Genomic DNA, 57,671 nt, shown 5'->3' with positions numbered 1-57,671 from the left:
TGTGCGACCACTTTTTCACCTGGCCACCTTTCGCTGATGGCTTTGTCAAAAAATGCATGTCGAAGTCGAAACCCAAAGTTGTTAACTCCTAAAATTCTTCCTTCCAAGTCCATCAGTATGCGAATGCAAACTTTGCCAGAAGCATGCTCCCAGTAGAAATTTTCGACCTTTTCAGGGTCAAAGACCGCAGGAACAACACCATACGTCTGGTATTCGATATCGAGGAATTTGGCCGAGTTGAACCAGACGCCAGGACGATAGGGTACTGGTTTTTTAGAGAGACTGTAAGCCAAGGTCTCCCCATGCATGCGTCCTGTGTACCAGACTTGCTCAATGTTTTTACGATCCGGAGCCGGCGCAGCGTCAAATTCCGCACAGTCACCGATGGCATAGACTTCGGGAATATTAGTCTGGAAAAAAGCATCCACTTTCACCCCACGGTTGACGTTCAGTGCTGAGTTTTTTAGAAAATCGACTTTCGGACTCACCCCTGCAGTCAGGCCCACAAACTGGCAGGTAATCTCCTCTCCTTTTGACGTGACGACAGCCCGGACACGCCCATTTTGGTCCGAAAGGATCTCCTTCAGCTCAGTCTCCAGACGTAAGTCGATATGATGCTCACGGATATGCCTCCCGACCAATTCTGATTCTTCCTTGGGCAGGACATTGTCCCAAAAGCCTTTTTCCCGCACTAAGAAAACCACGGGAATCTTCTTATAGGCCAACATTTCAGCCATTTCGATTCCGATCAATCCTCCGCCAACTATCACCGCGCTGCTTACTCCCTCACGGGTATTGGCTTCCATAAGTTCCAAATCCTGCTTGGAATACAAACCTTGAACGGCCTTCAGCTCTTGACCTGGCCAGCCGAACTTGTTGGGATTGGAACCTGTGGCAATCACCAAGGTATCGTAGCCGAGGATTTCACCGGAAGTAAAAACCAAGGTTTTTCCATCGAAATCCACTTTTTCGACCCAGGCTTCTTTGAGTTCGATCCGGTTTTTTTCCCAAAAATGATTCTCATAAGGCTGCGTATGTTCAAACTTCATGTGCCCCATGTAGACGTACATCAGGGCAGTGCGGGAAAAAAAGTATTTTGACTCTCCAGAGATCACGGTGATTCTGACTTCCGAATCCAGCTTTCGCAGCGTTCTGGCACAGGTGATGCCGGAGATTCCGTTGCCGATGATGACGATGTGCCTGGATTTGTTCATGGATTGTAAAACTGGGAAAAAGAAACCAAAATCGCTTCAGCTATTCGTTCAGATTCCAATCGTAATCCAAATGAGAAATATTGGCATTCGGATTGATTTTGACCTTGGAATATAAATTGAGAAAATCAATCAATGTTCCTTTTTTCGTAAAATCACCCTTGAACCAGGAAAAGATCGATGAAATCTGCGCTTGATCTGCTTTGATTTTGTTTCGGCTCGGATCGTTGATAAAGGTAGTCGCGACTTTCGTCAGTTGGGCTTCCAGTTTTTCGGCGGTGAAAGCTTCATTGAGCAAAGGCGGACAGGAAACCGAAGCGCAATTGATGGCAAAGTGGATTCGAGGCTCCTCAAATTCCTTTCTTAGGATCGAATGCTCTATCTCATCCAAACTGGATTCAACGCCGCCGATTTTGAAAAACTTGTAATGCCATACGTCTTTTATCAGGGGGATTTTCAACTTTGGACCCAGATCTCGGATGCTTTCCACCGGGTAGTTATCGACGATCAGCTTGACGGTAAAGGCATTGTAGGCATTGATCCAATACGCCATTTGCTGATTTTTTGACCAAGTTTTCCGGTCGGGAGCATTCTCCGAAATGAGTTTTAGGTACTGGTCGAGCTTTGCTTTGTCCCGGATAAAACCCTTGTAGTCGACTGTCCCGTCAGGTTTTACGTGCGATTTGAGCAGTTGATCCCAAATCTGATGACTTTGAGGAGTAGAGCCAGCGACACCTAGATTTGAATTTTGGCAGGAGAAAAGCAGCACAGAAAAGAGTGCGAGTAGGAAAGGCCGAAGTGAATTCATGAGATCGTGTTTGGTATTCATTTACGCAGTGTAGTCAATATTGGACGACTGAAATTGGTGTGTTGTCTACCCACTGACATTTGTAGGATCAATTGACTTTTTCTCCCCGTTTGAGCCAAATGCCCCATGTGGGTGAGTACGTGTGCACTTTGTCGGTGGGTTGGCCTTCAGCTTCAAGCGGTTTGCTCGAATTTGCCCATTGGATGATGCCGCCATACAGATTGTAAACCCACTTAAACCCTGCGGATTGAAGTTGTTTGCCAATGTCCTGAGATCTGGCGCCGACCGTGCAATACACTAAGACAGGCTTGTTTTTGTCCAAACTTTCGCAGGCCTTGAGATCGAAAGTCTCATAGCCTACCCAGGTCGCGCCGCGTAGATGACTTACTTCAAACTCTTCTTTTTCTCTCGTGTCAAGAATCTGGTAGTTAGACAAGTTGGTGATTTGCTCCGCTTTTACCGTTGGAAAATCCTTGTCATAAAGTCCCTCCAGCAAGACTTTGTACGCCGAGGATTGGGAAAATGCAGGCAGGGAAACGAGTAAAATTCCAAAAAATAATATTTGGGCTTTTCTGAAAAGCGGGCTGACAATTGAGAAATTGCTCATTTCTATACAAACCCGAAAAGTGTGCAATAGTTTCTATCCGGCGTAAAAATCCGAAAGTCGAGCCAAAGCTCTGCGGTCTTTGAGGATGATTTTCTTTCCTTCGAGTTCGATCAGATTATCCTTTTTGAATTCTGAAAGAAGCCGAATCACCGACTCTGTAGCGGTACCGACTATCCCGGCAATTTCCTCTCTGCTGAGCATAATGTCAATTTTTTGATTTCCTCCGCCCTCGACTCCATACGAATTGCCGAGTTGAAGTAGGACATAAGCCAGGCGCTCGCGGATACTTTTCTGTGTGGCATTGGTCAATTTCTCTTCCATGACGCCAATTTCATGGCTAAGTGATTTTGTCACTCGCTGGTAAAACGCTGGATTCTGATGCAAGGAACTGATAAAAACATCTTTGGGAACGAAACAGATTCTGGCATCTTCGACTATCTTGGAAGAGTTCGAATAATTTTCCTCACCAAGAAGCGCTGCATAACCCAAAATATCACCCTTTTGCGCCAAATGTATAATCTGCTCCTTCCCATTTGAGGCCGTTTTGTAAACTTTTACCACCCCCGATTTGATGCAGAAAATCCCCAAGGGTTTTGTCCCCTCGTAGTAGAGAATCTGCCCCTTGCGATGAGAGATTAGATTTTTGTGATCCGAGATGGTACAAACTTGATTTTCGGGGAGATCAGAGAAAAGAGAAAATTTTCGGCTAGTACATAGCGCGCAGGGTGTATTGGTCGGATGATTAGTCATTGGTCAGGGAATAGTCTATGCAGATCAATTTATAGAATATCTGATTTATATCATATAAAACAGCGCTATTTTGGACTGGAGGGCAAGTCTTTCTTCTGAACAAACCTTTTATGGTTTTCTGAATACTCCAGAAAAATATGAACCAGCCCGTTTGTCAATACAAGATATTGACATTCAAGATTTTGATTATAGACCATCGCCTGGTTCAATGTCCTTTCGTCAATCTTGACACTTGGAGCCTTGCATTCTATCAGCAGGTACGGCTTGGCCTCCCTGGTGAATACAATCAAATCAGTCCTTTTAGTCAATTGATTGTATTTCAACCCTTTCTCAAGAGAAAACAGACCTCTAGGGTAGTCATGGTGGTTGATCAAAAAATTAATCCAGTGTTGACGAACCCACTCCTCGGGAGTTAGAATCAAATGCTTTTTCCTCAGGGAGTCGAATATCCAAAGCTTGTCGTCGGTACGTTTTAGTTCCGGTTGGAAGTGAGGGAGATTCAGCCCAGGGAGATTGATTGTTTGATCCTGAGTATTCATGCCGCAAAGATGTGTAAAAAAAAGTCCCCGCGAACAAAAAACCCGATCCTATGACAAATCCTATTTAATCTCCCTGAACTAGTCACAATAATTTTTTTGCTGAAAAACAGTGTGTACAATGGTCCTCGATTCCACTTGGATGTAGGTTGAATTTCAAGAAAGTCCGGAACTCCTAAATTGGTCTCATCCATCCAATGGGAGGGAGAAGAGCAGCAGCCTCTTAATTAAATTCCAGATAGGGCCTGATCTTTTCGATCCATTCCATTCTGAAAATCTTGATGTTAGCGAGATCGGCAGCCGCGGTAAAACTACCGTGTTGATTGCGATAAGCGACCAGAACCTTTGCCTCGCCGTAGCTGATATAGGGATGGGAAGCAATGTCATCAAGACTGGCGTCATTGATTCTGATCTTTCTAAAAATCAGCGGATCGAAATCAAAAAACTCCCATAACGATTGCGCCAGTTCTTCCTTGACTCCATAGACCTCCAGTAATTGAAGTCGACTATAAAACCCGCCCAACTGCTCACGGTACTTGATAATTCTGCCGGCGGTCCCCGGCCCAACTCCTGGCACAATCTGGAGTGTTATCGAATCGGCCTCAGAGAAAGCAATCCTGTTCAGGTTATCCAACTGCTTCTGATTACGATTCAACTTTACCGTGTCTTGGGGGTTGAAGGTCGGGAGCGGAGAAGCGACCAACTGAATTTGGAGATTTTCCAGACTGTCCAATCTACTTAGGTAGGCGATGTATGTAGACTCTGCCTGTCTGTTTTTTAAAAATTTCAAGACGCCAGGGATAATTCCTAGGATCAGCAAAAATGGAATCACGACCAAAAACCCGCGGGATTCCTTGCCAGAGAACCCCAGATAAAACTTCATCCAATAAAAAAACCGATCTTTCATAGCTTAAAAAATCAACAACTGATAAGTTAATAATCTTGAATCTGATTTCCTACCGATTTAATTCGCCTTGTAAAATCGTTTTTATTTATTTAGATAAATTCTAAATTAAAAAGCATTTCCAGGAAAAAACCTTTGCCGCCATATAGTCTATTAAATTTGTATCGCAAAACTTGTAAAAATGCAGACCAAGTTTCGGGCTATAAGTTTATCACATAAAACCGCTCCTGTTCAGATCAGAGAATTAATTTCTCTGGACGAAGAGTCAATCCATAGTATCCTCCTGAAAATCAAAGAATTTTTCAACCCAGAGGATGCTTTAATTCTATCTACCTGCAATAGAACAGAGATTTACTACAGCCACGAGCGTGATTTGAGCACCGAGATCATCAAACTGGTCGGTCTGGTAAAAGGACTGTCAGATGTTGTCAATTATCTCGATTACTTTGAAGTTTTCAACGACGACCGACAGGCTATCACCCATTTGTTTCGGGTTTGCATGGGATTGGAAGCACAGGTGGTTGGCGATATTCAGATTTCAAATCAGGTAAAAAGATCCTATCAGGCCACCGCCGACCTCAATATGGCTGGGCCTTTTTTGCATCGATTGATGCACACGATCTTTTTCACCAACAAAAGAATCGTTCAGGAGACTACTTTCCGCGACGGCGCCGCCTCACTTTCCTATGCCGCAATAGAGCTGATCGACAGCTTGACCTCCACCATTTTTCAACCAAGAGTCCTACTCATAGGAGTAGGAGAAATCGGAGAGGATGTGGCCAAAAACATGGTTCATCTCCCTGAGGCGAAGGTAAAGATCACCAATCGTACGCAATCCAAGGCAGAGCAAATTGCAGCAGAGTTGGGTTTTGAGGTTGTATCCTTTGAGAATTGCCAAGAAGCGATGAAAGAAGCAGATGTGATCGTCTGCTCAATCATGAAAAGCGAACCCTTCATCACCAAGGAACTCGTCAAGCAATTTGATATCCAGAGCTACAAGCTTTTCGTGGATCTGTCGGTACCGAGAAGTATCGAGACCTCTATAGAAGATGTATCCGGCGTGGTCCTCTATAATGTGGACAACATTCGCAGCAAAGCGTCCGAAGCATTGGAGAAGCGGCTTTCGGCAGTGCCAAAAGTGGAAGCGATCATTGAAGAAAGCATCTCCGAGTTTTACGGCTGGAAAAAGGAAATGATGGTATCCCCTACCATCAATAAACTCAAACAATCTCTGGAGCAAATCCGTCAAGAAGAACTGAGTCGTCACCTCAAAAACATCGGTAAAAACGAGTACGAGCTTATCGACAAAATCACCAAAAGCATGATGCAAAAAATCCTGAAAGTACCTGTGGTACAGCTCAGAGCAGCATGCAAGCGAGATGAGGCCGAAGATCTGATTGAGTTCATCCACGATCTCTTTGATCTGGAAAAGATCAAAACCGAAAAATAGAAAAAATATTCCTCTGAGAAATGACCAAAGGTTCACACTGTATCCTTTGGTCATTTTATATTTGGGCCAAATTGAATCTTCCCCATGACTTCCCCTCCAGTCCGCTTACTGCTCCTCGCTAGCGCATTTCTTCTTTGCACCAACGACCTTTTTTCGCAGACTTGGGAAGTCTATGATCTGCAAGGGAAACTTAAATCCCGGGCGATCTACGACCGAATCGAGATTCTCGGCGAGACTGTGATCGTCGGAAAGAGTGAAAGCGGCTTGACTATGCTCTCTCCGGATTTGAAACCGATGGTTGATCTCAAGGGAGAGCAAATCTACCAGTATCTCGCACCATGGATCTTGGTGAAAGGTCCAAACGGAATTGGCGCTTTTCACGAATATGGCCAGCAAGCACTCGACTTGGAATACGAGGAGATTCAGACCTATATCAGCATGCTTTTGGGAAAAAAAGGCGGTGCGTATTGGCTATATGACAAAGGGAAAAATAAGACCACGGCCTTGGGTACGCTTGACGGAGCCAAGCTGACAAAAAACGGACAATTGATCACGCAGAGAGGTGGGAGCTATTTTCTACCCCTATCCAGTGACCCCGAGCATCCTTACCAATTACTTGAAGAAAACGACGGAGACTATCTATTGGCGAAGGAGTCCACCGGCTTTGGTATCATCAACCTGGAAGGCGACTACGTCATGGATCCCGTCGTTGCTCGATTGGAGCATACACGGGGAGATTACTTCTACGGATTCGATGAAAGTCAATATCTCCTGATCAAGGGAGATCTACTGAAATCCGACGTGGCATACAACTCCTATCATCGGATCAGTAAAGAAGGAGATCTAATGCTTGAATACATTCACGGCAAACTGCGTCGCGTAATGGAAGAAGACGGGATTTTGCTGGATGCAGTCGGAATGGAATCTGTCCAGCTCATCGGCGAGGAGCTCTACACTGTGAAATTTCGAGAAAACAAAACTGGACTTTTGGGCAAAAAGGGATGGCAAGTACAGCCTTCTTTGGGTTTGGACTGGATCAAGGCCGGAAATGAAGGCTTGTTTCCCGCAGGCCGAGATGGAATGAGCGGTTTTGTCAATGCCTCTGGAACTTGGGTAATCGAACCAAAATATGCTGAGACCGGCATTTTTTCAGAACAGATCTCCAAATACCGAAATGGGGGTACTTGGGGACTGATCGGCACAGATGGGCGAATCATCAGCGACACAAAATGGGATCAGATCAAGGACTTTTCCGCAGGTATTGCTATCGCCAATTCAGCGGGCCAATTCTACCTGCTCAATAAATCCGGAGAAGTCCTGAACGAATCAGGATTTGATAGGATTTGCAGATTGAAAGAAGGATTCTTCTTAGTGGAAAAAGGAGGCAAACAAGGTCTTTTGGATAATATGGGAACAGTGCTCTTGCCCATCGAATTTGAAAATATCCAGGTGGAAAACCCAAACATTATGATCGTAAAAAGAGACGGACTGACCGGAGCGATGAACCTTAACGGAGACGTCATTATACCGGTCAACTATCAGGAAATAGTTGCTGACTGGACTGGAAAACAGCTATTGGTCAAGGAACTTTATAAACCCGTGATTATTCTAGCCGAAGAACCGATCAGTGGTAAAAGAAAAAAGGGAGCGAATTAGGCTCCCTTTTTTCTTAAATTTATTTTTTCTCCGACTTCCCAGATCCTGAATCTTTCGAATCCTTATCCGAAGTGGCAATCGATTCTCTCATCGAGGTGTCCGATTTGATATTTTCCATGCGGTAATAATCCATCACACCCAAGGTTCCGTTACGGAATGCCTCTGCCAGCGCTCTCGGAACTTCAGCTTCAGCTTCGATCACTTTGGCCCTCATTTCTACGTTTTTCGCTTTCATCTCCTGCTCTAGCGCCACAGCCATGGCTCGTCGCTCTTCCGCCTTCGCTTCAGCGACCTTCAGATCTGCCGATGCTTGATCTATTTGGAGTTTAGCACCGATATTAGTTCCCACGTCGATGTCTGCGATATCTATCGAAAGAATTTCAAAAGCTGTCCCGGCGTCAAGCCCTCGGCTCAGCACAAGCTTGGAGATCTTATCCGGATTTTCTAATACACTTTTGTGATTGGTAGCTGAGCCTATTGACGTCACGATCCCTTCACCTACCCTGGCAAGAATAGTTTCTTCACCTGCACCACCTACTAACTGAGCGATATTTGCGCGAACGGTGACACGGGCTTTTGCAATCAGCTGAATCCCATCGGCAGCAACAGCGGCTACGTTGGGGGTATTGATCACCTTTGGATTTACCGAGATTTGCACCGCTTCAAACACATCCCGTCCGGCCAGATCAATTGCCGTAGCTTGCTTAAAGGTCAAACTGATATTCGCTTTGTCTGCTGAAATCAGTGCACGAATTACAGTCGGGACATTGCCACCCGCGAGATAGTGTGTTTCCAGATCGCTGGTTGTCAATTCCAAACCCGCTTTGGTGGCTGTAATGAGGGAATTGACAATCACACCAGGCGGAACTTTTCGGAATCTCATTCCGACCAATTCCAATAGGCCTACTCGGACGTTGGAAAACAAGGCTGTAATCCAAAGGCCCACCGGCACGAAGTACAGAAAAATGAATAAAACGACTATGCCCGCAAAAGCAATGATCAACAAGAACATAGAACTAGATGGATCCATAAGGTATTATTTAACTAAAATTTTGTTTTTTTCTATCTTGATAATATTGACGGTCTTTCCCACCTCAATAAAGCCTTCCTCGGATTTAACTTCATAGACTTGGTCGCCAAAGATCACCTTTCCAAAGGGTTTGATGTCAGAAATTGCCCTTCCGATCATTCCTTCAGCCAGCCCAATTGTCCGCCCATCAAATGCACCGCCCTTCAACGTATCTTTCAGTGAAAAGCGTTGCCATACGCCAGAAGTAAAGCCAAACCAAATCGCGGCGATATTTAAGATCGCCGCAATCGACGTAATCCAGAGGGCTGTTCCGCTGTCATAGGACAAAAATGCAAAATACACTCCCGCAAGGCTGGTTACAAACCCAATAATTCCAATGAAGGTGGTACCCGGAATCAAGAAGACTTCGATCAGAATCAAAATCAATCCGATAGAAAGCAAACTGGATAAGATCAAAATCGTCATGGCCTAGAGGAAGAATCAGGCCTAAAATACAAGATTCGGGGGGCAAACCTATCAGAACAAATGAAAAAAGCCGGAAGTATATTTCCGGCTTTGAATCCTAGTAGGCTTTTGCAAAATAAACCCTGCCTGCGGAGGGCTTTCCTGTGTAGACACACGAACCCGTTTCTTCTTTTCGATCAAGCGGTATGCATCGGATCGTCGCTTTGGTCAATTCCTTGATCTTGTCTTCTGTCTCCGAAGTCCCATCCCAATGGGCGGAAACAAAGCCACCTTTTTCCTCCAACACCTGCTGAAACTCCTCCCAAGTATTGACTTCTGAAGTCACGGATGCCCTGAAATCAAACGCCTTTTTGTAGATACTTTCCTGAATCTCGTCAAGCAAACCAGTAATTTTTTCGGCGACAGGCTGCGAAGCCAACTCAAAGGTCGATTTGGTTAAGGTATCTCGTCTCGCAATTTCAATTGTTCCGTTTTCCAGATCTCTTGGCCCCATAGCGATCCTTATCGGAACGCCTTTCAACTCGTACTCGGCAAATTTCCATCCTGGCTTGTGCGTATCGCGGTTATCGAATTTGACCGAAACACCAGCCTTTCTCAGTTCCGCCATGATTTCGTTTGCTTTTGCAGAGATTGCTTCCAGCTCAGCCTCTCCTCTATATATAGGTACGATAACCACTTGGATCGGAGCAAGTTTCGGAGGAAGGACCAGACCGTTGTCATCCGAGTGCGCCATGATCAGCGCCCCCATTAATCTGGTACTTACGCCCCAGGAAGTTCCCCAGACGTATTCCAGACCACCTTCCTTGGTAGCAAATTTCACATCGAAAGCTTTCGCAAAATTCTGCCCTAAAAAATGTGAAGTGCCTGCTTGAAGCGCCTTTCCGTCTTGCATCATTGCCTCGATACACAAGGTCTCATCTGCACCGGCAAAGCGTTCATTTTCGGTTTTTCTCCCCTTCACCACCGGCACGCCCATGTATTCCTCAGCAAACTGAGCATACACATTCATCATTTGGACGGTCTCGTCCATTGCTTCTTTTGCGGTCGCATGGGCAGTGTGGCCCTCTTGCCAAAGGAACTCCGAAGTCCGCAAAAACAGGCGGGTTCTCATCTCCCAGCGCACCACATTTGCCCACTGATTGACCAGCAAAGGAAGGTCCCTGTAGGACTGAATCCAGTTTTTGTACGTACTCCAAATCACCGTTTCAGAGGTCGGACGTACAATGAGTTCTTCCTCTAGTTTTGCATCTGGATCTACAATTACACCGGAGCCATCTTCAGCGTTTTTAAGGCGATAGTGAGTCACTACGGCACACTCTTTAGCAAATCCCTCGACGTGACTTGCTTCTTTGCTCAGGTATGACTTGGGTATAAAAAGTGGAAAGTAAGCATTGGTATGACCTGTCTCCTTAAACATTTTATCGAGTTGTGCCTGCATCTTTTCCCAGATCGAATACCCGTAGGGTTTGATCACCATGCAACCCCTCACGGCGGAGTTTTCGGCCAGGTCGGCTTTTTTCACCAGTTCATTGTACCACAGGGAATAATCCTCACTGCGTTTTGGAAGTCCTTTACTCATTAGGTTGGATAGAATGTTAAAATATCTTTAAATTTGCTTACTTAGGGCTGGCAAATATAATCCAAAAAGAATAACCTCAGGATTCTCAGCCCGTATAACAAGGTGTCAATCAACTTCACCCATGAAGAAAAATACTCTCATTACCGCCTCAGCGCTCGTTGGATCTCTTGTCCTCGTATCTTGCAGTTCAAATAAAATGACTTCAAGTGCAACCGATGACAATTTATACTTCATGGCGTCTGACGTTAAAATGGCGACACAGTACGCCGTTGAAAACAATAACCCCCAGTCATTTAAGAATATTTCCGAAGAACCTGCTTTGGCAGAGCAGAATTTCAGTTCTCGGAATGTGAATCCCGAATACATCTCCAGATACCAAGCCACCGAAAATGCAACCACCTCAGAAGATGGTGTGGTTTATTTTGACGAGGGGGTTCAAGAGCAAAACGCCACTGGGAATATCAATGCTTATGACAACTATTCTGCACAAGGCAGCGGAAGCGGAAGCAGTTCTCCGAATTTCAATTTCAACTTTGGAATGGGCTTTGGCTTCAGTCCTTATGGCATGGGAATGTATCCTTATATGGGCATGAATTATGGCATGGGATTCATGCCAGGTTTATCGATCGGTTTGGGATTTGGATTCGGCTATCCGATGTATCCTGGCTATGGATTCGGCTATCCGATGTATGGCTACCCTATGTACGGATATGGTTATCCGATGTATCCTAGCTATGGCTACGGATATCCAATGCGTCCAATCTACCCCGGCTATCCTTCCTATATACTTCCAGGTAGTGAATACGGCAACAGACAGGTGGTTTATGGCGCTAGACCTACCAGAGGTTCTTCCGTTACCAATACTGGAATGAGATCATCAGAAGCTGCTGCAATGCCAAGTACAGCCAGAGCTCAGGCCAGAAATAGCGCAAACGCAGTCAGTCCATCTGCAAGACGATTAAATGCTTCAGAAAATTCTAGAGTTGCTACGAGGGACTTCAGCAATTCTCAGAATGATTATTACAGCTCAGCACGTAGCAGAGTAGCTACGTCCAACAACATGAGCTCCGCTGCGACAGACAGATCAGTGAGCACCAGATCTACTAGAAGCACTATCCCGTCCACCAGACAGAGTGGAATCAGCAGCCCTGGGAACCTGAGAAGAAGTGACACAAGCCCAAGTAGAAGCATCAACAACTACAATAGCAGAACGTCCTACCCTTCCGGCACGAGAAGCACTAGCCCATCTTACAATACTAGATCTACTACTTCACCTTCATACAACAGAAGTACTAGTCCCTCTTATAACAGATCTACGATCCCAAGTAGATCAAACAACACTCCCACCTATAGTTCTCCAAGTAGGAGCAGTTCCAGTGGAAGCAGTATAAGTACACCGAGCCGAAGCTCGGGAGGATCTTCTGGCGGAAGCACTAGTGGATCCAGAGGAGGAAGGGGGAATTAATTTCCCCTTTTTTTTTAGGCAAATCAGCACAAAAACAGTTTCTATCCGTTTATCCCTTACAATCAAACGATCAGTTTAATGAGGTTTTTGACAATCCTTCTTACCCTCAGTTCATTCACCATTGCGGGGGCTTTTGCCCAAAGTGGCTACTACGAAGATGCTTACCGTTTCAGTAGAGCAAACCCTTCCGGGTCTGCCAGAATCATCGGAATCGGTGGTACACAATACTCACTCGGTGGTGATGTTTCCAATATCGCGGGAAACCCAGCCGGATTGGGTTTTTTTAGATCATCTGAGGCGAGTGTGAGTTTGGGATATGCGGATTGGAAGGTAGACACCCGGTATTTGGGTCAAAGCAAGACCTATAACACCACTAATTTCTCCCTGCCCAATGCGAGCTATGTTGGAGCCAATCCAAAAGGAGATCTAGAAACCGGTGCTTTCAAGGGAGGTGCCTTTGGGATCAGCTTTCAGCGTATTGCCAATTTCAATACGGAATATGGCTACTTTTCTGATGAGCTGGGGCAAAGTTCCATCATTGACTTTTACCTCCAAGATGCGTTCGGCATTCCTGAAAGCCAGATTGAAAATTACGGTTTGACAGGACTGGCCTATCAAACCTACCAAATCAACCCGATTGCCTTTGATGAGAATGGAAATGCGATCAGCGATCCAAATGTCTATGATTCGTTTGTGTTGGGTTTCCCATTTCAAGACGAAAACATCACGCAAGAGGGGAGCGCCAATCAAATCAGCTTCTCTTACGGAGCCAATTTCAACCACAAGGTTTTCGTCGGCGGTGGGCTGGGTATTCGTTCCTTATCATTCTCTTCCTTTAAGACTTACAACGAAGAATTTGTCGACCAACCTTTGGCCAATTCAAGTCTCAGAGAAAACCTCTACATCAACGGCATTGGCGTCAATCTGAATCTCGGATTGATTTATAAACCGATGGATTACCTAAACCTCGGGTTCATCTTCCAGACGCCTACGTGGTACTCACTGAATGAGGAGTATGAGGCAGGAATGACGGCCAACTACAACAACTATTATTTTGAACAAGAAGATGTGACTCTCGGTCGTCAGGACGCAATCTCCGACCTCGTCATCAGCAACTATGGATTGAACACCCCTCTTAAAATCGGTGGTGGAGCTACTTTCTTTATCGGGAAAAATGGATTTATCTCCGCGGATTTAGATTGGGTAGACTACAGCGCAGGGCGAATCAATTCCAACGATTTTGACGAAGGCCCAGACAATATGGTTATCAAAAACACCTACGCCAGTACGATCAACTACAGGGTCGGAGGCGAGGCCAGATTCGATATATTGAGAGTTCGGGCCGGATACGCCTATTTTGGAGATCCCTACGCCCAATCTCCTGGCGTCGATCAAAGCACGCAACAGATCAGCGGCGGAATTGGGATAAAACTTCGAGCAGTGACCATTGACTTTGCATTGTTCAATCAAAAGTACGACGGGCTCTACCGAAGCTATCAGGTCCTAGATGAAAACGACAACAACTACGGCCCAACCACTGAGATGAAAAATAGCATTACCTCTGGTGTAATGACAGTGGGGTTCAGCTTCTAAGCTGATTGATCAATTCATACATGAGGAGCTCGGCGGAAAAATCCTCTCCGTTGAGCTTTATTTTTGCCTGGCTGTAATAGTAATTCCGCTCTGCCCAAAGGCTTTTTAGCTTCAGTGTGATCTCCCCCTGATCGAGACCATGAAACATGGGTCGATTTTGTACCTTGGAGACTCGAAGTCTATTGGAGATCGATTCCAAAGGAACATCGAGATACACCGAAATCGACGATTCGTTGATCAGATCCATATTGTCGTTGAAGCAAGGTGCGCCACCGCCTGTCGCCAAGACGAAGGAGGAATCCCGCTGCAGCAGCTCCGTAAGGGTCTCCGTCTCCCACTCACGAAATTTCCCCTCACCGTGCCGGGAGAAAATCTCAGGAATCTTCATTTGAAATTTCTCCTCCAACTGCTGATCGAGATCCAAAAATGGAAAGTTCAATTCCAGGGCAAGTTGGCGTCCAAACGTGCTTTTACCAGATCCAGGCAGTCCCACCAAAACGACTTTCAGGTTTTTGCTCATAGAAAGAAATCCAAAATGTCCGTAGCTTCCGGCGTGTTGTTGTGATGATATTTTTCCATCACCACTCCATCCCTCAATATCATAATGCCTGGATTTGCCCGCATGATGGTTTTCACCACTGTCGCATCTGCTTGCAGACCGATAACGCTCCAGTTTTGCTGAGAGAGAAACGCGTCTATCTCCTCCTGAGTTGCCGCAGCCATGAAGATCACATCAACGGGAGCACCTTCCAAATCCTTAACTAGGGCCGTCAACCTATCAAGATTTGCTTCATCCATCTTGCTCATGTTGCTGCTGAGGATAATGACTTTGTTTCCTGCGAAAAGAAACTCCGATTGGTCGCCATCTGCATTCCATGCCGCAAAATCGGAGATTTTCGGAAGTGCCTCAGGATTTTGTAATACCATCTCTACAAATTCGTAGCCCTCCTCGATTGGGAATTGATCAAACTCGAAAGTCTCCCCGTCCTTAGTCATCACATAGGTGTACTGCAATTGTGAGGAAGGCTGCATGTTCGTTGGAATGCTGACGCCTTTTTTGTATGCTCTAAAATCAATGAAAGGCAGGTTTCTTATTGCCATCACCGCGATTGTCAAGGAACCCGCCAATGTCAATATTGCCGCAACACCTGCCCATCGGGGACTTTCGTCAGACAACTCATTCCTAAAAATAAACAGGATCGAAATCATGATCAGGAGAACAATATCCTTGTAAAAAGACTCCCAAGGCGTCAGCTTGATTGCATCGCCAAAGCATCCACAATCGGTGACTTTATTGAAATAGGCAGAATAAAAGGTCAGAAATGTAAAAAACAGAATCATCAGCGCCAAAGCCCACACCGTCTGCTTCAACTTCACACCCAAGATCAGCATCACGCCCAAGACTACCTCTGCAACCACCAGCAACACACCGATCTGCAGCGCAAATGGCTTCAAATAAATGAAAAACCCCACGATATCATTGGAGAACACATCGAAGTATTCTTCCAGCTTAATCGCTGTGCCAACTGGGTCGTTCACTTTAATCAATCCCGAGAAAATAAAAAGACCTCCGACCAAAATCCGAAGAATCCAAAATAGGGTTTGCTTATTCATGATATCCTAATTTAATCAGACAGAAAACGGAGTAGTTAATCATGTCCTGGTAGTTAGCCTCTACCCCTTCCGAAACGATGGTTTTCCCATGATTATCTTCGATCTGCTTCACTCTATAGAGCTTCATCAGGATGATGTCCGTCATCGAGCTCACGCGCATATCCCTCCAGGCCTCGCCGTAGTCATGGTTTTTATTTTCCAACAAGCCTCTCGTCGCATCTGCCCATTGGTCATATAACGGCTCCAGCTCTGCATACGGAATCTCTGTCCGCTCCTCATCCTTCAGACTGTTCTGAACTAATGCAATAATGCAATAGTTTACGATCCCAACGAACTCATCAACAATCGGATCATCGATCTTCTGACTACCTTTTTCTTGTATCGATCGGATACGCTGTGCTTTGATGAAAATCTGATCAGTGATCGAAGAAAGCCTCAAAATCCTCCACGCAGTTCCATAATCCAAGGTCTTCTTTCGGAACAAATCTTTACATCGCCCAATTACTTGATTATATTCGTTGCTGGTTTTAGTCTCCAAAATAAGTTAGTTTAATGCTTCCCGGATCAAGTCCGTCTTCTTCGACCGAAGATAAATTATTTTCCCAAAAACATTCCATTCAAATCAAGGGAAGCCTCATTTGCCTAGATAAACCCAAGATTATGGGGATTTTGAACCTGACTCCTGACTCTTTTTTTGCGGGTAGTCGGATGAATGGGGATCGGGACAGCATCATATCAGCGGCAAAAAAAATGATTCAGGATGGGGCAGATTTCCTCGACTTGGGAGGGTATAGCACCCGGCCAGGAGCGGTGGATATTTCAGTCCAGGAGGAATTAGATCGAGTCACTACCGCAGTAGAAATAATTCGGGGAGAATTCCCTGAAATTTTGATTTCGGTGGACACATTCAGATCTCAGGTAGCAAAAGAAACCATTTCAGTTGGAGCAGACATCATCAATGACATTTCCGCAGGCAACCTCGACGAAGAGATGTTGCCAACCGTCGCGTCCTTGGGTGTGCCCTATATTGCGATGCATATGCAGGGAAATCCGCAAAACATGCAGTCAAAGGTCAATTATTCTGATATTTTGACAGAAATACTGTATTATTTCGCTGAAAAAGTGGATCTTTTTAGAAAACTTGGCATCATAGATGTAATTATTGATCCTGGGTTTGGATTTGCGAAGACGAAAGAGCAGAATTTTTTCATGCTAAAGAACTTAAAGAGTTTCGAAGCCCTTGGATTACCACTTCTGGTAGGTATATCGAGAAAATCTCTGATCTACAGAACGCTTGAAACTAACGCATCCGATGCGCTCAACGGAACTACGGCATTGAATATGTTTGCGCTCACACAGGGCGCGAACCTCCTCAGAGTCCACGACGTTAAGGAAGCTAAAGAAACGATTAAACTATTTGAACAACTATACCCTTGAGCTTACTTTTCAAAATAGGATTTTTGGATATCTCTATCGTCAACATGATAGATATAGCGCTCGTTGCTGCGCTTTTATACCAAGTCTATAAGCTGCTCAAAGGAAGTGTTGCCATCAAAATCTTTCTTGGGTTCCTCTCGCTTTACCTGATCTATTTGCTCGTTCGGGCGATCCGGATGGAATTGCTTTCTGCGATCTTAGGCCAGTTTATGGGAGTCGGTGTGATCGCTGCAATCATCATTTTTGCCCCGGAGATCAGAAAATTCCTGTTAATCGTCGGCCGATCCTCTATTTTCTCTGATGGCAATGTGATCAAGGAAATCCTCTTTTTCTGGAGAAAGAAAGAAAACTCTAGCTTCAACATCACTCCGATCATCGATGCTGCGAAAAATCTCGCAGGAAGTAACACCGGAGCGCTGATGGTGATCTCCAGCAGCACCGAATTGAAGTTCTACGCCGAAAGTGGTGACATTTTGGACGCCGAACTTTCGAAGCGCTTGCTGATTTCAATCTTTAATAAATACAGTCCGCTCCACGATGGTGCCGTAATCATTTTCAACGCTCGCATCAAGGCGGCTCGCTGCATCTTGCCCGTCACCGAACGGGAAGTTCCTGCGCAATTCGGTCTTCGCCACCGTGCTGGAATCGGCATGTCTGAGGCAACCGACGCACTAATCCTGGTCGTATCGGAAGAAACCGGACAGATCTCGATGATGAAAAACGGGAAGGTGCTGCACAATCTCTCCTTTCAGGAAGTCAGAGAGATAATCAACGATTTTCTCAACAATGAAAACCTGGACGACAGGTTCGAAAATCTCTCTGAATATGACTTGACGACCAAAAGGAATTTGGCCGTGTCCGGAAAAACCTAGGAAGTCCGCACCTTAAATAAAAAGAAAACCGGCAGGAAAGATGATTCCTACCGGTTTTTCAATTTTAGCATAGAGTCTGTTTTTTACTTGATCACCCCCAGCTCTTTCCCCACTTCCACAAATGCCGCTATCGCCTGATCGAGATGCGCTCTTTCGTGGCCTGCCGAAATCTGGATTCGGATTCTGGCTTGGCCTTTTGGCACTACCGGATAGTAAAAGCCGATCACATAGATTCCCTTTTCCAAAACCTTCTCAGCCATCTTTTGTGACAGAACTGCATCGTAGAGCATCAGCGGTACAATCGCATGCTCGCCGGGCTTGATATCAAAACCGGCCTCGGTCATCTTGGATCGGAAGTATTTGGTGTTTTCTTCCAGCTTATCTCTCAGTTCGGTCGTCTCTGACAGCAGGTCAAAGACCGCAATCGAAGCGCCGGTGATTGATGGCGCCAAGGTATTTGAAAACAAATACGGTCTGGATCGCTGACGAAGCAGTTCGACGATTTCTTTTCTACCGGAAGTAAACCCTCCTGATGCACCACCCAAAGCCTTGCCTAGCGTTCCTGTTATGATGTCGATCTTGCCCATCACTCCGCAATGCTCGTGTACGCCCCGACCTGTTTTACCCATAAAGCCCGTGGAATGACACTCATCGGTCATGACCAAAGCCTCGTATTTTTCAGCCAGTTCGACGATTTTGTCCAGCTGAGCGATCGTCCCGTCCATGGAGAAAACTCCGTCGGTGACGATGATCTTTTGCTTCGCACCAGCGGCAATTGCATCCTGCAGCTGCTTTTCCAGATCGGCCATGTTGTTATGCTCGTAGCGGTAGCGCATTGCCTTGCAAAGTCGAACTCCATCGATGATAGAAGCGTGGTTCAGCGCATCTGAGATGATCGCATCTTCTGCGCCAAGCAAAGGTTCGAATACTCCACCATTCGCATCAAAAGCTGCCGCATATAATATCGTGTCCTCGGTTCCCAAAAACTCAGAGATCTTGCGCTCCAGTTCTTTGTGAATATCCTGTGTGCCGCAGATAAATCTAACAGAGGACATTCCGAAACCATGGGTATCAATTGCAGCCTTTGCGGCCTCGATTACCTTCGGATGAGAAGAAAGTCCCAAGTAATTGTTTGCGCAAAAGTTGAGGACTTTTTGTCCACCGGCGATGGTGATTTCGGCGGATTGGGGAGAAGTGATGATTCGCTCCCGTTTGAAAAGTCCGGCATCCTCGATGGATTTTAGCTCTTCTTGCAATTTGGGTCTAAACTGGTCGTACATGGTCGAAAGATTAAAATTGAATTAGTTTTTTCAGGATATCCGCTGATCAAAAAGACTGCGCGGAGAGGTGATTTTTACTACTTTTGCGCAAGCAAACCCAAATATAAACAAAAACCCTTTAGGCGACTTTGGGGCATTTTTGAAAGAACGCTACATGGAAAAAATCCTCATCATCGGCGCCGCCGGACAACTTGGTTCAGAACTTACTAGAGCACTAGCTGACCAACATGGCGGAGAGCAAGTTATCGCCACAGATCTTAGAGATTCAGCTCGATTCGAATTTGACTATTGTCGCTTCGAAGTCCTCGATGCGATGAACAGGGAAGCGCTTAGGGATTTGGTGAAAGAAGAAAATGTCACGCAGATCTATCATCTGGCAGCGGTACTATCTGCCACAGGAGAGAAAAACCCAAAGTTTGCCTGGCACCTAAACATGGAAAGTTTGCTGATTGTATTGGAACTGGCCAAAGACCTCAAGTTGGACAAAATCTATTGGCCATCTTCTATCGCCGTCTTCGGACCCAATACTCCAAAAATCGACACCCCTCAATATTGCGTCAAAGAACCCAATACCATCTACGGTATCAGCAAGCAGGCTGGCGAAAGATGGTGTGAATACTACTTTGAAAAACACGGCGTAGACGTAAGAAGCCTCCGTTATCCCGGACTGATCGGCTACAAATCCCTTCCCGGTGGCGGTACGACTGACTACGCGGTAGACATTTATCACAAAGCTTTGGCAGCCAAAAAATTCACCTGCTTCCTGCGCGAAGACAGCTACCTGCCGATGATGTACATGCCAGACGCGATCAAGGCGACGCTGGATCTGATGAATGCTCCCCGAGAGTCCATAAAAATCCGCTCCAGCTACAATTTGGCCGGCATGAGCTTTTCCCCAAAAGAAATCTACGAGAGCATCAAGAAGCACGTGCCGGGCTTTGAAATCGAATACAAGCCGGATTTCCGTCAGCCCATCGCCGACTCCTGGCCGGACAGCATCGACGACAGCCGTGCCCAGCAGGACTGGGGCTGGAAACCGGACTACGATTTGGATACAATGACTGCGGACATCCTGAAGAATCTTCCGGATTTCTTCCCTCCGAAAGAATAAAAACACCAAAGCCTCTTTGCTTGCAAGGAGGCTTTTTCGTTTTTCATATTCCACTGAGCGGTATTGGCTTCCATCTTGTTTCGAAAATAGCTACTTTTCTAGCCAGCTCTTTTAAAATGAACCGGAATAGCCTAGGCATACTTCTCAGCGTCCTCATCGGAGTCACCCTGATTGCTTTCTTCTTTTTTGGGAATGAAAAAGAAGTAGACTTCAGTACCGAAATCAAACCCATCCTCAACAAGCATTGCATCACCTGCCACGGTGGGGTAAAGCAAAGCGGCGGTTTTAGCATCCTCTTCGAAGAAGAAGCCTTTGCTCTGAACGAGTCCGGGCTTCCAGCCATCGTTTCCGGCAGTCCCAATTCCAGTGAACTGATCAAGCGACTCACCCATTCCGATCCCGAACTGCGCATGCCTTATGAGCGAACGCCACTTTCGGAAGAAGAGATCGACTTGCTAAAAACTTGGATCAAACAAGGAGCAAAATGGGGGAAACACTGGGCCTATGAACCGGTAAAAAAGCCGGAAATTCCAGAACCGGTTCAGGCAGCTGGCATTGGGCCTAATAGCAGCCCTTTGAAAACTTCTCCAATCGACCATTTCGTCAGTGAGAAGTTGGAAGAACATGGAATGTCGTTTTCTCCGGAGGAGCAACCCCTTCGACTACTCAGGAGAGTCGCTCTGGACTTGACAGGATTGCCCCCATCTGACAGATTGGTCGCTGAATTTTCCGCTGGAAAAATCACGTATGAACTAGCCGTCGAGCAGCTTTTGGCTTCCGATTCCTATGGGGAAAAATGGGCTACTTGGTGGCTCGATCTGGCTCGCTACGCAGACACCAAAGGCTACGAGCGCGACGTGTCCCGCACCATGTGGCCTTTCCGAGACTACGTCATCCGTTCCTTCAATGCCGACAAACCTTTTGACGAGTTCACCATCGAGCAGCTCGCCGGTGACCTGTTGCCAAATCCAACCCAAGATCAATTGACGGCGACGGCTTTCCACCGTAACACCATGAACAATGACGAGGGTGGAACCGAGGACGAAGAGTTTCGTGTCGCCGCGCTACTTGATCGGGTTAGCACAACTTATGAGGTTTGGCAAAGCACAACCATGGCCTGTGTTCAATGCCATAGCCACACCTATGATCCGATCCGCCACGAGGAATTCTACCAGTCTGCGGCATTTTTCAACAACACCCGCGACGAAGACACGCATGATGAAGAGCCCAGACTGAGGTTTTACGAGGAAGAACAGCAAGGTCAAATCGCCTCGGTAATCGATTGGGTCAAAGAAAACGAAGGGGAAAAAGCCGCAAAAACACGTGCTGACTTCCTGAAATTCTATGAACCAAAGTATGCCGCACACATCGCCACTCAATTCGATAATGCTGAACTGATCGACACGAAATGGTTGGGACTAAGGTCAGGTGGATCGGCTGTTTACAAAAACATCGACACCCAAGGTGCTGATCAACTCCTGATGAGCTACCGAACTGGGCTGGATGGCACGAAGATGACGATCCGAAAAGACAACGCAGCAGGTGAAATCTTGGCGGCTTTTGTAATGAACAAAACCCAGGGAGACATCGTCCGGGAGATCCCTTTCAAAGTCCTCAATGGATCGACTGATCTGTACATTGAGGCGAACAACCCCAAGGCTGAACCCCAGCAAAACACCTCAACCATAGTATGGTTGGCTTTTGTGCCAAGTATTAAGGGGCGCGAAAAACCAGGTTTTGCGCTTGCGCAAAGCAATTGGGAAGAGCTCCTGAAGTTTCGCGGAACCAAGCTTCCCATCCTGATCGAAAACCCACCCTACATGGCCCGAAAAACAAATGTATTTGAACGGGGAAATTGGATGGTGCTGGGTGAAGAAGTCACCCCAAAAACGCCCGAAGAATTCGGAGCTTGGCAAAGCGAATGGCCGACAAATCGGCTTGGTTTCTCTTATTGGTTGACTTCACCGGAAAATCCACTCACTGCCAGAACCTTAGTCAATCGAGTGTGGGATCAACTCTTTGGCAGGGGAATCGTCTCCACGATCGAGGATATGGGTAGCCAATCCGAGCCGCCTACACATCCCGAATTGCTCGACTATCTGGCCTGGAAAACAAGCCATGATTATCAATGGAGTATGAAAAGCCTGATTCGCGAGATCGTCCTTTCGGACACCTATCGCCAATCTTCGGTCATCACGCCAGAGGCTTTTCAAAAAGACCCCAACAACCAATGGTACGCCAGAGGGCCTAGATTTAGGCTTTCTGCTGAGCAGATTAGAGATCAGGCCCTGACCGCAGCCGGACTACTTAGCCACAAAATGTACGGCCCAAGCGTCAAACCACCGCAACCGGAAGGAATTTGGCAGACCGTGTACAATGGAGAGTCCTGGACGGAAAGCGAAGGCGAAGACAAATATCGCAGAGGCATTTATACGTTTCTGAAGCGCACTAGCCCCTACCCTTCCTTCATCACCTTCGATGCAGCAAGCCGGGAAGTTTGTCTTAGCAAGCGATTGGTCACCAACACGCCACTTCAGGCCCTGGCAACTCTCAATGATCCCGTCTATCTGGAGGCTGCCAAAAAACTCGGAGAAAGCTCCTGGAATAAAAGTGCCGGAAATCCCGCCAAAGCGATTGCGCTGACTTATGAGCGATTGGTGTTCTATCCGATTTCCGAAGGAAAAAAGAAAACGCTGCTGGAACTATACGCGTCCGCAAAAATGGAATTTACCAATGACACAATAGCCTTGAGAGAATTCTACGCGGGAGCAAAACCGGAAGTCGCAGCCATGGGCGTGGTGGCAAATGCAATGATGAATTTGGATGAGTTTTTAACCAAGCCGTAATGAAGAATCTAGAGAAACTATTTGCTGAACTTGCGACATCAACCCTGCAAAATCAAACCCGCAGACATTTCCTGATGGATTGCGTGAGCAAAGTCGGGGGCTTGGCGATGGCTCCGCTGCTTTTCGGTTGCGAACCAGACAAAACGGTGAAGACTCCTGCGGGATTGCAACTTAGCGAAAGAGACCTGAACCCCTTAGCTCCTTTGTCACCGCCATTTGTCGGCAAAGCCAAATCCATCATTTACCTACATATGGCGGGTGCGCCATCCCAATTGGAGCTCTTTGACTTCAAACCGGAACTAGCCAAACTGCACAATCAGGATTGTCCCGAAAGCCTTTTGGAAGGTCGGAAATTTGCCTTCATCCGAGGCGTTCCTAAGATGCTGGGTCCTCAGGCCAATTTTAGCCAACACGGACAATCAGGAGCTTGGGTATCGGATTACCTTCCGCACTTTTCGAAAGTGGTGGACGAGGTCGCTTTCCTCAAGGCCATGCACACGGATCAGTTTAACCACGGACCGGCGCAACTCTTTATGCAGACGGGTTCGCCAAGATTGGGCAGGCCGAGTCTGGGAAGTTGGGTAACGTATGGATTGGGAACCGAAAACCAGAATCTCCCCGGATTTGTCGTTTTGACTTCCGGTGGAAAAACACCCGATGCGGGAAAAAGCGTCTGGGGTTCCGGCTTTTTACCCTCCGTCTATCAAGGCGTGCAATGCCGATCCAAGGGCGATCCGGTGCTGTATCTTGAAGACCCAAGTGGGATGTCCCGTGACCTGAAAAAGAATGTCATTTCCGCCATCAATCAGGTGAACAAAGAAGATTTCGATGGCTTTGGAGATCCTGAAATCCTAGCGCGGATCAACCAATATGAGATGGCGTACCGAATGCAAATCGAAGTACCGGAAGTCATGAACATCAACGACGAACCCGAGCATATTCACGAACTCTACGGCACCAAGCCCGGCGAAGAGTCCTTTGCCAACAACTGTCTTTTGGCCAGAAAACTGGTCGAAAAAGGCGTGCGAGTCGTCCAACTTTACGACTGGGGTTGGGATACGCACGGCACGGACAAGGATGGATCTATCGACATGGGACTGCGAAACAAATGCCGTGAAATCGACCGACCGATGACGGCCTTACTTTTGGATCTGAAGCAAAGGGGACTTCTGGAAGACACCTTAGTCGTTTGGGGTGGAGAGTTTGGCAGGACGCCGATGCAGGAAAACCGGGAGGGCAAAGTGCAGGGCTTTAAAGGGCGCGATCACCATACTGATGCGTTCACGATGTGGGTGGCCGGCGGTGGCATCAGGAAAGGGTCAAGCTATGGTATCACGGACGATTTTGGCTTTTCCGGAATAGAGGAACGCACTTCGGTTCACGACCTCCATGCCACCCTTCTCCACTTGATGGGTTTTGATCACGAAAAATTCACCTACGAGTTTCAGGGGCGCCCGTTCCGACTGACAGATGTGGAAGGCGAGTTAATTCATTCAATCTTAGCATAAAACCAGCTCGGAAAATCGATAATGAGATCGAACCCAAGAAACTCCAATTCCAAGGCCCGGAATCTATTTAAGCAGGAATATAATCGGTATTTTGTCTATGCTTGATTTTATTCTGCCGCTTTTCGGGAGATTCCATCCCCTCTTGGTTCACTTGCCGATTGGTATTTTGGTTTTTGGGATCATCCTTGTATTCCTGAGCAAAGCCGGACAAAACACCCATTTCGCATCGATTCGTCTCGCTTTCCTACTGGGCGGTATCGCAGCAGCTGTCTCCTCTGTCTCGGGTTTTCTTCAATATCAGTACGAGGGCTTTGAATGGGAATCGATCCAGTTTCACTTAATTTTGGCGCTGCTCACTACAGCAGTTTCGTTTTGGCTTTGGTACCAACTGAACAGGGGTGAAACGCTCCCGCCCTTTTTTAAAATAAAATCGGCAGTGCTAGTATTGTTACTTACGATGACCGGGCATTTGGGAGGAAACATCTCCCGTGGTGAAAACTACCTCACCGAGATTCTTCCTCTTGACTTGCAGTCCTTCTTGGGTATAGAAATAGAGCCTGAAAAGGGCCCACAACTTCTGGAAGAGAATTGGGAAAATGCTGCGCTGTATAGCGAAGTCATCCAGCCCATCCTCAACCAAAACTGCAAAAGCTGCCACAATCCGAGAAATCTAAAAGGTGAGCTGGATCTCACCACGATGAATGGATTGCTGGCTGGAGGAGAAGATGGACTGGTGCTGACGGCCGGAGATGCAACGCACTCGGAGCTTTATACAAGAATGATCTTGGAAAAAGACCACGACGATCACATGCCTCCTGCCGAAAAAAGACAACCTTCCAAAGAAGAAATCGCGCTGATTGAAGCTTGGATCCAAGGCGGGGGGAAAGAGAAAGGTACATTAGCTGAGGCAGCCATTCCCCGAAAGTTGATCGAACCGTTTATCGCGAGAAATGAAGTTCCTTTTTACCCAGTCACTACAATCCCTGAAATGGCGGCTGATTCGTTGGCCGCTCTGAAATTATCTGGATTCTTTGCCGAAGGAGTGGAATCAGGTTCCGGATTGCTGAAGGTATCCTGCATCAATTTTCCGGGTTTTCAGGACAGTGATTGGACTATGCTTGCTGGCGCAAAAAATCGATTGGCCTATCTGGATCTCAGCGGCACGAAGGTCAGTGACTCGATTTTGGATAGCTTGGGCGGTATGCCAAACCTGACCGTTCTCAAGCTAAACAACACGGCCATTACCGGAAAATCTCTGGAAAAATTAGCGCTCCTTCCCCATTTGAAATTGCTCTATCTGAACAATACCGGAGTAAACTTGTCGCAAATTCAAGACCTGACTTCAAGCAAATCCTTTGAAAAAGTCTTTGTCTACGAGACTCCGGCTGCGGGAGAAATCTCAAATGCTGGAAAGCTGAGTTTGCCGTTTTTGGTAGAATCCGGAAATTATACACTTCCTAAATTGGCTACGGATACGATTGTCTATTAATGAGAAATCCGACTTTTTGAAGTCAGATTTCTCAACTATAGCTTCTCGCTGATCTTCTCGGGATCAAACCCCAAGGTCAAACTCCCATCCGGATAGGTGATCAGGGGACGCTTGATCATGCTGGTATTTTCGATCAGGATCGGAATTGCTGTTTCCCTCTTTTCCAGTGCGAGTTTTTGCGCATCATCCATCTTGCGATAGGTCGTCCCTTTTTTGTTGACCAGGGTCTCGATGGAGCTTTTCTCCAAAAAACCCTTCAGCAGCTCAGGGCTCACAGCTACTTTTTTGTAATCGATGAATTCGTAGTAAACTCCTTTTTCCTCCAGGAAATTGAAGGTTTTCTTCATGGTATCGCAACTTTTGATACCATATACCTTGATTGACATTTTGTTTATGTATTTAAAATAACTCGACTAAATCAGGCGCAAAACTACCCTTTTTACCCCTAATCTCCCAAGTTGTTCCAATTGATCAGGGTATTCCAGACCAAAGGGGCATCGTGGTGATTGAGGAATCGGTGCAGGGGATCAAAGGTGAAAGCGATGATCCGCCCCTTACCGACTGGAACATTGAAGATACTTCCCTGACCGATGATCGTCTGCTCATTTCTCACCATGCCCGAGCGGACATAGGGAGGTTCTTTTCCGGTTTCGGCCTTCTCGTCCTTTTGGGGCTCCAGACTTGCCATCCCCATGATCTTCCCGGTATAGGGCTCCTCATCTTTCAGTGGCTTAGTGCCGTACTGGAGGAGCATCATGTCTCTTTTCGCCAGGTCAACTTGATAAAGCGGCCCGTTGCCTCTGAAGATGGAGAAAGTCTCAGGAAAGCCATACAAGACCGGGGAATCGGACTTTTTAGACTTCACAGTCACCACTGATCCGGGATGGAAAAGGCCCGATGCCGTATACGACTCAAGATCCCGGGTGATCCCTGTCTCCGCGACCATCACCGTGGAGTTGTCCAGCGTGATCACTACTCCCCCAGCTTCCACAAACTGCTTCAGATTTTCTATTCCCAAAAAGCCCGGGCCACCGGTCATGTCAGGACTCGAATCGGGAAGGCCGTGGGAAGGAAACTGATCGGTCTTGGTGTATGGCATCGGCCCAAATCTGGAGTCAATCCCATGGATAAAATCCGCTGCATCTCCCCTTGCCCTAGGCACCAAAATCACATCAAACTTCGACTTCAAACTCCCTGCTTTCAGATCATCCTTGTCGATAGAGGTATACGGAATCCCCCTTTGCTCAAAGGTATAGCGCGACCATCCCTCGTCTTGCGTATTGAACCAGGTGTGGTAGATGGCAATCTTCGGAAGCTGTACCAGATGAGTTTGATCACTTTCGGGAGACTCGGAACCACGGAGTAGATCCAAACCAAACTTTTCCGCCAGCTCTTTCGCCTTGGAAGCCGAAAGCCCCCTGATCACCATGGAACCGGCATCCAAGGTGTCCTGGCCTACTGCAAATTCAGACTTCAAGACTCGGATTTCCGCGTTTTTATCCTGCTCTTTGATCCAAAACAGGGCGGGAAGAACGGTGTTTTGAGCAGCATAGTTGATGAAAAACGAATTGCCCTGACCGGTCACTTCACCCTTGTAGGCCACCTCCGTTTCGATCTTTTTCAAAGAAGCCAGTTCATATCCGATGCTGTCTTTTTGCTGCACATCGACTCCATACAAATAGCCTAAGGTCCAGGCGATGTCATCGTAGGGCGGGAACTTAGCTTCTTTGGGATACTTCTGCTCTGTCAGGAGCGATACGGCCAAGTTGCGGTACGGTTGATCCAGCAAGACCACATATTCTCCCGAATCCGCCTGATGGACTTCGATCTTCTGAGCACGCAGTTGATTGACCAGGTATGCGGCCATCGCCGGATCATTTTGCTTCGCTGGGATGACAAAAGCTTTGGGACTATCTTCCTTTCCTTTGCGGATGGAGTTCGCGCCTTTTTGATAGAAATTCCTCAGGAGCTGTTCTCCGTTTTGCGCAGCATAGGTAAGGGATGCAATCACCCCCGCTTGCATGTAGTTTACATTGTTTCGAGCGGACCAATAAACGCGCTCCGTCGGGGGATCGGGCCGGTACCACTCCCGGGTCGTTGCCGGATCACCTGCATATTTCTGAGTGGACAGATCGCGCATGTAGGTATTGGCACCGGCATTGCCGAAGGTTTCATAGAAGCGTCCATTGGAATTGTGGTTGTTTGCCACCCAGATTCCATAGCCTGGCCACCAGCCGTCATAGAAAGCCCAAGTAAATGCTCCAGGCATTCCTTGGGCCGCCAAGGTCGTGATGTCATGGTTGGCCATGACCTGCCACTCTCCGATGGTCACCGGGTCAACTTGCTCATTGTAGGGCCCGGTTCCGGTGGAAATGTAGAGCAGAGGAACTGACTCGTGCAGATCCAACATGACAGTGGGATGCCAGTCGAAGAAGATGGAAAAAATCCCCTTGGTAATCGCCTGCGACACCTGCAAACCATCCCGATTGTTGTCATGAAACACATATTTCCCCCAATAGGGAGCCGAGCGCGGAAAACCGTCTTCCCACTCCGTTCTGGCTTTGGTGTAGCGATAGTACCAGTCCACGAGCTTGTCCCGTCCGTCCGGTTCGGATACCGGGTTGATCAGCACGATGACGTTTTCCCGGATTTGCTTGATGGTTTTATCCTCACTGGTCACCAGTCGATAAGCCAATTCCATCAACATCTCCGGTGAACCCATCTCGGTAGAATGCATCCCTCCGTTCAGGTAGTAAACAGGCTTGGCAGACTGCAAGATCGCCTCGGCTTCCTCGGGGTTGGTGGTCCGGGGATCGGCAAGTTGGCTGAGGTAGCCTTTGTAGGTATCCAGCTTTTCCATGCTGTCATCATTGCAGATGATTACCATGTAGATGGGTCGCCCCTCCTCGGATGTTTCGACTTGCTTGATTTGGATCATAGGAGATTTTTCAGCCAACAGCTGATAGTATCCATAGATCTCCGTCGTATTGTGCATCACCCCGGGAGCTCCGATCACCTCCCCAAAATGCTTCAAGGGCGAAGGAATACTCGGATGATCTGCCACTTGGAGTAGCGATGCAGGCAGAAACCTCGAATCCGTAGTGTACTCCTTGATTTTACTGTCATACTCGGCATCGATCTTTTGGGCAAAACCCGAGAAACTTATGACACAATAGGTAAGCAACCCAACTGCTAATGGTTTTCTCATTGGTAAAAGGGATTGGTGGTCAAGGGAATAAAAAGAGAAGATAGGAGATTTAGCACGAAGGTGACCGACAGTCGGCGTAAAACTTTGCCGGAAAAGCCGAATCCGTAAAAAACGAAAGGCTGACATTGCTGCCAGCCTTTTCGATTAAATTAGAATCTCCTTCATGCTTTCCTCGTGCGCTTGGAGGATTCTTCCGATGAGCTCATCGGTCAAAGCTGTAGAAAGGAACAAGGTCTCGTACTGAGAAGGAGCCAAGTAAACGCCGCGACGCAGCATGGCTTGAAAGTATTTACCAAACAAGGAAGTATCCGACGTCTTTGCCGATTCAAAATCGATCACATCCTCGTCTGTGAAAAACAGAGAATACATACTTCCAACCTGATTGATGGTGAAGTCAAGGCCCAACTTTTCGTTGATCGACGCAATCCCACTGGCGATTTGAATCCCGATTTCCTCAAGTCTGGTATAAACTTCGGGATGCGTGTTGAGATACTTCAGCATGGTCAAACCTGCGGCCATTGCGATTGGGTTTCCGGAGAGTGTCCCCGCCTGATATACCGGCCCAGCCGGAGACACAAATTCCATGATTTCTTTTTTTCCGCCATAAGCTCCCACAGGCATACCTCCACCGATGATTTTGCCTAGCGTGGTCATATCAGGAATTACTCCAAAAAGCTCCTGAGCACCTCCTCTTGCGAGACGAAATCCAGTCATCACTTCGTCAAAAATCAACACAATTCCCTCTCGGGTGCAGATATCTCTCAAACCCTGCAAATAACCGGGACTGGGAAGGCACAAGCCCATATTTCCCGGAACGGGCTCCAGAATCAAGGCTGCTATTTCTCCTTCATTTGCGACTACCAGATTTTCTATGGCTTGTAGATCGTTGTATGGAGCCAAAAGTGTGTCTTTGGCTGTGCCCTCAGTCACTCCCGGTGAATCAGGATGACCCATCGTAATTGCTCCCGATCCGGCTGCAATCAGGAATGAATCACCGTGTCCATGGTAGTGGCCTTCCATCTTGATGAATTTGTCCCGACCGGTGTAACCGCGGGCGACACGGATGGCAGACATGGTCGCTTCAGTACCGGAATTGACCATACGGACTTTTTCCACCGAAGGCACCATGCTGACGATCAGCTCGGCAATCTCGACTTCCCTAGCAGTGGGAGCCCCAAAGGAAGTGCCGTCTTCCATCGCTTGGATCACGGCCTCCTTAATTATTGGGTGATTATGTCCTAAAATCATCGGACCCCAACTGTTGATCAATTCTATGTAAGCGTTACCGTCTTCGTCGTGGAGAAAAGCACCGTCAGCCTTTTTGATGAAAATAGGCTCACCACCGACCGCCCGAAAGGCACGAACAGGAGAATTCACCCCACCGGGAATGAAATTTTTGGCATGGGCAAATAGCCGCTTGCTTTCAGAAATCTGCATGTTTATTGTAAAGGAATCAGCTCACCAGCCTCGAATTTGAATACCGGCGTATAGCTATTGTTGTTCGCGTCTTTAAAATTAAATCCCCAGGTCAGTCTTCCCGGCTGAAATGCGCGTTGATTGAAGCCTCTTCTCAAGTCAAACTCATAGACTGGGTTGGCATTTGATCCCAGCCAATAGACAAGTTCCGAACCCAAAATTGTATTGACCATCGGGTAAATCAGGTAGCGCTGGTAATACTGCTCACGGAAGCTATTCATCGCTTCGGTATCAAACTGGGGCGTATTATTAGAGATAAAATAGAAGTTCGGCACTTCCATCATTTCATAATTGGCAAAATTGAATCCCAGCCAGGAATCCATCACCAATACCGGCACCGAGGCGGTAATGCTTTCCATAAGTGAAAAGACCGACTGACCGATCGCCGGATCATCCGCCAACAAAATAATCTGATCAATCGATGCTGTTTCCCCAGCGCTTACGCCAAGGCCTTGAAGAAAAGATGAGGCGTTTCTAGGATCGATTTTTTGAATTTTGGAGACTTGAAACCCCGCCTTTCGTAGCTCATCCTCAAGCAAAAGACCCAACTTTTCATCTCTGGAACTGCCGCTGTAACCTATTGCTACTCGCCTACCCCATTTTTGAGATTTCAGGGTGGAGATAATCCCCGCGGAAAGTGAGATCACCGACGGTCTAAACAAATAGCTGAACTCGCTCTGCTCAAACCGTTCAGCCAAGTTAGACAGTGGATGGATGAAAGGTATTTCTTCCTTTTCGGCAAAAGCACTGACGAGTTCGATCTCTTCAGGGTAGATAGGCCCGATGATGACGTCTGCATTCCTCACCGACGGATCATTCAGCAGGTTGGCGAGATGGGTCATATCGCGCTTGGAATCAAAGGTTACCAAATTGACCTTTCTCCCTTCCGCTTTCAGCTGTTCGACGCCAAACTCAATTCCCTGATACAATTCAAACATAAAGTCGGCGGGATTGATGTCCGCCACGCTGGAGCCAGCACGTGTAAACGGCAAAACCACCACCAGATCCAGCACATCATCTTTGATTTTATTGTTGCTAGGATTGCCAGAATTGCTGGCTTTGACCTGCTTCAACGCAGCAATTTCGCTGGATGACATGATGCTCTGCTTTTGCAAGACGTAAGCCAAAGCCGCCGTATATCCTTCGTTGGCCTTAAATTCATCCAAGTACGCCACAAGATAACTCGCTGTAGCCTTGCTCATATACTCGTAAGTCGCCTTGTAAGCCTGACTTTGAATCGACTCATTCTTGATGCTTTTGATGGTTCTAAGCGCTTCCGAATTTTGACTGTTTTGAAAATAGGCCAGCGCAAGAAGATACTTAGCCTCGTCAGCCTTGTTCCAGTTTTTGCCATAGATCGGTTGCAGCGCAGCGATTGCCTCGGCAGGCTGATTGGCGCCAAGTGCAGCCTCGGCAAGGTGGAAGGCTGCGTAGTTGGCAAGATTTCCGTATTTGTCTGCGTCAGTCAGCGGCTTAAAACCATTGATGGCCGTCCAATAGTCCTTGGCATCCAAGGAATTTTTGGCTTTGACGTAGTTGTCGGGCAGCGCTTGCGCAGATGAAAACTGACTGATAAAAAGTAGGGAAATAAAGAATAAGAGATTTCGCATGATTCCGAGGACGACGGGATGAGTGAAGCTTGGCAAATTTAAGCCAATATTTTCAAACCCAAAGTTTAAGCCAGAAAGGCTTTGAAACAGAAAATCCCGGGGAAATTATCTCGGTTCACCCATATTCTACTTTTACCAAATGATTTTTGGATCCGTGACCGGGTCTTCTTTTTCAAGATCGAAAAGCATACAAAAAAGCCTGCGCCCCAAAACGGCACAGGCTAAAAAATCAACAAACAACCCATCTGCTTTTTTTCTTCATGCTTGGGCTAGACAATCCTTCATATTGGATCGGGTCTTTGCCTATTTCTTTTTCAAATACCTTTCAAAGATGCTCTCTGAATTAAATCCACTCTTGCCGCTCAGTGTTGCATCTTTCAAAAATAGTGTTGCGTTCTTTCGAGTCATTTTCATCAAACCTCCCCAACACATTCGCAGGCTTTTTCACTGCTTAAGCCCTGTGAGCATCAACAAACCTGTCATTCTTGACAGCTGGGGTCACATGAATTAAGCATACATCCCGCTTAGCGGTAACCAGTTTGGAGGTGTTCCCAACTGCTAGTATTGGTTCCTTCGCCGGCCATACCATTGCTATTGCTGTCAACAAAATCATTAGGATTTCCATTTTTAGTGCTGGTTAAGAATTTGAAGAAGCCTGACATTGCATGGTTTTGCCCAACGGATTATTAGCGTTCAATGGCTGAATTTTGCCAAATCCAGTGGAACATTCCCAAGTATTCTTTCCGGTGACTAGGTAATAATACCAGGTAGCTACTCAATCCTGATACTACTTGTGTCAGATTGTATATAAAGTGCTACAATCTCACCAATAAAAAGTTAGACACAGGGAAGTCCCGAAATCAAGGCTTTACACCACCATTTTCCGCGGTCTTATTGAGCGGGACCATTCGCTGAATTCGGCAAACGAATACACGTCTCCGTCAAAAGCGGTAAAAAATTACAAATCACTTTTGATTCAGCAGTTTGGCGCTACTTTTTTTGAACACTCAAAACCAGCTAAAAAAACATGGATTCCTTTGATGTTACTGAGGCGATCGAAAGGGCTCTCCATCCAGTAGCACGCTACCCGTACATTTTCTGCGCGAAAGCCAAGGAGGGAAATGGACAAAAAAAAAGACCACCTTTTTGGGATAGTCTTTTTGAATAGTTTAATCGCAGAGCACTAGCGGATAAAAAGCAGTTCTCTGTACTTCACAAGTGGCCAGCTTTCGTCATCGACTAATAGCTCAAGCTTGTCTACTGCATAACGGATTTTGTCAAAGTAAGCTGCCTTCACTTCCGCCTGGTAGGCTTTAGCACGCTTAATGATGTCATCCTCTTTGTTGATTTTCTTGCGAGCCTCTACCATCGCGGTGATATTAGACTTCAAAGACTCCATGTGAGTCGAGACTTCTTTGATGGTATCAACCGCCGCAGAGTGGTCCAGACCAAGCCCTTTTAGCCCATTGGCATTTTGAATGACTTTGTTTTGATAGAGGATCGCAGTAGGGATGATATGGTTCAGCGCCAAGTCACCCATCACGCGGCTTTCGATCTGTACTTTCTTGATGTATTCTTCCAGCTGGATCTCATGGCGGGCATGGATTTCAATTTGATTGAGGACATTGTGGCGCTCGTAAAGCTCCTTAGTAGCCTTTGTCAGGTACACATCCAGTGCCTCTGGAGTTGACTTCAGGTTGGAAAGGCCTCTTTTCTCAGCTTCCTTAGCCCACTCTTCGGAGTAGCCGTCGCCTTCGAACCTTACTTTTTTGGAATCCTTGATGTATTTTCTCAAGACGTTGACGATGGCAATCTTTTTCTCTTTGCCAGCACTCATTTCCTTCTCGATGTCCTTGATCATTCCTTTCAATACCTCGGCTACGATGACGTTGAGCGTGGTCATCGGAAGGCCGCAGTTGGCAGAGGATCCCACCGCGCGGAATTCAAATTTGTTTCCGGTGAATGCAAATGGGGAAGTTCTGTTACGGTCGGTGTTGTCCAGGATGATTTCAGGGATCTTGGAGATTCCCAATTTCATGTACATGTTGTCCCCTTTCTCAATCTTGATGTTGCCGTTTTTCTCCAGCTCATCCAAAACATCAGTAAGTGTACCACCCAAGAAAACAGACATGATCGCAGGAGGAGCTTCGTTGGCACCCAGTCTAAAATCGTTGCTTGCAGAGGCAATGCTCGCTCTCAACAAGTCTGAGTGGTCGTATACCGCTTTGACTGTAGCCACCAAGAAAGTCAGGAATTGGAGATTTTCACGCGCAGAGTTGCTTGGCTGGAATAAATTGACACCAGTATCGGTGATCAAAGACCAGTTATTGTGCTTTCCAGAACCATTAACTCCTGCAAACGGCTTCTCGTGGAACAATACCTTCAGGGAGTGTCTTTCGGCCACTTTATCCATCACATCCATCAAAAGCTGGTTGTGATCGATAGCCTTGTTGATTTCTTCATAGATAGGAGCAACTTCAAACTGCCCCGGAGCCACTTCATTGTGACGGGTAGAAAGAGGAATTCCCAGTTTGTGGGCTTCGATCTCAAAATCTACCATGAAGTCTTTCACGCGTGTAGGGATGGATCCAAAATAGTGATCTTCCAGCTGCTGACCGCGGGCAGGGCTGTGGCCGAACACAGATCTTCCAGCCATCACCAAGTCAGGACGGGCAGCAAACAAGGCTTTGTCCACGACGAAAAACTCCTGCTCCACACCGAGGGAAGGAGTTACTTTTCTGACATTTCGGTCAAAAAGTTGGCAAACTTCTACCGCCGCATCGTTGATCGCTTCCATAGACTTCAGCAAAGGAGTCTTGTAATCAAGCGCCTCTCCCGTATAGGATACAAAAATGGTTGGGATACAAAGGGTTTTATCCAGGATAAAGATAGGAGAGGAAGGATCCCAAGCCGTATACCCACGAGCTTCAAAGGTGGAACGGATACCGCCATTTGGAAATGAAGATGCATCCGGCTCCTGCTGTACCAGTGCAGACGCCTTGAATTTTTCGACTCCTGCATACATGTCAAAAAACGAATCATGCTTCTCTGCGGTAGAACCGGTCAAGGGTTGAAACCAGTGCGTAAAATGCGTGACTCCCTTAGTGAGGGCCCAGGTCTTGACGGCAGTAGCCACTTCTTCAGCTGTTGTAGTGTCGATTTTGGTTCCTTTGTCGACCGCTTCCATCACCTTCTTGTAGGCAGACGGTGCCAAAGAAACCTTCATTTCAGCCATGCCGAAGACATTGGTACCAAAATATTCCGAAATTTTTGAAGACGGAGGGGTTACAGTTACCCTCGGCCTCGCCTGTACCATTCCCAGGGCTTGTTGTCTAAGTGTTGCCATTTCTACAATAAGAGGTTTAATATTACACCCACAAAAATAGAAAAATATGCATGCGAAAAAGACATAACCCCTATTTTGGAGTCATTTCTTGAAAAATTTTCACTTTTTTCAATAAAACCTGACGTCGGAAGACCCAATCACCCAAAAAAAGTGCGTTTTGGTCCGCAAAATTGGAAAATTGAAAAAAGAAGGGGAATCCCTACCTTTGCAAATTCATTGTCCGGAGGAAAATTGTGAAATCGAGCAAGACCCAGAAGTCACAAAGAAGTATGATTATGACCATGCGAGATCCCATGTGGCCAATAAAAACCCAATGTCAGTGACATGAAAAAAGTTGCCTTTTATACCCTAGGTTGTAAGCTAAACTTCTCAGAAACGTCTACCATCGGTAGACAATTTGAGGAAAAAGGCTATCTCAAAGTCGATTTTCAGGAGAACCCTGACATCTTCATCATCAACACGTGCTCGGTAACAGAGAATGCCGACAAGAAGTGTAAGAAGATCGTCAAAGAGGCAAAGAAAATATCTCCGGACTCCTATGTGGCGATCATCGGCTGCTACGCGCAACTCAAGCCAACCGAAATCTCCGAAATAGTAGGAGTTGATGCGGTGCTCGGCGCTGCGGAAAAATTCCGCCTGATCGAACTGCTTGATGACTTTGCAAAAGTACAGGACACCAAAATCCTCGCTTCAGAAATCACCGAAGCCAAATCCTTCAACAACGCGTATTCTATAAACGACCGGACACGAACTTTTCTCAAAGTTCAGGACGGGTGTAACTACGGCTGCGCGTTTTGCACGATTCCGCTAGCAAGAGGCAAAAGCAGAAGCAATACCATCGAATCAGTCCTAGAGTCGGCAAGAGAAATCGCTGCAACCAATGTAAAAGAGATCGTGCTGACCGGTGTCAACATCGGCGACTTTGGAATCGTTGAGGGAAAGCGGGAAGAACGCTTTGCCGACTTGGTGTATGCGCTGGACGAAATAGAAGGCATTAATCGATTCCGCATTTCCTCGATCGAGCCCAACCTTTTGACCAATGAGATCATCGAGTTTGTGTCGAGATCTAAGCGCTTTGTCCCCCACTTTCATATCCCACTCCAATCTGGCTCTAATACTATATTAAGAAAGATGGGTCGACGCTACCTGCGGGAGTTGTACGTAGATCGAGTCACCAAAATCAAGACGCTGATGCCCAAAGCCTGCATTGGTGTCGATGTGATCGTCGGCTTTCCGGGTGAAACGGACGAGCTTTTCCTGGAAACTTACAACTTCCTAAACGACCTGGACATCTCCTACCTCCACGTCTTCACTTACTCCGAGCGGGCAAATACCCGTGCAGTAGAGATGGACGGCGTCGTTCCATTAAAGAAAAGAAACGAGCGTTCGAAGATGCTGCGGATTCTTTCGGAGAAAAAAAGAAGAAAATTCTACGAGGAAAATCTTGGAGAAACCTTCACGGTATTGTTTGAAGACGACGTGGAAGATGGGAAGATGCACGGCTTCACCGAAAATTACATTCGTGTTGCCGCAAAATACGACCCGATGCTCATCCACGAACTGAAAGTGGTTCACCTGGATCAAATCAACGATTCTGGCAATGTGGAAGTGTTGGAGCCGGAGATGGTGTACGAGAAGCACTAGTCTCGACAAGCTTGCCGAACCATGGTTGGTGAGCTTGTCGAACCACGGTTGGTGAGCTTGTCGAACCACGGTTGGTGAGCTTGTCGAACCACGGTTGGTGAGCTTGTCGAACCACGGTTGGTGAGCTTGTCGAACCACGGTTGGTGAGCTTGTCGAAGCCATAACTTTACGAATACTTAAGCCATATCGAGGTTCGATAGGCTTACACACAGCACCGTTGGCTGAGCTCGTCGAAGCCAGTTAAGTATATTTTTTAGCCTGTGGAAGCATTCATGTATATTCTAAAATGCAACAACGGACTGTATTACACTGGAAGCACCATTAATCTAGACCAAAGACTGATCCAACATGAGGCTGGCGAAGGAGCAATCTTTACCCGAAAGCATCTTCCAGTTCAGTTGGTCTACTTTGAAAAATTCAGCCGGATCGACGAAGCTTTTGGAAGGGAGAAACAAATTCAAGGTTTGTCAAGAGCCAAAAAGGAAGCGTTGATAAAAGGAGATTTCGAGCTTTTGGTTCAATTGAGTAAAAGTAAAAAATAGGGTTCGACAAGCTCACCCACCGACCTTCGACAAGCTAAGTCAAAAGAGAAGAAATACCGTAAATCTGGCTTCGACAAGCTCAGCCACCGGCCTTCGACAAGCTCAGCCACCGAACCTCGACAAGCTCAGCCACCAACCTCGACGAGCTCAGCCACCGAATTTCGACCAGCTCAACCACCGAACCTCGGCAAGCTCGGTTACCGGCCCACTATAAACTCAGCCTCCGAGCGATCCTTCTAGTTTTTATGGAACCTTTCCTGATGTAACTTGCCGAACACCCATTTTTTCCTAATTTCATCAAATCCAAAACCTACTTTTTGTGAGCCAAAAACCCCTTTCTCTTATCACCGACGAACCTTGGTTGGAATCGTACGCACCGACCGTTCAAAAGCGGTTCGATCGTTTTCAGTCCGCTCTTCGCGCGATCATCGATTTTTCCGGAAGCATCCTGGAGTTTGCCCGGATGCATGAATACTATGGAGTCCACTTCGAAAAGATGAGAAATGGCTGGGTATACCGTGAATGGGCACCTGCCGCCAAGCAACTCTTTCTCATGGGCGACTTCAACTGGTGGGATCGCGAATCCCACCCGATGCGTCGAAATCACCGAGGCGACTGGGAAATATTCTTGCCTTTTGAGGATTACAAGCACACCTTTGTCCACGAGAGCAAGATCAAAGTCCGTGTAATTGGCGCAAATGACACCTCGCTAGACCGCATACCTGCCTACATCCGCAGGGTGATCCAAGACGAGGTGACCCACGATTTCGCTGGCCAACTCTGGTTTGAATCTGCACCATTCTCCTGGTCGGACCATGCATTTTTACTTCATGAAGCTGCCGCAATGCCGCTGATATATGAAGCGCATGTAGGGATGGCTTTGGAAGACGAGAAAGTAGGAACCTACCGGGAATTTGAGGAATTGATCCTCCCCCGCATCAAGGCTGGCGGGTATAATGCCATTCAGCTCATGGCCGTGATGGAGCATCCGTATTACGGTTCCTTCGGCTATCACGTCTCCAACTATTTTGCGCCAACTTCCCGATTTGGAACTCCAGAGGAGCTCAAGTCGCTCGTCAATGCTGCCCACGGCATGGGGATCGCCGTGATCATGGATATTGTCCATTCCCATGCGGTGAAAAATGTCAACGAGGGTCTCAATGAATTTGACGGAAGTGAGCATCAATACTTTCATCCTGGAGACCGGGGCTATCATGAAGGCTGGGATTCAAAACTTTTTGATTACGGGAAGTGGGAAGTGCAGCAGTTTCTGCTGTCGAATATCCGCTACTGGATGGAAGAGTTTCATTTCGACGGGTTCCGCTTTGACGGGGCGACGTCTATGCTCTACCACCACCACGGCCACACGGACTTTGGCTCGGCGGACAAGTACTTTGACGAAGGGGTCGATGACGATGCCTTGCTGTATTTTCAGCTGGCAAACACCTTGATCCATCAGTTTAACGGCGAAGCAATCTCCATCGCGGAGGAAGTCAGTGGGATGCCGGGCCTTTGCCGAAAAGTAAAAGATGGGGGAATCGGCTTTGACTATCGTCTTGCGATGGGGATTCCTGACTTCTGGATCAAAACCCTCAAACACAAGCAAGACGAGGAATGGGATCTATTTGAGCTTTGGCACGAACTGACCAACCGACCGAGAAAAGAAAAATCCATCGCCTACGCGGAAAGCCACGATCAGGCATTGGTGGGCGACAAAAGCATCGCGTTTTGGCTGATGGACAAGGAAATGTACTATTCCATGACCGTGTTGGAGCAAAACCTTGTCGTGGACCGCGGAGTTGCCCTTCACAAGATGATCCGAATGATCACACTTTCATTGGGCGGAGAGGGCTATCTCACCTTCATCGGAAATGAATTTGGTCATCCCGAGTGGGTGGATTTCCCTCGTCTCGGCAACGAATGGAGCTACAAACATGCCCGCCGCCAATGGTCCTTGGTAGATGATCCGCTCCTACGCTATCAGCAACTCGACCTATGGGACAAGGTCATGATCCAACTCGCCAAAGATCATCAACTCCTAGCCGCTGCACCAGCGCAGCAACTCTACCTGGATCCGGATAAAAAAATTCTGGCTTACGAGCGTGGAAACTTAATTTTTGTCTTTTCTTTTCATCCCACCGAGTCTTTTTTCGGATTTCCGATTCGGATGCCCAAGTCCGGAACCTATCGGATTTTTCTGGATTCCGATGAAAAAATCTACGGCGGCTTCGCCAGGCTGGACAAGTCCGTAGCATACAAAACCGACAAAGACCAGATGGTCAGTCTGTATGTGCCAAATCGGGTGGTGATGGTGATGGAGCGGGAAAAATAAACATAACAAAGGTGCACTTACTTGACCAATTTGGACAAGTTGTCATACAAAAGGTAAAGCAATAAACAAGTTGTAAAACATTTAAGAGAAACACTAACCAAACATTAAAAAGATGCAAAAAATCATTACCGTAACTACACACACAAACATCATTGACAAAGACGATAAATTTACAGAAAAGGAATATCCGAAAATAAATGAATATTTGGAAGATGGTTACGAGGTCAAACAAGTTGTTCCAGTAGTAACTAATTCGGAAAGCAGTTATATGTATTCAATTACATTTGTTTTGGAAAAATAAATTCAAAACTTAAGAACTGAATGAATATACTTAAAAGCATAATAACCATTATTGCGGAAATTGTAATACTAATTTTAGCAATAATCTGGTTTATTAGAACGAAAGAAGAAGAACCTTTAATAGTGATTATTGGTTCTTCTGTATTTCTAATAGTAAGTCTAATAACTAAACTAACAGATAGAAAATCAAGACCTAAAATAGTATTTCATCGCAAAAATGATTTTACTATGCGTGGACCTTTAGGCTATACACCAAACAATCCAAGAGTAATAAGGGTGGGGATTGATAAAGTCGAGCAATATTGGGAATTAACTTGGGTATATGATTTGGAAATAAGAAATAATTCTTCCGTTACAGCCTACAATTACAAAGTAGACTTTAAAAACAAACCGAACCGAACTGAAATAAAAGGTGCCGAAATTGGAAAAATACAACCTATAAAGCCTGACGACAAATTTGAGTTTAGTTTCCGACTTACACAAATGGTAACTGGAACGCATATTGACGCTGACAAATATTTAAAAGAGAATGCAGATAAAATCCTCAAGGATATGAAAATAATTGCCTCATATTCTGATGAACACGATAAAGCTTTCACAACCGAATACGATTGGATATCGGACAGCAACCAGTTTAAGTGAGGAAAAACGTTTTACAACAATGGCTATAATTAATACGGGTCTTAGGCTTTGGGCTAAGGTCTGCGTATATTTAAAATGTCCGCCAAATCTTTTTGATTTGGCTTTAAGAATAAAAAAGATAAAACAAAATAAAAAGTTTTGGCTAAGAGCTTAATCGGAAATTGATCACTTTTAATTCCCGTACTAACCATAGCCGAGACGTTAGCCACAAGCTGAAAAAACAACATACAGACTAAATGAAAAAGAAAGAAATAGAAGCATTTATAACCAAGTTAGGATTTAACTTGACAAACGGAAAATCCGAGCATTGGACTTTAGAGATTGAAAAGTATAAAGTTGGAATTGACCTAAAAGGAGATAATATAAGTAAGTGGAACATTGACTATGGCAATGATATAAAAGTTCACAGACGAACAACTTGTAACTTTAGTCAAGCCGAAAACCTTGTAGTACTTGAATGTGTAATTAGACTTTTAAGAAAAGGCTACCCTGCAAAAAATATTGAATTAGAGAAAAAATGGAGAGTTGGCGGAAATTTGGACGTTTTCGTAACTGACTCAAAAGGGAAAGCTTATTTAATGATAGAATGTAAAACTTGGGGAAAAGAATATAATAAGGCTTTAAAAATAACATTAGAAAACAACACCAACAAAGAACAAATTCTTAATTACTATTTGCAAGACCAAAATGCAAAATACTTGTGTTTATACACATCACATATAAATTCGACAGATGAATTTGACTATTTATCAAATATTATACATACTTCCGACTTTAAAAAAGCACAAAACCAAATCGAAATACACGAAATATGGGATAATGTATTTTATACAAAAGGGATTTTTGAGCCTTCAATTCCAGCTTATGACATTAGTTTTTTAGGTATTGTTAATAGCGATTTAAAACCAATTGACCACTCTTACCTTACACCAGAGAGTAATGATGAAGGCTCTATTTTTAATCGTTTTGCTGAAATTTTAAGAAGACATACCATTTCTGATAAGTCCAATGCTTACAATAAAATATTCAACCTGTTTCTATGTAAAATAGTGGATGAAGACAACGCTGTGGATGAAAACTATGAAATGGAGTTTCAATGGAAATATAACGAAAACCCAGTTGATGTAATCTACCGATTAAGCGATTTACATAAAAAAGGTATGCGTGATTATATGGAATTAGACGTTGCTGATGTATCTGAAGATGACTTTGACAATGAACTATTAAAAATTGTTTCACAAATAAATGAGAAAACGAAAGCAATTAAAGATATGTTCAAGCAACTACGTTTATATAAAAACAATGAATTTGCGTTTAAAGAGGTAATTAATGAACGTACATTTTTTGAAAATGCGGAAATTGTAAAGGAGGTTGTCAAGTTGTTAGAACCTTTTAAAATCAAATACGAACACAAACAAAAATTCCTTGGAGACTTTTTTGAGAGACTATTAAATATTGGTATAAAGCAAGAATCAGGTCAATTTTTTACACCAACACCAATCACAACTTTCATTTGTAATTCAATTCCTTTTGAAACAATTATAGAAGAAAAAATAAACTCAAAGGATAATAATTTTATGCCTTATGTTATTGACTACGCTTGTGGTAGCGGACATTTCCTTAATGACGCAATGGATAGAATTGACAAAATACTTCAACTAAAAGAAGAAAAAGACTTTAAAACTAAAACACAAAAGGATAATTTTTACGCTTGGAAGAGAGCTTATAAATGGGCAAAAGAATTTGTTTACGGTATTGAAAAAGATTATCGTCTTGCAAAAACAACAAAAGTTGCTTGTTTCTTAAATGGTGACGGTGAAGCAAAGATTATATATGGAGACGGTTTAGCACCATTTAACTCGTCAATATATTACGGTAAACTAAATAATGGCACAGGAGAAAAGCAAAACCCTGTTTTTGATACAATAGTAGCTAATCCACCTTTTTCTGTTGAAAGTTTTAGAATGGTTTTAGAGAATGGGAAAGACACTTTTGATTTGTTTGACCAAATCACAGACAAAAGTGATGATATAGAAGCTCTTTTTTTAGAAAGAACATCCCAACTATTAAAAGAAAATGGTTTTGCAGGTATTATTCTACCAAGTACTATTTTACTTAATAGAGGAATACATCAAAAAGCAAGAAAAATGCTTTTAGAGAATTTCCAAATCTATGGATTATGTGAATTTGGGACTAAAGCTTTTACATACGCAGGTCAACCTACTATTGCCTTATTTATAAAGAAAAGAGAAAAAGTTGAATTAGATAAAGTCAATGTGCTTATTGACGATTTCAGAAAAAAGCAATTGGATTTTTCATTTAATGGACAAAAAAATATCATATCAAAATATTTAGAATTGAATACGATTTTTGATGATTTTGATGATTTTTTAGAGAAAACAAAAGATGGTAAAATATGGAAACACGAAGTAGAAAAAATTCGCATTTTCCTTTTAAACTTTAATAACAAAGTAGTTATTGGTAATGCAGGAGATAAAGATAAAATGAAGCTATTTCTTGGCTACGAACATTCTTCTCAAACAAAATACGAAGGTATCCATCCTTATCCTTTCAACGAGAGTGGTAAAATATTTTCTAAAATGTACGATGAAGAGAACCTATTAAATCCTGACAAATTAAATACGCTTATTTACAATAACTTTTTAAATCAACCTTTAAGCATACCTAAATCACTTGAAGAATATGCTGAAATAAAAGAATTTAATGAAATGCTTGACTTTTCGGACACTACATTTGATTATCGAGTATATATGCAATCATTGGAAAATCCATATTTAGAGTTCACTAAATATCCACTAACAAATCTTTCTGATGATACTATTTGTGAGGTATTAGACCATTTAAGAAAACCTGTCAAAAAATCAAAAAGAGGAAGTGGCGACTACATATATTACGGAGCAACAGGTAAAACAGGAATGATAGATGATTATATTTTTGATGAAAAGTTAGTGTTAATAGGCGAAGACGGTGCTAAATGGAATAAAGGTGATAATACCGCTTTTATAATTGAAGGAAAATCTTGGGTTAATAATCACGCTCATATCGTAAGAACAAAAAACGAAAAACTTTAGAAGAGTATCTTCAATTAGTATTTGCGAATTTGGATTTAGGTTTTTTGAAAACCAGACCAAATGGAGGTAAGCTTCAAAAAGGAGAAATGATGAAAATACAATTTCCTTTGCCTGATACTGACACTCAAATGAAAATAATAAAAGAAGTTTCTAAACTGAAAGAAGCTGACAAGTGGAATAAATTTGAGGCACTATTAAAATAAAGCCAGTGGCTAACAATGTATATAAAAAATAGGCGAAACAGTAATAAAACCAAGGGTTTTGGCTCTTATCAAACTTTGTGCTTAACCGAAAGTTTAGTGCTTCGAAATCGCCTACTTTTCATATACTAAACGTTAGCGGTAATTTTAACAAAAGACAAATGGCAAGACAAACACTTATTATATTGACAATTTTGACAACCTTAATTGGCTGCAACTTTAGCGAACAAGTAAAAAACAAAGTGGACAGCGATGTGAAAGAAGCTAAATTAGAAATGGACGCAGATATATCCAACGCTAAATCAGACTTTGAAAAATCCTTTAACCAAACCTTAAAACAATCAAAAGACAGCATATTAACAGCCAAGGTTGTCGACCTGTATTCAAGGGTAACTAAGACTTCTCTGTATATTGACAGCTTACGAAAAGCTATGGATAAACTTGATGACATGGATACCAAGAACATAGAATTAATTAAACAGATGTTTCTATATGATGGAATTGGAGACAGCGTTTTTGCAAAAGTTAAAAAATCATATTCATTGACAATCGACATTGCGGTAGCTGACACGACTAAAACAAGATTAAAAAATGTAACAGAAACTTATTCGGACGAAACTCAAAAACTATTTTTCCAACAGAACAGCCCCCTAGGAGTAAACATGATTTTGTATGGTATCGAGTCAGAATTAATAAAAGACGGGACAAGGTGTTTAGCTGGACATACAACGAAATAAAAACTACCGCTAGCAACTAGGTTTTCATTGCGTGCGAAGCACGAACAATGAAACCGCTGTTGCACTGCCTGCCCCGATTATTTCGGGGAAACCGGTGAGGTGCCTATGGGGATTGAGTCGGGATTTTAGGGATACTTGCAATTTCACATAGCTCAAAAAGTCTCTTCTATATCGTTAGTCACAAGCCGAAAATCATTCAGTTATAGGTTTTTCGGCCTTTCCAGACTCGTTTTTGGAAGGTCTTTTTTGTGGATTGGGCATAGATCTTCCAGCCCGATAAAAATAAGGGATGAGAATTGGGTTGGCAAGAACTGAAACACTGCTTTGGACGGCCCCTGTGTGATTTCAAAAAAAGCCATCCTTCATCCAGAAGCAGGGCACAAAACCAGCTGACTTTCGCTAACTTTCTGACTACTGAAGAAAGGTTTTCGATCCTCCAAGAGGCAGAATACTTCATCGCACTTGATTTTCAAACCACCGACACATGTTTACCCTCGACGAAATCAACTCGGCCCATAGCAAGGTAAAGTCCGGCTCGGATTTTCCCGCTTACATTCAAAACCTGATTAAGCTGGGAGTCAGCTCTTATGTCACCTTCGTCACGGACGGTCACACCGACTATTTTGGAGCAAACGCTCATTTCGCCACCTCCCCGGCTAAGTACGAAACCCTGGCCATAGCTGCTAGATCCAATGCAAGCCAATTTACATCCGACCTCAAAGCCCATCAGGCAGGGAATACGGATTACCCGACATTTTGCGAAGACTGCGCAAAGTCCGGCATCGAAAAATGGGTCGCCCTCTTGGACGAGATGACTTGCACTTACTTTGACAAGGCAGGGAAAGAGATTTTGGTAGAAGTAATACCCGGATAAAAACCCCTCCACTTTCCGCGGGTTGCCAAAAGCAAAATCTTACTTTCTAAGCAGCAAAAGCACAGATTTTTCCAAAGGGCCTCACAATTATCACACCCCTTCTTCTCTGTTTACAGTACAAATCCCTAACTTCCAAAACGATGACAGTCAGGAAGTTTCTTTGCTGCCATTCGCCACGAATCAATCTTACTTAAACCCATTTCTCCATTCTCAAATCCAATCTTTCTATGTCTGAAAAGAAAATCATCACAGTATTTGGAGCCACCGGTGCACAAGGCGGTGGATTGGTACGGGCTATTTTAAGCGATCCCAGCAGAGACTTTGGCGTTCGTGCAGTTACGCGTAATGCATCATCTGACAAAGCAAAAGCCCTGGCAGATTTGGGTGCCGAAGTAGTAGAAGCTGATCTTGCCCATCCTGAAACCGTACGGGCAGCAATGGAAGGAACTTATGGAGCCTTTTGCGTCACCTTTTTTTGGGATCACTTCTCTCCTGAGCAGGAAGCGATGGAAGCCAAAACTATGGCCGAAGCCGCAGAAGCTGCCGGTTTGAAACACGTGGTCTGGTCCACCCTGGAAGACACCCGCTTGCTCGTGCCGCTGCACGACGACAGCATGCCTACCTTGATGGAAAAATACAAAGTGCCTCATTTCGATGCCAAAGGTGAATCCAACCAGTTTTTTATAAAAGCTGGCGTACCGACCACATTTTTGCTTACCACTTTTTACTGGGAAAACCTCCTCTATTTTGGAATGGGGCCCAAGCGGGGAGAAGACGGCGTACTGGCCATCACCTTTCCCATGGGGGGTAGTAAACTCAGTGGCATTGGCGCGGAAGACATCGGAAAGTGTGCCTATGGAATCTTTAAGAAAGGCTCTTCAATGATCGGCAAAACTGTGGGAATCGCCGGTGAACACATCACCTGCGAGGACATGGCCAAAGTCCTCACCAAAGCAATTGGAGAAGAGGTTCGATACAATGCCATCCCGGCTGAAGTCTTTCGCAGTTTTGGATTTCCCGGAGCAGAGGATCTGGGAAATATGTTCCAATACTATGAGACCTTTGAAAAGGAATTTACCGAAGCCCGAGATATTGCTGCCGCCAAAGAGCTAAACCCTGACTTGCTGTCATTTGAAGAATGGCTGAAAATCAACCTTGATAAGCTTCCGGTGGAATAGTCTAAAAGCACCAAATCTTTTCAATTATCTAAAGCCTGGAGTTTTTTAGTCCAGGCTTTGCTAATTTCAGAGAACGGGAAATTCCCGACTTGAGCGGCTTCTGTTCCTCCACTCAGGCCCAAAACGGATCGGCAGAGACCGTCTAAACTTTACCCATATCCATACACTCCATGTCCAACATTAAACTGATTATCGAAGAGCGTGCTGCTGACATTGGCAAATTTCTTGTCGGCAGATTGTTGCCTTTTCGTCAAAAACGGATGATTGGCCCCTTTATATTCATCGATCATATGGGGCCGGTCAAGCTGAACGAGCGGGAACAGATGGACATCCGACCTCACCCGCACATCGGGCTATCCACGCTCACTTTTCTATTTGAGGGTAGCATCATGCATCGCGACACGCTGGGAACGGAAGTGGAGATCAAACCCGGCGCGGTCAATTGGATGACGGCCGGGAAAGGGATTGTGCATTCAGAGCGAACTCCCGACTACCTACGTCACGAAGACAAAGTCCTCCACGGTTTGCAGATCTGGGTGGCGCTGCCAAAGCATCTTGAGCAGATGGACCCAGAGTTTTTTCATTTTGAAGCTGACCAACTTCCGGCTTGGACAGTCGAGGGAATCGAATTCAAACTTGTCGCTGGAGAAGCTTTTGGACATCGGTCGCCCGTGCCTGTCTACAGCAGATTGTACATGCTGGAGATCAAAAGCAAAGAAAAACGAGTTCTAAGCATTGGAGAGCACCTGTTTGGCGAAAGTGGCTTGTACATTCTAGAGGGGGGAATCGAAAGTGAAGGAAACCATTTTGGTCCAAAACAAATCCTGGTTGCGAAAGACAGTGCACTATGTGAATTTACCATCCAAGCCAACAGTACCGTGTACATCTTCGGCGGCGAGGCGTTTCCCGAAGAGCGATTTATCGACTGGAATTTTGTCTCTTCCAGCAAAGAATTGATCGAGGAAGCCAAAGTCAAATGGATTGCCCAGAAGTTTGACAAAATCAAAGGCGATGAGGAAGAATTTGTCCCCTATCCTGTTTTCAAAAAGTAGTATCAAATCGACCAGGAAAGTAAGTTCTAGGTAAACGTAAAAATCCCAGAACGAAAATCGGGAAAACTTGGGATCAGTTGGATGCCGTAGCTGAAAAAGCGTCAATCAATAAAGGTATTCTTCCAAAAAATCCCTGCAATTCAGAATCGGGATAGTCGAGTAATAAAACCCCGCCAAGTCTTCCGTAACAACGACTGCACAGCCACCATTCAAAGCAGAATAATATTGCAGTCCATCTTCCAAATCTTTTACTTGACGATTCGCCAGCGTTTGATTTACTGTGTCTTGATCCACGTTGGTCATCAAAATTTTCTTCGAAAGCATCTCTATCTTCATCCGGGCCAGTTCTGAGCCACTTTTCTTTTCAGAAAATTAGAATGCAATCGCCAAGCAAATAGGATAGGTATAGAGATCAAAATCCGGCCGATCAGCCAAACTTATTACTTGGGATGAAATGGGGAAAAGTGGATATTCTTTATTTAAGGACTGAAACCAACACATTTGCATCCAAAAAAACCTTCATTTTTTCTTCTCAAAAAACTCCGATTTCATCTTATCTTTGCTACGCATCCCACGGTATTCGATTGGCCCCTCTGCCACGAAATCCACCCAATCCGACACTGGCAATTCCTCCATTGATTTGTAGTTTTTTGAAGTGACCTGCGAATACAGATACTCAGTCAGTCTAGACAGGCTGATATTGTTCTGCTCCGCAAATTCCTTTGCCTTGTCGATTACCTCTTTATTAAAGGAGAGCGTCACCTTAGCATCCATGGCTTTCTTATTTGACTATACGTAAAGATTTTTACTAAACTACGTAATACAAAAATATCAAACTTTTCTCCTCCACTTCTCCTCGATATCAGCGATTTCCGACTCGGTCTGCACTTTGTTTTTTCGGTTGGTTTTCTCTTTGCTGAGATCTGTGGCATAGAAATGTGTATCCTGAAAATAGCCAACTCTAGCTTCAGATTCCCCTTTTGCTTTCGTCCACTTTTCCCCTTTGAAAAGCTTCACCTTGTCTTCGTGCAATTCCAACAGTTCGTCGTATGGTCCACGCGCTGAGATCAGTTTGACAAAAATCGGAGCTGTCTCAATCGCAATGAACAACAGCATGATAAAAACATTGGCCATCGCCATGGCAGCGCTTTCCGTCGTCAGCACCGACAGCGCATCCATCCGTGCCGCCAAGCCGTCAAAACCCTCAATTCCCGGTTGTTGTTTTTCAAACTCCGCCTGACGCAAGGCGATAAATTCCCGGATTTGGGCTTCCAGCGTATCGACCCGGACTTGATTTCTTTTCCGCAGACCATCCAATGCCAGCTGAGATGCATCGAGCTGTTGCTCTTTCTTTTTGGCATTTGTCCCTAGTCCGACTATTCCGCTCGTACCGGCCGTTTTCTCTCCAAAACGCTCCGCATCGTATTCCTTTTGAACTTGGTCACGGAAACTTTCAGCTTGGGCCACTTCCGACTTTAAGGTGTCGATCTTGGATTCCAGGTCCTGGATTTCCGGAAATCCCTTGGCCAAATTAGCCTTGGACTGAGCAATAAACTCCGTCTTCTTTTCATCTAGCTTGCGGTTGATTTCCCGCTCAAACATCTTCAGCTCTAACGGCTTGGAGATTACCAAAGCAAGCAACACCGCCAATACCAAACGGGGAATCGCCAGCTTCCATTCTCCCCAGGCATTCTCCCTCTTCCTCATGCTGGACACGATAAATCGATCCAAGTTGAAGATCATCAATCCCCAAAGCAATCCAAATGCGACTGCAGGGAGGAGCGACTGGAAGACAGTAAATAATGCATAGCCCGCAGCCAAGGCAGCTAATACTCCGGTGAAGAAAACCGTGGCACCGATTCCGACATATTTGTTGGATTCGGTAGGGGCACGCTTGAGCAAGGCAAAATTTGCCCCACTGCAAAACCAGAAGAAACGGGTAATGTGTTGCATGACTAGAGAGGTTGAGTGTCAGATCTGATTTAACAACGCTAAAACAGTTCCAAAAAATGGATGCATTTTCCAAAAGCCAAAAAACCGGGGACAATGTGACAAAACCTCACTTTTCTGGGGTAGAAAGGGCAATTGGCTTTTTCCCCATTCCGACTGATCAAACTTTGATTCTGTCCGAGGTGTACATTTTCGTGCATAATATGCTCGCTCACAACGCATAAGTCCATCACCAGAGTCAGGTATGGTGCTTCCCCAAAACGAGTTCTGTAGGAAATCATGATCTCGGACAAGATCACTTAAAACTGTTAAAAAAGGCATTCAATTGACTTTATTGCATTTGATTTTGGCTTAGTTGCCTTACTTTGACTCCGAATCATTAGCCCAAGCCCATGAAGCCCAACAGATTTTCAACCTTCCTATTTCTCTTTGCCCTTCTATTTTGGGAAAAAACCCAAGCACAAGATGTTCCTTTCGAAAAAGAAGTCAGACAGATTTCTGCACACATAGACAGTGTCGGATGGTCTCAGGGCGCCACGGTTTTCACAGGAAGCTCCACGATCCGCATGTGGAAAAACCTTCAAACGACCTTCCCGGACACTCCAATCCTGAACACAGGATTCGGCGGTTCCAAGGCCTCCGATCTCGAAACGCACCTATTCCCCCTGGTGATCCGATTCGAGCCGAGTCGGGTATTCATCTACGAAGGTGACAATGACCTGTGGTCGGATGTCCCGGCTGCGGAAATACTCAGCAGCCTGGACAACATTGTCCGTCGCCTGCAGCTCATCAACCCAAACATGGAAATCTTCCTGATCGCAGCCAAACCCAGTCCGGCTCGCGTGGAGAAAAAGGAAAACTATATCATCTTCAATACTATGCTAGCCGAATACTGCCGCAGCAAAGAGCAGGTGAACTTTGTCGACAGCTGGGCACCTTTGCTAGATGCCAACGGCAATCCGCGCCCCGAACTCTACATCAAAGACCAGCTGCATCTCAACGAAGACGGGTATAAAATCTGGAATGAAATCTTCCTAGAATACCTGAATTGATAATAGAACCAACTGGGTTAGCACCGATACTCATCGGAAATTGACCTACGGCCAAAATGAAAGCATTTTCATTTTGTCGTAGGTGTTGATTTCTACAAAAAAGCCAAAATACGCAGCCGCTTTAAAATCAAGCCCTTACAGAATATCGCCATACTGTCCCACAAAAGTGGGGGCGATATTTTTGAAATAAATACCCGCCGTCGGCTGCAACCTGATTTTTCTCAGGTTTTTTTATTGATAAAAATGCCAACTTTTGCCTCTGTCTGTGAATCTGGAATTGAATTTTTCAATTACCGTTGTTCTTTATCCCCTCCGAGTTGATTTCACAAAAAAAAACGTGTGCAAGACTACTAGCCGGCCTAATTCCTTTTCCTATGAAATTACCACTTAATCCAAAAAACCAACTTCTTGGTTTTTTATCACTTATCGTTTTGCTCTCTTCCTGCAAAAAGGAAGTAGTAACGGAAGCCCCGCCCATGAAAGTCAATGTGGTGAAAGCTATCCAGAGTGATGTCCCCCTTTATGAGGATTTTGTCGCTCAAGTATATGGACAATCCGACGTCGACATTCGGTCTCGCGTAGAGGGCTGGGTCACCTCAGTCAACTTCAAAGAAGGATCTCAGGTAAAAAAAGGCCAACTTCTCTACACGATAGATGACATCGAATATAAAAACCGCCTGGACAGACAGGCAAGTGAAGTCACTCAGGCGACTACCGAACTGGTAAGAGCGGAAAGTGAACTCAGCCGTGTCAAACCGCTGACCGAGTTGAACGCGCTCAGTAAAAAGGACCTGGACAACGCAGTTGCAGAATATGAAGCTGCAAAAGCCCACGTCGCAGCCACCAAATCTTCACTTGAAAATGCAAAAGTTGAATTGGGATATACCCGTGTCTTGGCTCCGTTTGACGGATTGGTAGGCATCTCCAATGTGCGTGAAGGTGACTATGTGAGTCGTACCGGCACTTCTGTTCTGACGACCATCTCCAGTATCACCGGAGTTCGTGTAAGATTTGAAATCAGCGAAAGAGAATATCTCCGGATTGCCCAGCAATCTATGGAAGACCGGGAATCTGCCCGGAACAACGTCCAACTGCTCTTGGCTGATGGATCGGTTTACGGTGAAATGGGAACGGTCGACTTTGCAAACCGTGAAATCGATCCCTCCACCGGTACCCTTACTATGGAAGCTTCATTTCCAAACCCGGATGGATTACTCAGACCGGGACTTTTTGTGAAAGCCCGCATCCTGTTCAGCACCTATACCGGCGCAGTGATGATCCCTCAGCGTGCCGTCGTGCAACTGCAGCACATCTCGCAAGTCTATCTAGTCAATGCATCCGATAGCCTAAAGGTCACCACCATCGAAACCGGTCCAAAAATAGGCGATGCCTGGATCATCAAAAGCGGACTCAAGGCCGGTGACCGTGTAGCCATCATCGGCTCGGCAGGTGTCAGCGCCAATTCCAAGATTGAAGTAGTGGAGCAAAAATGGCCAGAAGAGAACAAATGATGCAGCCGACTCTTAATTCTAACTATTTGACTCCAGTACTATGAGTGAGTTTTTTATACGAAGACCGATAGTTGCGATGGTGATTTCGATCTTGATGATCATCATGGGATTGATTACACTAAGCGGCATTCCGATCTCAAAGTACCCGGACATCACTCCGCCGATGATCCAGGTGACGACGACCTTTACCGGCGCCAATGCTGTCAACGTAGAGCAGGCAGTAGCGACGCCAATCGAGCAGCAGGTAAACGGTGTGGAAGAGATGCTCTACATGAAATCCATCAACGGATCGGATGGCTCTCTGACACTTCAGGTATCCTTTGAAGTAGGAACCAATCTGGACAACGCCAACATGCTGACCCAAAACAGGGTGTCCCAAGCGAGTGCCAAGATGCCGATTGAAGTAAAAAACTTCGGAGTTACGACCAAAAAATCACTGGTGTTCCCACTGATGTTGGTATCTCTTTCCTCTCCAAACTCCACTTACGATGGACTTTTCCTTAACAACTACGCCAATATCAATATTGTAGATCAGCTCAAGCGGATCCGAGGTGTCGGTGACGTGTTCCTGTTTGGTGGTGCGGATTATTCCATGAGGATCTGGCTGGATCCGGATCTATTGACCAAGCTTGATCTGACTGTCAACGACGTCTCGAATGCGGTAAAGAAACAAAACGCAATTGCTCCAGGTGGTAAGTTCGGTGCCCCTCCTACACCGGCCGGTGTGGAGTACACCTATACCGTTACACTTCAAGAGCGATTGGTTACCGAAGAAGAATTCGGGAATATCATCGTCAAGTCAGATGAAAAAGGTTCCATCGTGCGCCTCAAGGACATCTCCCGTCTGGAACTCGGCCTGGACAACTACAACTCAACCAGCCGTCTGAACAGAAGCCCGGCAGCATCCATCGTGGTGTATCAAATCCCTGGCTCCAATGCCTTGGAAGTGTCTGAAGCTGTGCAGACTACCATGCAGGGTTTGGAAGGTTTTTTTCCACAGGATCTCAAGTATGACATTGCACTGAATACCACCCGGGCGATTTCGGTCGGTATCTCAGAGATTGTTCACACACTGTTCGAAGCGGTTGCCTTGGTGATCATCGTGGTATTCCTCTTCCTTCAGGATTGGAGAGCCACACTGATCCCATTACTTACAGTACCGGTTTCTTTGTTGGGTACGTTCATCGTCTTCCCGATACTTGGATTTTCTGTCAACGTACTTTCTCTTCTGGGGCTAGTCCTCGCCATAGGACTCGTCGTCGATGACGCGATTGTGGTGGTCGAGGCTGTCATGCACAACATCGAGCATGGCATGAAGCCGAAAGAAGCTACCCAAAAAGCAATGAAAGAAGTGGGTGGGCCGGTAGTGGCGATCGCCCTGATCCTCGCTGCGGTATTCGTTCCGGTCGCTTTCGCAGGAGGTATCACAGGCCGACTCTATCAGCAGTTTGCAATTACCATTGCGATTTCGGTTTTGTTCTCCGCATTCAACGCCCTGACCTTGAGTCCTGCCTTGTCGGCGATTATCCTGAAACCAAAAAAGGAGTCCAACGGCTGGCTTCAGCGCTTTTTCAATTCCTTCAACAGAGGGTTTGACAAGTTCACCTTAGGCTATACCGGCATCGCAGGTGCTGTGGCCAAAAAATCAATCCGATCGCTGATCATCATCGGCTTCGTAGTCGGCGGGATTTTTCTCCTGAATGGAGGAATCCCCGGAGGCTTCGTACCGGAAGAGGATGAGGGATATTTCCTGATCAACATGCAGCTGCCGGATGCCGCGTCCATGGAGCGGACAGACGAGGTCGCCAAAAAGATCGAAGCGATCTTGCAGGAGCATGAGGAGGTTCAGTACTCTACCATGATCTTGGGATACAGCTTGTTGACCACAGCCTACTCTACCAACAACGCCTTCGTATTCGTCTCTCTCAAGCCATGGGAGGAGCGAACCAAGACGGCCAAGCAACTGATCGCAGAAACCAATCTGGCCTTCAGGCAAACGATCACTGAGGCCACTACCATCGCCTTCGGCCCTCCTCCTATCGAAGGCTTGGGTACCTCGGCAGGTTTTACCCTTCAGCTTCAGGATCGCTCCGGCAACGATCCTCAGTTTTTGGATGAGCAGGCTCAGATATTTATGGCTGAGGCGCGTAAGCGACCTGAAATTGCGAACATCTTTACTTTGTATAGATCAAACGTGCCGCAGAAAAAGATTCAGATCGACTACGACAAAGCCGAAAAACTGGGAATAGACCTCTCGGAGATCACCAGTACCGTATCTACCTATCTGGGTAGTTCCTATGTCAATGACTTCAACAGATTTGGAAGGCAGTACAAGGTATTTGTGCAGGCAGAGGGTCAAAACAGACTCGGACCCGATGATCTGGCAAGCTATTATGTGCGAAGCAAAAGCGGAGAGATCATTCCATTGAGCACCCTTGCTGTCGTCGAGGACATCACCGGACCATCCTACACCAACCGATTTAATATGTATCGGGCTGCGGAAATCTCCGGAGCACCGAAGGAAGGATTCAGTTCCTCAGATGCACTCAATGCACTTGAAGAAGTCGCAGCATCCATGCCACCGGAAATCGGCATGGCATTCAGTAACATGTCCTATCAGGAAAAAGCCGCAGAAGGAACCGGAGGAACCATGTTCCTGATGGCCTTGGTCTTTGTTTTTCTGATTTTGGCAGCACAGTATGAAAGCTGGACCTTGCCGTTCTCCGTATTGCTGGGGGTACCGGCAGCGGTATTCGGAGCATTCCTTGGACTTTGGCTCGGAGGTCTGTGGAGCGTCAGCTACGTAAACAACGTCTTTGCACAGATCGGCCTCGTGATGCTCATCGGCTTGACTGCGAAAAACGCCATCCTGATCGTAGAATTTGCAAAGATGCTCCACGAAGAACAGGGCAAATCACTCTACGATGCGGCGATGGAATCTGCAAAACTTCGGCTTAGACCTATCTTGATGACTTCCTTCGCCTTCATGCTCGGTGTGGTTCCCTTGCTCACTGCCACAGGCGCCGGAGCGGAAGCCAGAAAAGTCATGGGCATGGCGGTATTCAGCGGAACCTTGATTGCCACCATCATCGGGGTCATCATCGTCCCCGGCTTGTATGTATTGATCGAAAGTATCGGGAAGAAAAAGACTCACACTCCACCGACCGCTCCTACTGTTTCACCTTCTGAACCGACTCATTGATATGAAAAATCTAATCATACCGATATTTATCGTCTTGGTTCTGGCTGGTTGCGCAGTAGGGCCAAAATATTCCCGGCCTGAAACCGTCGAAACAAAAACTCCGGAAGTATATTTCCAACCGGTGGAAAACCCAGACTCGATCACCAATCTCGCTTGGTGGGATGTGTACCAAGACACGGTGCTCCGCTCTTTGATCCAAAATGCAGTCGATTCTAACCTAAATTTGCTTACCGCAATGGCCCGAGTCGAAGAAGCTCAGGCGATCTTGGGGTACAACAAGGCGAATATGGGCCCGTCTATCGGGTATGGCGCTTCGGCCAGGGCATCCGAATATCGAGAGCGAGCGCAGGAGGCAGGGGTCGGCTTCAATACCAATTCCTATTCTGTCCTGGGAAATATCTCCTGGGAGATCGATATCTGGGGAAAACTTAGACATGCCAACCGCGCAGCTTATGCAGAATTGCTTGCATCGGAAGAAAACAGAAAGTCGATCTTCATCAGCGTAGTAGCACAAGTCGCTGAGCTCTACTTCAATCTGAGAGGCCTGGACGACCGATACAAAATCACGCAGAGAACCTACCAAACCAGACTTGAATACCTCCGGATCATCGAACTTAGGTTCGAAAAAGGTGACGTTTCTGAATTGGACAAGCTACAGGCAGAGCAAATTGCAGCCGATGCCAAAGCGGGGATGTACAGCCTGGAACGTGAAATGATCTTTGTCGAAAATGCCATCGGTATCCTGACTGGAAAGACCTACTCCCCTATTGCCCGTGGCTTGCAAAACGATCAGCAGTTGCTGCCCCTGGACATTCCTACTGGCTTGCCATCTGAACTACTGGAAAGACGACCAGACATTGTACAGGCAGAGCAACTATTGGTAGCGCAGACCGAACGAATCGGAGTGGCGGTTGCGATGCGGTTTCCATCGTTGAGCCTGACTGGATTCCTTGGTGTTGCCAGTCCAGACATCTCCAAATTGTTCGTTCCCAACGCCGTGCTGGGTTCCATTTCTGGACAATTGGCAGGTCCACTTTTTCAGTTCGGCCAAAATAAAAGAAGAGTAGAAGCAGAGCGCGCTCGAGCCAAGCAGTATGCTTACGACTACGAGCAGACGATCTTGGAAGCATTTGCGGAAGTGGAAAATTCCCTTGCGGAAATCCGGACTTATTCCAATGAATACGACGCCAGAGTGGAGCAGGTAAACGCTACTACCAAATCATTGATGCTTTCCAAAGCACTGTATGACAACGGCTACACTTCCTTCCTCCAAGTCCTAGATGCCGAGCGGGAACTCTACTATTCCGAATTTGAAAAATCATTGGCGCTTCAGTCTCAATTGACCTCTACTGTGAGGCTTTATAAAGCACTCGGCGGCGGTTGGTAAAAGTACTGTTTAATCGAAAAATGGCTGAAAATTGAGTTTTTCAGGGATAGTTCATTAAACTGTGTCTAGGGTTTAAACTTTGTATCAACCCATTCCCTTAGTTGGCCTAGGCCAACTAAGGGAAT

Annotated in this window: 46 protein-coding genes (1 of these 46 running past the window's edge); 25 read left to right on the top strand and 21 right to left on the bottom strand. The window is 45.8% G+C overall.

From position 1 onward, the window contains the following. The 6 genes from ABD031_RS10430 to ABD031_RS10405 form a co-directional block, all read right to left on the bottom strand. Positions 1–1,214 carry the 5' portion of an NAD(P)/FAD-dependent oxidoreductase gene (locus tag ABD031_RS10430; protein WP_343851107.1) on the bottom strand. Its footprint begins 142 nt before the window's first position, so only the first 1,214 of its 1,356 coding nucleotides appear in the window; its start codon is at positions 1,212–1,214; its stop codon lies off the left edge, out of view. A 40-nt stretch (positions 1,215–1,254) separates the two neighbouring features. Next, positions 1,255–2,040, bottom strand: a complete 786-nt coding sequence (locus tag ABD031_RS10425) for a DUF547 domain-containing protein (protein ID WP_343851105.1) — start codon at positions 2,038–2,040, stop codon at positions 1,255–1,257. A gap of 67 nt (positions 2,041–2,107) precedes the next feature. After that, complete coding sequence (locus ABD031_RS10420) at positions 2,108–2,626, bottom strand: rhodanese-like domain-containing protein (RefSeq protein ID WP_343851103.1); 519 nt, start codon at positions 2,624–2,626, stop codon at positions 2,108–2,110. A gap of 33 nt (positions 2,627–2,659) precedes the next feature. Then, positions 2,660–3,376 carry a Crp/Fnr family transcriptional regulator gene (locus tag ABD031_RS10415; protein ID WP_343851101.1) on the bottom strand — a complete coding sequence of 239 codons (717 nt, stop codon included), beginning with the start codon at positions 3,374–3,376 and terminating at the stop codon, positions 2,660–2,662. A 65-nt stretch (positions 3,377–3,441) separates the two neighbouring features. Further along, complete coding sequence (locus ABD031_RS10410; RefSeq protein ID WP_343851099.1) at positions 3,442–3,915, bottom strand: type I restriction enzyme HsdR N-terminal domain-containing protein; 474 nt, start codon at positions 3,913–3,915, stop codon at positions 3,442–3,444. 220 nt (positions 3,916–4,135) lie between these two features. Beyond that, positions 4,136–4,819 carry a ComEA family DNA-binding protein gene (locus ABD031_RS10405; RefSeq protein WP_343851097.1) on the bottom strand — a complete coding sequence of 228 codons (684 nt, stop codon included), beginning with the start codon at positions 4,817–4,819 and terminating at the stop codon, positions 4,136–4,138. 178 nt (positions 4,820–4,997) lie between these two features. Here ABD031_RS10405 and hemA point away from each other — a divergent pair, with 178 nt between their 5' ends. Both hemA and ABD031_RS10395 read left to right on the top strand, forming a co-directional pair. Then, positions 4,998–6,266: a glutamyl-tRNA reductase gene (gene hemA, locus ABD031_RS10400; protein ID WP_343851095.1), complete on the top strand. Its 1,269-nt coding sequence runs from the start codon at positions 4,998–5,000 to the stop codon at positions 6,264–6,266. A gap of 84 nt (positions 6,267–6,350) precedes the next feature. Further along, positions 6,351–7,922, top strand: coding sequence for a WG repeat-containing protein (locus tag ABD031_RS10395; RefSeq protein WP_343851093.1), 1,572 nt, complete (start codon positions 6,351–6,353; stop codon positions 7,920–7,922). A 19-nt stretch (positions 7,923–7,941) separates the two neighbouring features. Here ABD031_RS10395 and floA read toward each other — a convergent pair whose 3' ends face one another. The 3 genes from floA to proS form a co-directional block, all read right to left on the bottom strand. Further along, a complete protein-coding gene (gene floA / locus ABD031_RS10390; RefSeq protein WP_343851091.1) occupies positions 7,942–8,952 on the bottom strand; it encodes a flotillin-like protein FloA in 1,011 nt (336 codons plus the stop codon). A gap of 6 nt (positions 8,953–8,958) precedes the next feature. Continuing rightward, the gene (locus tag ABD031_RS10385) at positions 8,959–9,417 is read right to left on the bottom strand and encodes an NfeD family protein (RefSeq protein WP_343851089.1); all 459 of its coding nucleotides are present in this window, start codon (positions 9,415–9,417) and stop codon (positions 8,959–8,961) included. Positions 9,418–9,514: 97 nt separating this feature from the next. Continuing rightward, on the bottom strand, positions 9,515–10,996 hold the full coding sequence (gene proS / locus ABD031_RS10380; protein WP_343851087.1) for a proline--tRNA ligase: 1,482 nt from the start codon (positions 10,994–10,996) through the stop codon (positions 9,515–9,517). Positions 10,997–11,117: 121 nt separating this feature from the next. On the opposite strand from proS, the gene ABD031_RS10375 reads away from it, so the two are divergent. Further along, positions 11,118–12,461, top strand: coding sequence for a hypothetical protein (locus ABD031_RS10375; RefSeq protein WP_343851085.1), 1,344 nt, complete (start codon positions 11,118–11,120; stop codon positions 12,459–12,461). Between the two features lie 78 nt (positions 12,462–12,539). Further along, the gene (locus tag ABD031_RS10370) at positions 12,540–14,054 is read left to right on the top strand and encodes an OmpP1/FadL family transporter (RefSeq protein WP_343851083.1); all 1,515 of its coding nucleotides are present in this window, start codon (positions 12,540–12,542) and stop codon (positions 14,052–14,054) included. On the opposite strand, the gene ABD031_RS10365 is transcribed toward ABD031_RS10370, so the two are convergent. From ABD031_RS10365 to ABD031_RS10355, 3 genes are read right to left on the bottom strand one after another with little or no spacing between them, the layout of a single operon-like run. Next, complete coding sequence (locus ABD031_RS10365; protein WP_343851082.1) at positions 14,044–14,574, bottom strand: shikimate kinase; 531 nt, start codon at positions 14,572–14,574, stop codon at positions 14,044–14,046. The genes ABD031_RS10370 and ABD031_RS10365 overlap by 11 nt on opposite strands. Further along, positions 14,571–15,668 (bottom strand): BT_3928 family protein, encoded by a 1,098-nt coding sequence (locus ABD031_RS10360; protein WP_343851080.1) that lies wholly within the window; start codon positions 15,666–15,668, stop codon positions 14,571–14,573. The genes ABD031_RS10365 and ABD031_RS10360 overlap by 4 nt, the downstream gene beginning before the upstream one ends. Continuing rightward, positions 15,661–16,206 (bottom strand): DUF1599 domain-containing protein, encoded by a 546-nt coding sequence (locus tag ABD031_RS10355; RefSeq protein WP_343851078.1) that lies wholly within the window; start codon positions 16,204–16,206, stop codon positions 15,661–15,663. Before ABD031_RS10355 ends, ABD031_RS10360 begins: the two co-directional genes overlap by 8 nt. Positions 16,207–16,328: 122 nt before the next feature. Between ABD031_RS10355 and folP the strand changes: the two genes are divergently transcribed. Beyond that, positions 16,329–17,105 carry a dihydropteroate synthase gene (gene folP, locus ABD031_RS10350; RefSeq protein WP_343851076.1) on the top strand — a complete coding sequence of 259 codons (777 nt, stop codon included), beginning with the start codon at positions 16,329–16,331 and terminating at the stop codon, positions 17,103–17,105. Further along, a complete protein-coding gene (gene cdaA / locus ABD031_RS10345) occupies positions 17,102–17,977 on the top strand; it encodes a diadenylate cyclase CdaA (protein ID WP_343851074.1) in 876 nt (291 codons plus the stop codon). The genes folP and cdaA overlap by 4 nt, the downstream gene beginning before the upstream one ends. Before the next feature lie 83 nt (positions 17,978–18,060). On the opposite strand, the gene kbl is transcribed toward cdaA, so the two are convergent. Beyond that, positions 18,061–19,257, bottom strand: coding sequence for a glycine C-acetyltransferase (gene kbl / locus ABD031_RS10340; protein WP_343851072.1), 1,197 nt, complete (start codon positions 19,255–19,257; stop codon positions 18,061–18,063). A 154-nt stretch (positions 19,258–19,411) separates the two neighbouring features. On the opposite strand from kbl, the gene ABD031_RS10335 reads away from it, so the two are divergent. The 4 genes from ABD031_RS10335 (at position 19,412) to ABD031_RS10320 (ending at position 26,211) form a co-directional block, all read left to right on the top strand. Then, positions 19,412–20,368, top strand: a complete 957-nt coding sequence (locus ABD031_RS10335; protein WP_343851070.1) for an NAD-dependent epimerase/dehydratase family protein — start codon at positions 19,412–19,414, stop codon at positions 20,366–20,368. 116 nt (positions 20,369–20,484) lie between these two features. After that, entirely contained in the window at positions 20,485–23,214 is a 2,730-nt protein-coding gene (locus ABD031_RS10330; RefSeq protein WP_343851068.1) for a DUF1553 domain-containing protein, read from the top strand. Then, entirely contained in the window at positions 23,214–24,722 is a 1,509-nt protein-coding gene (locus tag ABD031_RS10325; protein ID WP_343851066.1) for a DUF1501 domain-containing protein, read from the top strand. The genes ABD031_RS10330 and ABD031_RS10325 overlap by 1 nt, the downstream gene beginning before the upstream one ends. Positions 24,723–24,819: 97 nt before the next feature. After that, positions 24,820–26,211, top strand: a complete 1,392-nt coding sequence (locus ABD031_RS10320) for a c-type cytochrome domain-containing protein (RefSeq protein ID WP_343851064.1) — start codon at positions 24,820–24,822, stop codon at positions 26,209–26,211. Positions 26,212–26,246: 35 nt separating this feature from the next. Here the strand turns inward: ABD031_RS10320 and ABD031_RS10315 are convergent, their stop codons facing one another. The 5 genes from ABD031_RS10315 to ABD031_RS10295 all read right to left on the bottom strand — a co-directional run bounded on the left by ABD031_RS10315 (position 26,247) and on the right by ABD031_RS10295 (position 35,851). Next, positions 26,247–26,597: a Spx/MgsR family RNA polymerase-binding regulatory protein gene (locus ABD031_RS10315; protein WP_343851062.1), complete on the bottom strand. Its 351-nt coding sequence runs from the start codon at positions 26,595–26,597 to the stop codon at positions 26,247–26,249. Positions 26,598–26,656: 59 nt separating this feature from the next. Beyond that, on the bottom strand, positions 26,657–29,419 hold the full coding sequence (locus tag ABD031_RS10310) for a M14 family metallopeptidase (RefSeq protein WP_343851060.1): 2,763 nt from the start codon (positions 29,417–29,419) through the stop codon (positions 26,657–26,659). A 144-nt stretch (positions 29,420–29,563) separates the two neighbouring features. Next, the gene (hemL, locus tag ABD031_RS10305) at positions 29,564–30,856 is read right to left on the bottom strand and encodes a glutamate-1-semialdehyde 2,1-aminomutase (protein WP_343851058.1); all 1,293 of its coding nucleotides are present in this window, start codon (positions 30,854–30,856) and stop codon (positions 29,564–29,566) included. Positions 30,857–30,858: 2 nt separating this feature from the next. After that, positions 30,859–32,505: an amino acid ABC transporter substrate-binding protein gene (locus tag ABD031_RS10300; protein ID WP_343851056.1), complete on the bottom strand. Its 1,647-nt coding sequence runs from the start codon at positions 32,503–32,505 to the stop codon at positions 30,859–30,861. A 1,183-nt stretch (positions 32,506–33,688) separates the two neighbouring features. Then, on the bottom strand, positions 33,689–35,851 hold the full coding sequence (locus ABD031_RS10295; protein WP_343851054.1) for a glutamine synthetase III family protein: 2,163 nt from the start codon (positions 35,849–35,851) through the stop codon (positions 33,689–33,691). A gap of 324 nt (positions 35,852–36,175) precedes the next feature. On the opposite strand from ABD031_RS10295, the gene mtaB reads away from it, so the two are divergent. From mtaB to ABD031_RS10240, 11 genes are all read left to right on the top strand, one after another. Further along, positions 36,176–37,495 (top strand): tRNA (N(6)-L-threonylcarbamoyladenosine(37)-C(2))-methylthiotransferase MtaB, encoded by a 1,320-nt coding sequence (mtaB, locus tag ABD031_RS10290; protein WP_343851052.1) that lies wholly within the window; start codon positions 36,176–36,178, stop codon positions 37,493–37,495. A gap of 272 nt (positions 37,496–37,767) precedes the next feature. Next, the gene (locus ABD031_RS10285; protein ID WP_343851050.1) at positions 37,768–38,037 is read left to right on the top strand and encodes a GIY-YIG nuclease family protein; all 270 of its coding nucleotides are present in this window, start codon (positions 37,768–37,770) and stop codon (positions 38,035–38,037) included. Between the two features lie 319 nt (positions 38,038–38,356). After that, complete coding sequence (locus ABD031_RS10280; protein WP_343851048.1) at positions 38,357–40,369, top strand: alpha amylase C-terminal domain-containing protein; 2,013 nt, start codon at positions 38,357–38,359, stop codon at positions 40,367–40,369. Positions 40,370–40,481: 112 nt separating this feature from the next. Then, positions 40,482–40,670 carry a hypothetical protein gene (locus tag ABD031_RS10275; RefSeq protein ID WP_343851046.1) on the top strand — a complete coding sequence of 63 codons (189 nt, stop codon included), beginning with the start codon at positions 40,482–40,484 and terminating at the stop codon, positions 40,668–40,670. A 20-nt stretch (positions 40,671–40,690) separates the two neighbouring features. Continuing rightward, entirely contained in the window at positions 40,691–41,311 is a 621-nt protein-coding gene (locus ABD031_RS10270; protein ID WP_343851044.1) for a hypothetical protein, read from the top strand. Between the two features lie 236 nt (positions 41,312–41,547). After that, on the top strand, positions 41,548–44,403 hold the full coding sequence (locus ABD031_RS10265; protein WP_343851042.1) for an N-6 DNA methylase: 2,856 nt from the start codon (positions 41,548–41,550) through the stop codon (positions 44,401–44,403). A 44-nt stretch (positions 44,404–44,447) separates the two neighbouring features. Further along, positions 44,448–44,606, top strand: coding sequence for a hypothetical protein (locus ABD031_RS10260; protein ID WP_343851040.1), 159 nt, complete (start codon positions 44,448–44,450; stop codon positions 44,604–44,606). Positions 44,607–44,764: 158 nt separating this feature from the next. After that, on the top strand, positions 44,765–45,340 hold the full coding sequence (locus tag ABD031_RS10255; protein ID WP_343851038.1) for a hypothetical protein: 576 nt from the start codon (positions 44,765–44,767) through the stop codon (positions 45,338–45,340). Positions 45,341–45,824: 484 nt separating this feature from the next. Continuing rightward, positions 45,825–46,214, top strand: coding sequence for a DUF1398 domain-containing protein (locus ABD031_RS10250; RefSeq protein ID WP_343851036.1), 390 nt, complete (start codon positions 45,825–45,827; stop codon positions 46,212–46,214). Positions 46,215–46,441: 227 nt separating this feature from the next. Further along, positions 46,442–47,392 carry an NmrA/HSCARG family protein gene (locus tag ABD031_RS10245; protein WP_343851034.1) on the top strand — a complete coding sequence of 317 codons (951 nt, stop codon included), beginning with the start codon at positions 46,442–46,444 and terminating at the stop codon, positions 47,390–47,392. 170 nt (positions 47,393–47,562) lie between these two features. Continuing rightward, the gene (locus ABD031_RS10240; RefSeq protein WP_343851032.1) at positions 47,563–48,444 is read left to right on the top strand and encodes a pirin family protein; all 882 of its coding nucleotides are present in this window, start codon (positions 47,563–47,565) and stop codon (positions 48,442–48,444) included. 105 nt (positions 48,445–48,549) lie between these two features. Here the strand turns inward: ABD031_RS10240 and ABD031_RS10235 are convergent, their stop codons facing one another. The 3 genes from ABD031_RS10235 to ABD031_RS10225 all read right to left on the bottom strand — a co-directional run bounded on the left by ABD031_RS10235 (position 48,550) and on the right by ABD031_RS10225 (position 50,397). Beyond that, entirely contained in the window at positions 48,550–48,780 is a 231-nt protein-coding gene (locus tag ABD031_RS10235; protein WP_343851030.1) for a hypothetical protein, read from the bottom strand. A gap of 183 nt (positions 48,781–48,963) precedes the next feature. After that, a complete protein-coding gene (locus tag ABD031_RS10230) occupies positions 48,964–49,218 on the bottom strand; it encodes a DUF6364 family protein (RefSeq protein ID WP_343851028.1) in 255 nt (84 codons plus the stop codon). A gap of 57 nt (positions 49,219–49,275) precedes the next feature. Continuing rightward, positions 49,276–50,397, bottom strand: a complete 1,122-nt coding sequence (locus ABD031_RS10225) for a DUF4407 domain-containing protein (protein WP_343851026.1) — start codon at positions 50,395–50,397, stop codon at positions 49,276–49,278. A 389-nt stretch (positions 50,398–50,786) separates the two neighbouring features. On the opposite strand from ABD031_RS10225, the gene ABD031_RS10220 reads away from it, so the two are divergent. The 4 genes from ABD031_RS10220 to ABD031_RS10205 all read left to right on the top strand — a co-directional run bounded on the left by ABD031_RS10220 (position 50,787) and on the right by ABD031_RS10205 (position 57,546). Further along, positions 50,787–51,446: a GDSL-type esterase/lipase family protein gene (locus ABD031_RS10220; RefSeq protein ID WP_343851024.1), complete on the top strand. Its 660-nt coding sequence runs from the start codon at positions 50,787–50,789 to the stop codon at positions 51,444–51,446. 374 nt (positions 51,447–51,820) lie between these two features. Then, entirely contained in the window at positions 51,821–52,957 is a 1,137-nt protein-coding gene (locus ABD031_RS10215; RefSeq protein WP_343851022.1) for an efflux RND transporter periplasmic adaptor subunit, read from the top strand. Positions 52,958–52,997: 40 nt separating this feature from the next. Beyond that, positions 52,998–56,159, top strand: a complete 3,162-nt coding sequence (locus tag ABD031_RS10210) for an efflux RND transporter permease subunit (protein WP_343851020.1) — start codon at positions 52,998–53,000, stop codon at positions 56,157–56,159. A 1-nt stretch (position 56,160) separates the two neighbouring features. Continuing rightward, a complete protein-coding gene (locus ABD031_RS10205; protein WP_343851018.1) occupies positions 56,161–57,546 on the top strand; it encodes an efflux transporter outer membrane subunit in 1,386 nt (461 codons plus the stop codon). The last annotated feature ends 125 nt before the right edge of the window (positions 57,547–57,671 follow it).

Source organism: Algoriphagus jejuensis, from assembly GCF_039523455.1.
GTDB lineage: Bacteria > Bacteroidota > Bacteroidia > Cytophagales > Cyclobacteriaceae > Algoriphagus > Algoriphagus jejuensis.
The sequence above is the reverse complement of the archived record's forward strand: the minus strand, read 5'-3'. Positions and strand labels throughout refer to the sequence as shown.

Bases quoted from the DNA above. Each gene is read 5' to 3' on its own strand.
- ABD031_RS10365 (WP_343851082.1), bottom strand. From the start codon at position 14,574: ATGAGCAAAAACCTGAAAGTCGTTTTGGTGGGACTGCCTGGATCTGGT.
- ABD031_RS10410 (WP_343851099.1), bottom strand. From the start codon at position 3,915: ATGAATACTCAGGATCAAACAATCAATCTCCCTGGGCTGAATCTCCCT.
- ABD031_RS10240 (WP_343851032.1), top strand. From the start codon at position 47,563: ATGTCCAACATTAAACTGATTATCGAAGAGCGTGCTGCTGACATTGGC.
- folP (WP_343851076.1), top strand. From the start codon at position 16,329: ATGGGGATTTTGAACCTGACTCCTGACTCTTTTTTTGCGGGTAGTCGG.
- ABD031_RS10210 (WP_343851020.1), top strand. From the start codon at position 52,998: ATGAGTGAGTTTTTTATACGAAGACCGATAGTTGCGATGGTGATTTCG.
- ABD031_RS10270 (WP_343851044.1), top strand. From the start codon at position 40,691: ATGAATATACTTAAAAGCATAATAACCATTATTGCGGAAATTGTAATA.
- hemA (WP_343851095.1), top strand. From the start codon at position 4,998: ATGCAGACCAAGTTTCGGGCTATAAGTTTATCACATAAAACCGCTCCT.
- ABD031_RS10255 (WP_343851038.1), top strand. From the start codon at position 44,765: ATGGCAAGACAAACACTTATTATATTGACAATTTTGACAACCTTAATT.
- ABD031_RS10370 (WP_343851083.1), top strand. From the start codon at position 12,540: ATGAGGTTTTTGACAATCCTTCTTACCCTCAGTTCATTCACCATTGCG.
- ABD031_RS10420 (WP_343851103.1), bottom strand. From the start codon at position 2,626: ATGAGCAATTTCTCAATTGTCAGCCCGCTTTTCAGAAAAGCCCAAATA.
- ABD031_RS10275 (WP_343851046.1), top strand. From the start codon at position 40,482: ATGCAAAAAATCATTACCGTAACTACACACACAAACATCATTGACAAA.
- ABD031_RS10325 (WP_343851066.1), top strand. From the start codon at position 23,214: ATGAAGAATCTAGAGAAACTATTTGCTGAACTTGCGACATCAACCCTG.
- ABD031_RS10425 (WP_343851105.1), bottom strand. From the start codon at position 2,040: ATGAATACCAAACACGATCTCATGAATTCACTTCGGCCTTTCCTACTC.
- ABD031_RS10225 (WP_343851026.1), bottom strand. From the start codon at position 50,397: ATGCAACACATTACCCGTTTCTTCTGGTTTTGCAGTGGGGCAAATTTT.
- ABD031_RS10315 (WP_343851062.1), bottom strand. From the start codon at position 26,597: ATGTCAATCAAGGTATATGGTATCAAAAGTTGCGATACCATGAAGAAA.
- ABD031_RS10235 (WP_343851030.1), bottom strand. From the start codon at position 48,780: ATGAAGATAGAGATGCTTTCGAAGAAAATTTTGATGACCAACGTGGAT.
- ABD031_RS10405 (WP_343851097.1), bottom strand. From the start codon at position 4,819: ATGAAAGATCGGTTTTTTTATTGGATGAAGTTTTATCTGGGGTTCTCT.
- ABD031_RS10385 (WP_343851089.1), bottom strand. From the start codon at position 9,417: ATGACGATTTTGATCTTATCCAGTTTGCTTTCTATCGGATTGATTTTG.
- ABD031_RS10330 (WP_343851068.1), top strand. From the start codon at position 20,485: ATGAACCGGAATAGCCTAGGCATACTTCTCAGCGTCCTCATCGGAGTC.
- ABD031_RS10230 (WP_343851028.1), bottom strand. From the start codon at position 49,218: ATGGATGCTAAGGTGACGCTCTCCTTTAATAAAGAGGTAATCGACAAG.
- ABD031_RS10205 (WP_343851018.1), top strand. From the start codon at position 56,161: ATGAAAAATCTAATCATACCGATATTTATCGTCTTGGTTCTGGCTGGT.
- proS (WP_343851087.1), bottom strand. From the start codon at position 10,996: ATGAGTAAAGGACTTCCAAAACGCAGTGAGGATTATTCCCTGTGGTAC.
- ABD031_RS10415 (WP_343851101.1), bottom strand. From the start codon at position 3,376: ATGACTAATCATCCGACCAATACACCCTGCGCGCTATGTACTAGCCGA.
- ABD031_RS10375 (WP_343851085.1), top strand. From the start codon at position 11,118: ATGAAGAAAAATACTCTCATTACCGCCTCAGCGCTCGTTGGATCTCTT.
- ABD031_RS10220 (WP_343851024.1), top strand. From the start codon at position 50,787: ATGAAGCCCAACAGATTTTCAACCTTCCTATTTCTCTTTGCCCTTCTA.
- ABD031_RS10395 (WP_343851093.1), top strand. From the start codon at position 6,351: ATGACTTCCCCTCCAGTCCGCTTACTGCTCCTCGCTAGCGCATTTCTT.
- ABD031_RS10300 (WP_343851056.1), bottom strand. From the start codon at position 32,505: ATGCGAAATCTCTTATTCTTTATTTCCCTACTTTTTATCAGTCAGTTT.
- ABD031_RS10360 (WP_343851080.1), bottom strand. From the start codon at position 15,668: ATGAATAAGCAAACCCTATTTTGGATTCTTCGGATTTTGGTCGGAGGT.
- hemL (WP_343851058.1), bottom strand. From the start codon at position 30,856: ATGCAGATTTCTGAAAGCAAGCGGCTATTTGCCCATGCCAAAAATTTC.
- ABD031_RS10250 (WP_343851036.1), top strand. From the start codon at position 45,825: ATGTTTACCCTCGACGAAATCAACTCGGCCCATAGCAAGGTAAAGTCC.
- ABD031_RS10245 (WP_343851034.1), top strand. From the start codon at position 46,442: ATGTCTGAAAAGAAAATCATCACAGTATTTGGAGCCACCGGTGCACAA.
- ABD031_RS10320 (WP_343851064.1), top strand. From the start codon at position 24,820: ATGCTTGATTTTATTCTGCCGCTTTTCGGGAGATTCCATCCCCTCTTG.
- floA (WP_343851091.1), bottom strand. From the start codon at position 8,952: ATGGATCCATCTAGTTCTATGTTCTTGTTGATCATTGCTTTTGCGGGC.
- kbl (WP_343851072.1), bottom strand. From the start codon at position 19,257: ATGTACGACCAGTTTAGACCCAAATTGCAAGAAGAGCTAAAATCCATC.
- ABD031_RS10215 (WP_343851022.1), top strand. From the start codon at position 51,821: ATGAAATTACCACTTAATCCAAAAAACCAACTTCTTGGTTTTTTATCA.
- ABD031_RS10295 (WP_343851054.1), bottom strand. From the start codon at position 35,851: ATGGCAACACTTAGACAACAAGCCCTGGGAATGGTACAGGCGAGGCCG.
- ABD031_RS10335 (WP_343851070.1), top strand. From the start codon at position 19,412: ATGGAAAAAATCCTCATCATCGGCGCCGCCGGACAACTTGGTTCAGAA.
- ABD031_RS10285 (WP_343851050.1), top strand. From the start codon at position 37,768: ATGTATATTCTAAAATGCAACAACGGACTGTATTACACTGGAAGCACC.
- mtaB (WP_343851052.1), top strand. From the start codon at position 36,176: ATGAAAAAAGTTGCCTTTTATACCCTAGGTTGTAAGCTAAACTTCTCA.
- ABD031_RS10310 (WP_343851060.1), bottom strand. From the start codon at position 29,419: ATGAGAAAACCATTAGCAGTTGGGTTGCTTACCTATTGTGTCATAAGT.
- ABD031_RS10265 (WP_343851042.1), top strand. From the start codon at position 41,548: ATGAAAAAGAAAGAAATAGAAGCATTTATAACCAAGTTAGGATTTAAC.